Origin of the sequence: uncultured Roseibium sp., from assembly GCF_947499295.1 — a bacterium.
Lineage (GTDB): Bacteria > Pseudomonadota > Alphaproteobacteria > Rhizobiales > Stappiaceae > Roseibium.
In genome coordinates this window covers 229,001-286,671 of record NZ_CANMNP010000002.1, presented here as the reverse complement: position 1 = coordinate 286,671, position 57,671 = coordinate 229,001, and the positions used below count along the sequence as shown (strand labels likewise).

Below are 57,671 nucleotides of genomic sequence, written 5' to 3'. Positions count from 1 at the left end.
GCGAGCTCACAAACGGGATCAGCATGATGCCCATCACGAGACCCGCTGTCATGACCGCCGTTCCGGCTTGCATGATACCAAGCCCATTGTCGCCGAATACCGACAAGAGAAGCGGCCCGACTGTCAGCAATGCGAAGAGACCGTAAACAATGGTCGGGATACCGGCCAGGATCTCAAGAAGCGGCTTGGCAACAGAGCGAACCCGCGAACTGGCATATTCAGACAGATAGACTGCTGCAAAGAGGCCGATCGGAACCGCCACGACAAGAGCGACAATCGAAATATAGAATGTGCCCCAAAGCAGTGGAATGATACCAAGTTCCGATGAACCGCCACGACCGGAGAAACTCGGCGACCAGGTCAGGCCAAAAAAGAATTCCGTAGCCGGATAGAGCCTGAAGAATTCAATCGTGTTGAAGACCAGAGACAGCACGATCCCCACGGTTGTCAGAATGGCGATCAGGGCCGCAGAGAACAGGATGACCCTTATCCCCTTTTCCACCGTGTTTCGTGCGCGGAAATCCTTGTTTGTTTCCTTCAGCCCCCAAAGCGCACCCGCAACCGCTATAAGGACAACAACAATCGACATGTAAAGATTGCCGGTCGCAACCATGATCCGATAGGACTGCGCAGCCCGCATGACCGGCTGCGTGATGTCGGATGTCACGATCTGCCCGGCTTCTTTCAGGCGAGTTGTAATGTCGGTGAAATCGGCACGAGCGTTTCGCGCAAACTCTTCACTCATCTGACCAGCTGCCACGGCATTGTCCAGACCGGTCGCGGCGCGGCGCACCTCAGCCATGACAAGGCCCAGAGATGAGCCTTCCTGAATAGCGGTATCCGGAATAGTGCTGGAAACGGTACTGTTAATGTAAAATGGCTGCGCCAGCAGCCAGACAATTAAAACCAGAAACGCAGGAACAGCGGCCTTCATGGCCACGTTTGCTCCATAATAAGACGGAAGAGAGTGCAGTTGACTGATTTCTCCAGCAGCGCTGGAAAAGGCACGTGCGCGCCCCACGATGTAGCCCGCCAAAGAAATGGCAAGCACGATCACGACGAGCCAGAACAAGGACATATGGTCCCCCAGAGTGTGTATGTCCGGAAACGAAAAAGGGGCGACGGGAATTGCCGCCCCTTTCGTAAAGAGCCGAAGCTCTGTTACTTCATTGTTTCTTCAGCTTCGATAGACGCCTGCGTGGCAGCCAGCTCAGGATCGGCAACGAGGCCGTATTGAGCCAGCGGGCCGGACGGGCCAGCAATTTCGTCAGCAGTGAAGAACTGAGCGTATTCTTTCAGACCCGGAATAACGCCGATATGCGCCTTCTTGATGTAGAAGAACAGCGGACGTGAAACCGGATACTCACCCGTAGAAATGGTTTCGGTGGACGGAGCCACATCACCCATGGTCGCAACTTTCAGCTTGTCGGTGTTGTTCTCGTAGAATGCGAGACCGAAGATACCGATGCCGTTCGGGTTGGAGTCGATACGTGCAAGCGTTTCAGTGTAGTCACCGTCGATGTCGGTGGACTTGCCGTCCGCACGCACGTCGATGCAAGCATCTTCGGCGTCGTCTTCAGACATGCCACTGTCGAGCATCGCCTGCAGAGCACCGGTTGCTTCACAACCTACAGCCAGAACCTTTTCCTCGAACACTTCACGCGTACCGTGCTTGGTGCCCGGGATGAAGGCAGCGATATCAACGTCCGGCAGATCAGCGTTGAACTCAGCCCATTTGCTGTATGGGTTGTCTACGATCTTGCCGTCTTTCAGCACTTTGGCGCCGAGAGCGTTGAAGATGTCAGCAGCCTGGAACTCAGTGAAGGCCGGACCGTCTTTTTGAGACGCGAAGACGATGCCGTCGTAACCGATGCGGACTTCGATAATGTCCTTAACACCAGCTTCAGCACAGGCTTTGATCTCTTTCTCGCGGATCTTGCGCGAAGCGTTTGCCACGTCGATGGTGTTTTCGCCAACACCTTCACAGAAGCGCTTCAGGCCAGCGGAAGAACCACCGGACTCAACAACCGGTGTCGGGAAGTCGGTGTTTTCACCAAAAGCTTCAGCAACAATGGAAGCATACGGCAGGACTGTGGAAGAACCAGCAACCTGAACCTGATCGCGAGCCTGAGCTGCGCCAACGAATGCAGTAGAAGCAACAGCCAGAGCAGTTGCGCTTACGAGGGTCGTAAATTTCACTTGACCACTCCCTTTGAATGTCAAGGTTTGTAGAGGATCGCAAGTCGCAGAAATGCGCTAGCGATGCCGGGACCCTAGGGCCCATGGATGAGAGTTCTATGACAGTTCTTTTTCAGTTTTGTGACAATTTAAACAACTGAAAAAAAAGACATTTTTTCGTTTCGTCAAAGTTTTGTGTCAATATGACCGTCATTTTACGACTCGGCGCCCGTCCAAAATGGATACCTTGGCTTTTGTCGCGAGCCACATTCCTTGCAATTTTTGAATGACGCGACACTGGAAGCGCAATCCAACCCAGTTTGCGCCAAAGCCAACACTTGGACAATCGGGTTCAAGAGCCCGCTTTCATCTCAGCCTTTGGAGAGATCTGTCTTCGCCGGACAAGCCATTGCAGATTTGCTGAAAAGACCAACCGGCAGCACCGCAATGCGCACAATTGGCTCAAATCTAATTTCTTGACACAAGCCGGTCCTCAGCTTGACGCAGCCTCTTCAGCGCCCTCGCCTTCTGCTATCGATGGCAGCCGCACTTTGAACACGGCGCCATTTCCAGGTTCGCTTTCAACGTCCAGGCGTGCGCGATGACGGGTCAAGATGTGCTTTACAATCGCCAGGCCTAGCCCCGTTCCCTTCAGCGCACGGCTGGATTCAACGTCCACGCGATAAAATCTTTCCGTCAGTCGCGGCAGGTGCTCCGTTGGAATACCATCGCCGTAGTCACGAACAGAAAGTTCCCAGCCGGCAGCTTCCTCTGCATCTGATCGGTTGGACAACGAGACGTCCACGAACTCGCCCTCCGACCCATATTTGAGAGCGTTCTCGATAAGGTTTTCAGTGACCTGAATAAGTTCGTCCCGCTCCCCCATCACCCTGGCCGCCTGATCAGGCACATCGAGCCTGATCGTGACGTTGAGATCTCTTGCGAGTGGAGACAAGGCATCTGAGGTATGGCGCACGACCTCACATAGATCGACAACACTGTCAGGACGGACATGGGCCTTCAGTTCGATCCGCGACAGAGACAGAATGTCATCGATCAGGCGCCGCATCCGACCGGCCTGGTCCAGCATGATCGACAGGAAACGGTCCTGTGCCTCACGGTCGTTCTTCGCAGGCCCCTGCAAGGTCTCGATAAACCCGGTAAGGGAAGCAAGAGGGGTCCGCAATTCATGGCTTGCGTTTGCAACGAAATCACTGCGCATGCGCTCCAGGCGGCGATTTTCCGTCAGATCCTGGATAACGACCAATATGAAATCAGGCAGGCTTCGCGAGCGTTCGGCAGTGTTGCTGCCTGGCATATAGATCGGCGCAATGTGAGCTTCATACCAGGTCTCCGTCGGAACTTTCTCGATCCAGCTGATCCGCTCGGTTCGTCCAGTGCTGCAGACCCGATCAAACGCCTCCAGGAGCGAAGGCGCCCTGAGTGAAAACGAAAGCGGGTCCCCCGGCTTGACGCCTTGATAAAGGGACTGCGCTTGAGCGTTGACATACCGTGTTATGCCACGTCCATCCGCTACGAAACAGGGCGTTGGCAAGGCGTCCACGGTTACCTTCATTCCCGTACCGGGCCACATTTTTCGGATTTCACGCTGGGCCTTGAGTTTGACCCGCCGGTTCACTGAACGCCTTGGAACGAAGGCTGCAACCGAGGTCAGCGCGAGCATTGCAACGATGCCGGACCAGAGTGAAACACCATAAGTGAACATGCCATAGAGAACCGCGCTCACAGCGGTCACCAGGATCCAGCGCGCCTCACCAATTCTGGTCAGCGGCGAGGCTGCTGCTTTGGCCTCGGCGGCCTCCTCTTCAGACGAATGGGAATCGGTCATGAATTCGATAAGTGATTGTGAACCTGAGATCGGCGTCCCGAATTGCCGACACTATTTCGACGTCGTAGTAGTTTGACAAGGTCGAAATCAGAAATTTGAAGAACTGGTCTGTGCACCGTCTAGCACGGCAAACATGTCATTCCGGCGACAGAGGCAATACTTTGATCTACCGCCGCAGATTGAAACTTCATCATCGCCAGGCACCTGAACGGGCCGCATTTTTCAATCTGGCGATCGTGTCCGGCCAGCCTTCCGGCCTACGCATTCGTTCGAGATATTCAGCGCCGCTCTCTCCGTGCCTCAAGAACTCGCTATGCACCACTTCAAGACGTGTTGCCTCGCCGGCTTCCCGGAAATTGATCATGACACGGCTCGCCGTCGCCGGATCCGCGATTTCCGTGCCCTCCATCGTGACCTGCCAGGAGATACGAATAAAAAGCGGTGGCTCGATCGAGAGGACGGTGCCCCAGACGCGTTGCTGACCTGCACTGTCGATCTCATAGCAACTGCCACCGGCAAAAGGTTCAACACCAGCTTCCACATCTCCTTGCGCGTCTTCTGCAAACGGAGATGACCACCACAAATCCAGCCGATCGACAAGCATGGAAAATGCCTTTTCCCTCGGCATGTCCAGCAAGCTGTCAAACCGGCATTCAGTTTCGTGCGACATCACGCTCCGCCAAGGCTGTTCAATCTTGTTCAAGTGACAATCTTTCATAGAAATGCCCAAATTGGCAAAGTCCGGTTTGCCTAGCTGATTCAAACGTCAGACAGATGACGTGTGAAAGTCCCGGATTATTCCCGATGGGCCGGGCCGAATTCGTCGTTGAATTGGGGCGGAAAGCGACGCATGTAATCATTTGTTCAAGCTCAAAACAAAAGGCACCTCGGATTTGCGGCACGATAGAGACTTCACGCCCCATTACGGACAGGCCATTGAACTCCTCCCCGGTGTCCGGCGTTTGACGGCTAACAATCCCGGGCCTTTCACGTTTTTCGGAACAAACTGCTATTTGCTTGGCACTGACAGGCTCGTTGTCGTCGACCCTGGTCCGGCGGACGAACTGCAAGTGGAGGCGATCCTGAAAGCTGCGGACAGCGCCACCATAGAAGCTATCCTTGTAAGCCACACCCATGTCGATCATGCACCTGGCGCGAGACTGTTGAAACAAAGAACAGGTGCTCAGATTGTCGGGTGCGGTGTTCACCGTGCCGCGCGAGATCTGCTGGAAAACGAAGTCAATCCGCTGGATGCCAGCGGCGACAAGGATTATGCGCCGGATCGGCAACTGGAGGATGGAGAAGTCTTTCGTGCAGCAGGCCTGGCGCTGGAAACCATTTCAACGCCAGGACACACCGCCAATCATCTCTGTTTCGCACTTGATGGCGCCGACCTCTTGTTGTCGGCCGATCATGTGATGGGGTGGTCGACATCCATCGTGGCACCGCCGGACGGCAACATGCGCGACTACATGACATCTCTGGATAGGCTTCTGGCGCGTCCAGAACAGCTCTATTGTCCAGGTCATGGCGGTCTTATTCGAGATGCAATTCAGTATGTGCAGGACTTGAAACAGCATAGGCTTGCGCGTGAACAAGCAATCCTGATCCAGTTGGCAAATGGCGATAAGAGCATTCCGGAAATTGTGGCCGTGCTTTATGCCGATGTGAACCCGGCCCTGCATCCTGCCGCTGGACTGTCGGTTTTTGCTCAACTGGAAGATCTGGTAGAGCGTGGCTTAGTAACACCATCACCCGGGCTCGGCCTCAACAGCCGTTACAGCAAGTGCGCTTAGATCAGCCTTCCAGATCAGTCAGACCGAAATCGTCAACTTCCAAAGCCTCTTCCTCTTCGAAGTAGGGTTTGAAACCGGGCAGCGGTATCGTGTCACGCGGTTCCTGCAGCGGCACGATTTCAGGCTCGTCCTCCAGCTCGCCTTCATCGACAGAAAGACGGGCAAGATCACCATATGTCTCCAGCAGAACCTTGTCGATCTCGGCAAATACCAGCCTGATATTGTCCGCGTTTCCGGTCAGATCCTTGAGAGGCGTCTGGGACCGGGCTCGAACATCCAGCAATGCACCGAGTGGGTCCGGACGTATGCGCAAACTGACGTCATGCTTGAGGCCCAGAAGCCGTGAGGTTCCAACGGCCTGCAATCTTGTCGGGGCATCAAGAAGATCAGGAGGCAGTTCATCAACAACAATCCATCCCAAAGTATCGACGGCTTTTGCACCAGCTGCGTGCAGCTGCGCTGGCGGTATCCGGTATCTTCGCGGCACGATATCCGGGTATTGCCTGGATCCCCCGGATGTCTCCGGCACTGAACCGGTCACCTGTGTGATCGCGGGCCAGAGATGCGTGTCCAGCGACGTGTTGAACCAGCCAAGGAATGGTTGCTCTTCCGACAGAGCTTGAATTTTCATATCCGGCGGATCAATGCGGTTGGTCGACAAGTCGTCTGGACCGGCTTGAAGCACCAGCATACCCAAAATGATACCAGGTGCGACCAGAGCAATGGTGGCCAGAAACATACCCGTCAATGCGGATGGAAGGCCCGGTCCGCCATGCGCCCAAATTCGTTGAAAGGCAATCAGCGCGAGGCCGACCGCGAGAAGCGCTGCTATCCCGGCTCCCGCAAGAGAAAGCGCAAACACATCCGCATCGACGAAACCGAAGCGCTTGGACAGATAAGCGGTTACTGCCAATGCAACAGCAACCGCGCCGATAGTTCGGCTTGCGGGTGCTGACCTGGTTTTATAGGCGGCGTAACGTTTCATAGCTTTCCAACTCGTTGGCCCTAAAGCGGTGCAAGCCAACACTGAAGTTCTGATTGTTTCTTTCTTTACAGACCAAATGTCAAAAATGAACTTCACTTTCCGGGGCAGCAAAGCATAAATTTGCAGAAACAGGGTTGAGTAAACGTCTGATTCAGCACCGCTGAAAAAAGACAAAAGACTTCAAGGTAGGGATGCCCGGTATGGGCTCAGGTCATCCGGTGGAAAATCTGGTGCAAAATACTGACGATAAGAACCGCAATCCAGGTATGCGGTTGCGTTCGTTCTTCCTGTCCAGCCGTAGCAACATCTTTCTATGTTACCTGATGACACTGTCGGTCATGTTGTGTCCGGTCGCCCTTTTGTTCGCAATCCTGTTTGCTGAAACGCAAAACGAAGAATTTCAAGCTCACTACCACTATCTGCGCACAACCATTGCGCTTTTGGTGATCGGTTCACTGACCGGTTGCCTGTTGATTGTATTGGGGGCTTCCCTGTCGTCGCTCCTCATTTTTGCTGGTCTTGCCTTTGCAGGTGCCGCACTGGTTCTGACGGTACTGCGCTGCAGCCATGGTTTGATCTGCACGACGCGCGGCCTAACTCTGAGGAACCACAGAACCTATTTTATTTAGCGTCCAACTTGCGCCTATGGCGCTTTACTTGGCCAAACCGGAAACAAGTAAATAAAAGATTACCCGCCTTCTTCAAATTCGCAGAATTATCGTTACATCCTGTTATGGTATTTGACTGGCCCGAACGCGGCAATAAGCACATACTTATTGGGTCCTGGCATCAAATGTGGGCGACTTTTCAAACTGCCTTCCGTTTGCCGCAATTGGACACCAAATGCAGCGCGCCCGCACAAAATCAATGTGTAAACCAGTATCGCGGGCACTGGACTACAACGGACCTGACAAATGTCTGAACAAATCTCCCGGCCGTCCACAATCGCTTCTTCTGGAGCGAAACTTGTCAATCAGTACAAGCCGGTCGGCATTGCCGCGATTACTGCAGCTGCTATCTGCAAAAACGCAGGCGCAGAGAAAAAGAAAAAGTAAGCTTTTGGCACTGCAAGCGCCAGCCTACGATGTCGCCAACGTCCTCATCTGAGGATCTGGGCTCGGCAAACAAGGTTGCCGCCGCATGATCACTTGGGCAAACTGCCGCTGATCCGGACACGATATGTGTTCCAGCGGAGACAGCTTGAATGATTATTGCCTACTGCCCGTCGGTAAACGGCCTGGAGCGTATAGAACTTGCTCCGGGCACACCGCTGCCAACAACATCCATCTGGATCGATCTGGTTGCTCCATCACAAGATGAGCAAAGGGCCGCCGAGAAGTTGATGGGAGCGGAAATACCGACGCGCGAAGAGATCGCCTCGATCGAAACGTCTGAGCGCCTTTATCTGGAGCCTGGAGCGGTTGTCATGACCGCCCAACTTCCGATCGCCACCCGCACAATCGATCCCATCCTCTCGTCCGTTACCTTTGTGGCCAACGCGAAACGCCTGGTCACCGTCCGTTATGGCGAACCCAAATCCATTGCCCTGCTCTCCCGCAAAATTCAGAGCGATGGAACGATCGCTCATCGTGGACCCGCGGTGCTATTTGCGATGCTCGACATCATCGTCGACCGCTGTGCAGACGAAATGGAAGCAGCATCCGCACGATATGACGAGCTCGCTGTTCAGGTGTTCGGTGATGGACTGAACACCCGGAAGACCGCCAGCTACCAGGATGCCATACGGCAGCTGGGCCAAATCGGCCTTCACGTCACCAAGATGCACGATGTTTGTACGAGCCTTGCCCGGATGCTCATCTACATGAACACCCATGCAAAGCGGTTTGATCTGAGCGAAGACCAAGTTGCTGAAGTCAAGATGTTCAGCCGAGACATTCATTCCATCAAGGAGCATGGTGATGCATTGGACAACAAGCTGGCGTTTTTGCTCGACGCAACGGTTGGTCTGGTAACGCTGGAACAAAACCAGATATCCAAGATCTTCACGGTCCTCGGGGTTATTTTCCTGCCCCCGACCCTGATCGCGTCGATCTACGGAATGAATTTCGACAAGATGCCGGAATTGCGATGGGAACTTGGCTTCCCGTTTTCAATCGGGCTCATGCTGCTCTCCATCGTGGCAACCTTTCTTGTCTTCCGATGGAAGAAGCTGCTTTAGGGAGCCGGCTATGACCTTAGGGATATAGCCGTTCCCGCTTCCACTTCTGACCAGGAACCTCTCGCGTCAACAGCACCCGGTCGTGCAGCCGGAAAGGCCGGTCATGCCAGAATTCAATGGAGACTGGCTCCAACCGCATTCCGGACCAGTGTTCCGGACGGGGGATGTCGCCAATGCCGAATTTGGCGGTGAATTTGGCAACTTCCTTTTCAAGTGCAAACCGGCTTTCCAGAGGACGGGACTGTTTGGAGGCCCAGGCGCCTATCCTGCTGCCACGCGGCCGCGACTGATAATATGAGTCAGCTTCGTCAGCAGGCACTTCAACAACCGGACCGCGAATGCGCACTTGCCTGCGTAAGGATTTCCAGTGAAAGCACATGGCCGCCTTGCCTGCCTGAAGAAGCTCCTTGCCCTTCGTGCTTTCAAAATTGGTGTAAAACACGAACCCGCGTTCGTCGAATCCCTTCAGCAACAGCATCCGTACATTGGGCAGCCCGGTTTGGTCGACCGTTGCCAGTGAAAAGGCATTCGGATCGTTCGGTTCCGACGCTTTGGCATCCTCAAGCCATTCAGAAAAAAGATCAAATGGCTGCGTGACTTCAGTGAAGTCACCATTTGTTAACTCTTCATGAGGATCTTTGAGGTTTGTCATGGGTACCTGTCGAAGGAAACGACAGCCTGAAGTGCGGCATGAGACTGCCATCACGTGGGGGCTGTCCAAAAGATGTATCGTATGCGTTCATATACTGCCAGGCACATCAAGATCCAGCCCTTTGCCGCCGCTCTGTTCGTGGCTGGGGCAACTGTTGCAGGCTGCAGCCAGGTGTCGGTGCCAGTCGGAAGCAATAATGTCGACACCCCTACGATATTGACCGGCTCGATCGCCTCCACGGCCGATGAAGCCTATTCGGACATTAACCAGGACGATCGTTCCATAATTGCAGAAAACCTTGATGCGATAGGACCAGACCTGACCGCAAGCGACGATACAAACGGCCTGACACTGCCTTGGCTTAATTCGGTGAGTGGAAATTCCGGCACACTTTCCAGCATCGTAACATCCGGGCTGAATGAGACCGGTTGCCTGTCGTTCAAGACCACGGCGAACACCATTACAGGTATAAAACTCTACTCCGGAACCGCCTGCCGTGATGTCACGGAGAAATTCGCCGTAACGACTCTTTCCGTTGCAGGTGCTTGATCCTTCGAACAAAGACGCTAAAAGCAAAGAGCTTCAGACATGGACAGGGGTGGAATTTCCTCCTGTTCGTTCCGATATAAGAGATAAGTCCGGTTGGACTTGACCCCTTGGTATCGCGCGCTTCGGAGCAGGCACTGTGTCCGGAGCGTTTTAGCGTGGGTTGGTAGGCCGGAAAATCTTTAGAAACCTGGTGAGACGAATGCGTGATCCCTATAGCGTCCTCGGGGTGGCGAAATCCGCCAGCGAGGGCGACATAAAAAAGGCCTTCAGGAAACTGGCCAAAAAATACCACCCTGATCAAAACAAAAACGATCCGGGTGCTCAACAGCGTTTTGCCGAAGCGAACCAGGCATACGAGATTGTCGGTGACAAGGAAAAACGCGCCCAGTTCGATCGCGGAGAGATTGATGCAGAGGGCAAGCAGAAATTCCACGCCGGTGGTTTTGAAGGCTTTACCGGACACCAGGACTTCGGCTCCGCCGGCAGTTCCAGAGGCTTCAAGAACGCGGGCGGCTCCGGCGCTTTTGATGACATTTTGAACGACATTTTTGGCAGCTTTGGCAAGGGAGGCTCTCGTGGCCGCGCCGGCGCTGGAGCGGGCCCCGGCGGTGGTTTTGCTGGCGGTGCGCAAACCCGGACCGCATCCAAGGCCAAGGGCAAAAACGCTGAAATCGTCGCGCGGGCGTCGCTTGAGGATATCGTCAATTCCGGCAAGACGCAGGTCACGCTTCCCAATGGCAAGACCGTGAATGTTACGTTGCCCAAAGGGGTTGTCGAAGGTGAGAAGATCCGTCTCAAGGGACAAGGACATCCAGGCGAGAACAGCGGACCTGCCGGCGATGCCATGGTCGAAATCCGTTTCCGGCAACATCCGCTGTTCGAAGTGAAGGGCTCGGATTTGCATCTTGATTTGCCACTGGCGCTCTATGAAGCGGTTCTGGGAGCAAAAGTCCGTACGCCGACGCTTACGGGCGCGGTCAATCTGACTATTCCAGAAAACGCGTCTAGCGGTAAAACCATGCGGCTGAAAGGCAAGGGCTTGCCAACAAAGACCGGAGGTCATGGCGATCTGTTGGTCAAGCTGCAAATCGTAATGCCGCCTCACAATGACGAAGAGCTGGAAACACTCATGAAAGCCTGGAAGGAAATCACGCCTTATCGGGCCCGTGGCCCGGAATTCGACTGAGGCCGACCCCATGTCTTCGCGAGCAGTTGCAACCGATCAGGAATGCCGCCTTATGGGCGGCATTTTCATGTCTGCCGTTAATAAAGCACAATAACCGCTGTGCCGATGATTGCGACTATGGTTCCCGCTATCGCCTCCAGGCTGGGTCTTCTTCCCTTTGTGACCCAAAGGATCGGAAGCACGCACAAGGGTGAAAGCGACCCTAGAACAGCGGCAACTCCTGCCTGCGTATTGGCAAAAGCATAGAGCAACAGCGACGACGAAATCCCGTACCCGATAACACCGGGCAGGATCGTTCTGAAAAGAAGATAGGGCGAGGTTTCCGTTTGCGCCCTCACGGCCCGAGATGGACAGATGCCAACCAGCGAGATCACGGCTGCAGCACCAAGAAGACGAATGGCGGTCAGCGCAACCGGTTCAGCGCCTGCGGTCAGAGCCGGTTTGACCGCGAGAAAGCCCACCCCTTGAAGAGTTGCTGCCAACAGCCCCAGTATCACAACGCCAAACAGGCGTTTTCCGGCAACGCCGTCTTCCCGCTCAGCCTGGCTGCCAAATCGAATGGCAATCACAAGACCGGCAAGAATGATCACACCGCCCAGCAAGTCCACCGGCCCGATTGTTTCACCAATCCAAATATAGGCAAATCCAGCGACCACGGGTGCTTTCAAACACAAAATCAGCTCGGTGAGACGAGGCCCACCCTGACGCAGGCACTCGATCATCGCAAGATTTCCAAGCAGTATTCCACCGAGAGAGCTGACCAGAAAAGCTGGCCAATGATGCCAGTCAATGCTTGGCCAGAGGCCGAGCAAACTGCTTAGCGCCGCCATCAGAGCCGCGCAGAATATGAGCTGAATGCGGGTAAACTCAAACGCCCCCAGGGCTTTGGCGGGCATCTGAGCCATCACGATCCCGCTTGCCCACCCTATGGAGGCAAATAGAGCCGTTGATGCCGCTATCATTCCAAGCATGGCAATTATCCGCGTGCTATTCTTTACGTAGCACTAGTTTGCTACACAAAAGATAGCAAGAGGATAATTTGCCGGTATCGTCACCTCAACCAGGCCAACCTGTGCGCGGCTCGCGCTCCGGCAAGCCGATCATGGCACTCTTTGACCTCCTAGGACGCAATTGGGCGCTTGGCATCATCTGGCAGCTTTCGGAGGGACAGATGACCTTCAGAGAATTGCAGGACCGATGTGAGAGCGTATCTCCGACTGTGCTCAATCGTCGGCTCAAGGAACTGAGAGCCAGCTTGCTCATCGAGCGTGGAGAGCGAGGATATCAACTGACACCACTGGGTCTGGAACTGTTCGGCATGCTGGAGCCATTTGGCATGTGGTCTATGACCTGGGCACAGCATCTAAAGCGCGAAAAACCAGACCAGGAAAAACAATCCTGATCTGGCTGACGTCTTGATAAGGTAGATGTCGAGCAAAATTTGTCTGCTCGACATCCGTTGTGATCAAACTTTGCGTTGCATTTCCGCAAGCATTTCTGCGAGCAAATCCATACCTGCGCCCCAGCCCTTGTCGAGGCCGTCGATCGCACCGGCAAAACAAGCTATTTCCGCTTCATTTGCCTCATGCGGTGTCCAGACCAGCCGAACGTCCGTATGATCTCCGGTTTGCGAAAAGGTTACAGTCGTCAGCAACACTTTCGGCCAATCCGGCATCATCGGGTTTGAAACCACATTCCATTCGCCGTCCGAGACGGAGTGAAGCCAGACCAGTTTTTCGGGCGCAACGACTTCCGTGTATTCCACACGCTGAAAGTGCGAGTTGCTGCCGAATTTCATTTCATTCAACCAGAGCCCGCCTGGCTGGACATCCAATTTATGCACCACAGTTTCCACGCCCGGCCCATACCAGCGAGCCAGCAATTCAGGTTCGGTCCATGTCCGCCAAACCATGTCGCGCGGTGCATTGAAACGTCTTTCAAGTATAAATTCCGGCATTGCCATTGCCTAACTCCCTAACTAATCGGCGTTTTTAAGTTCCATCAAAAGATCATCGAGCTGGTCGAAACTTGAGCTCCAGAACTCCTTGAATTCTTCCAGCCAGGCAATCGCCTCCTTCATTGGTGCCGCGTTCAATCTCGCTGGCCGGCGTTGTCGGTCTGCGCCTCGCATAATCAAGCCAGCACGCTCCAAAACCTTCAGATGTTTTGAAACTGCGGGTTGGCTCATTTCAAATGGTGCAGCGATTTCATTGACCGATGCCTCACCGCTCGCCAATCGAGTCAGGATCGCCCTGCGAGTTGGATCAGCAAGGGCAGCAAAGACAGTGTCCAATTGCGTGGGCTCGTTTATATAACCAACTTGTTCCATAACCAAAGAGTTATATTCGATTCAGTGAGAAGTCAACCATTGAAAAAGATAACAAGTTATATATCTTGTTATCTAAATGGAGGCATCTATGGTTGAAGACATCGTCCGAACCCTCGGATATGCAACGCTTGGCAGCCGATTGAAAAGGATTGGTGAAAAGCTGCAGTCCCAGACTCAGGACCTGACACTAACGCTTGCCGGCGAGGATTTGCCAACGCCATACAACCCGGTTTTGGCGGCCTTGGATCTGCACGGGCCGATGAGCATTGGTGATCTGGCTAAGTCCCTTGGACAAAGCCAACCCGGCATCACGCGCATGATCAACAAAATGAAACATGAAGGTCTCGTTGAGCCACGACCTGACCCGACCGACAAACGGGTCAACGCCATTCAGTTGACCGAAGAGGGCAACAAATTGGTCGAAAAACTCAAGGGCAAGCTTTGGCCTGCAGTCACCCTGGCTGTGGAAGACGCTTGCCGTGACCTGCATGGTTCGTTTCTGGAACAGCTCACTCAACTTGAAAAACGGTTGTCCGAGCTTTCACTTGCCGACCGCCATCCTCCCCCGCCCTTTCCAGACTGAAACACCATGCAGAAATCGGAAGAAAGAGAATGATCAAACGCATATGGCATGGCTGGACAACGCCGGAAAATGCAGAGACCTACTCCGAGATCCTAACAAACGTGGTCATTCCCGCGATCGAAGCCAAGGCGATAGCCGGGTACCTTGGAATTGAGGTTCTCAGGCGCGACCTGGAATCGGAGATCGAATTCATTACGATCATGAGTTTTCGGTCGCGCAGCGACATCATCGCCTTTTTGGGTCAGGACTACGAGCGTTCCTACGTACCGGACGTCGCCCGGACAGTTTTGAAAAGATGGGAGCAGACAGCGCAACACTATGAGCTATGCACCAAACGCAGCCACAAGGAATGACATGGACACGCTCTTAAGCCGAGTCGTCTGGTCGGCTCTGACATCTCGCCAACACCGGTTTTCACGCGGTGGGAACCTAGCGTTGAAGTTCGATCCAGACGTATCTCCGTTCGCAGCATCCAAGGACAATTCGCCAGAAGCGCTGGCAGCACTCGCCGATCTGATGTCGCCCAAAGATCCACCTGTCTATCTGCTTCAGGCCGATGAGATTGCTTTACCGTCCAGCCTGAATGTTGAGATGACGGCACTCGGTGTTCTGATGACGGAGCAGACCCCTCAATCCAAAGCAATTCCAAACGCCCCGATTGTCCCCTTGCAGCAGCGGGATATTGTTGAGATGGTCAGCCTTGCCGACCTGACAAAACCCGGACCGTTCACCAAGCGCACGCCGGAACTCGGGCAGTTTTACGGTGTCAGACTGGATGGCAGGCTCGCCGCAATGGCCGGAACGCGCCTGAACCTCGACGGATTTACCGAAATCAGCGGCATCTGCACACATCCGGACTTTCGAGGACGTGGTCTTGCATCAGACTTGTCGATCTGGGTCGCATCCAAAATTCGAGAGCGAGGCGACACGCCTTTCCTTCATGCCTATGCGGACAATGACGGCGCCATCGCGCTTTACCGGAAACTCGGTTTTGAGATCTGGAGTGAGGTGAATGTTGCCGTAGTCCGGCGATTGGAGGGCAGTGCAGACTAAGATGTTGCTGGCCAAAGGCCGTACGCGATCATCACAGCACTCAAAACAATCCAGGTAGAAACAAGCGCCCAATAGAGAACCGGGTGTTCCAACTTTTTGATTGGTTCGACCAGATATGTTTTTCCAGACTTTAATGCCGGAATGACCCAAAGCAGGAAGAGAATTCCCCAGATCAGATATACCTCAAAGACGACGCCAATCCACAGGATGGCAAGTGCCAGAAGGGTCTTCCATTTCCAGCCTGCGGTTTCACGGACGTTTTGTCCCTCGGAAACCGTGGCTGCCGAGCCGGTCTCCCTTAGGAACAAGGCAGCGCCATCAGGGTCCTGAATGAGCACACTTCGATCTTCCGATGTTTCGTATAGGATTTTGCCGCACATTTCCTCGACTGCGTCCCTGGCGACCGTCAGGTCATTGACCCCGATAAAAACTCCCCAAAACTGCGAAGCTCCCCGGATTTCCTCGGGTAATTCGACAACATCTGAAATGTGCCGCTTCGCCAATTTCATGGCAAAGCGGCCCGATTGATCTCCAACCGAAGAGATCCAGCCAAACAAGGCTTGATAAAATGGAATGACGGCAGCGGCATTGGAGACATAAAGAGCATTCCAAACCATGCTTCCAGCACTGGCCAAGTTATCTCTAACAGGCAAGGCAGGTTTCTCGATCACCGTAAAACCAGCACCCAACGGGTCCCGGATAAGGGCAATACGCGACGTTTTGAAAAAAGGCGTGGGTTTCAGTTCGATTTTGCCGCCAAGTTTTTCTGCGCGCGCGACAGTGTCTTCTATGTCGGAAACCTCGATATAGGACATCCAGAAACTTGGCAGTCCGATCTCCCGGTACTTCGCTGGCATGTCAAACAATCCGGACTGCTGACGGTTTCGATTAGAAGCAATGAAATAGGGATCTCCGTTCGACTGCCAGTCTCGAACATAGCTCCAGCCGATCACGGCCTCATAAAAGCCCTTGGTAACATCAGATCGATACGTCGAGAGATCACACCAGACAAAATCACCATGGGCCATCAATGCACCTATCAGAACACTCGATAGTTCTCAGCTAAGAGGCATTGTGCTGTCCCGCAAGGTATGACGGCGTACGCACACTGTGTTGTCGATCCACAAGGCGTTACTTGACCGCGGCGATGCGCATTCTCTGGCGCAGATATTTGGCAGCAGACCTGTAGTGGCTGGGCCCTGCGGCCTCCGCCCAGCGCCCTGCCGTCCAGTTGTTGTTCGCGCCTTTCATCGGGCCACCATATAGTTCTTCTTCCGATAGGCTTTCAATCAAGGCAAGCAGCTCGGCGTGATTGGATTCAAGCATGGATCGCGCCGCATCCCAAGTGAGCCCGGACTGCTGCTGCCTCAGATCGGCATTGAAGCGCTTGGTCTCGTTCCACTTGTAGCCTTTCGCCGGAAAGAAAACCTCCTTGCCTGCACGCCCATCCCTGAACCAGCCAAGATACAGTTCGATCCAGTGCGCCCTATGTCCGATGATATCCTTCGGCGAGGTCTCTTCCTCGTCTTTTTGAAGACGCAAGATCGCGGGTAGCTCATCAAGGATTTTCAAAAGCTTTTGCCATTCCTTGGTGCTGAGATCGAGTAGTTGCTGTTTTGATACTGCGGCCATGACAACCTCCTCAGGGCTGCATGCATATTCGAAAAACTTCACAGACCGGGCCTTGATGCAGGACAATCGAGCCTAAAGAATTCGGCCGCACCAGACCGTGCCGCGCGAGCCGCCTTGCGGGTCTTCACGAACAGGTTCAAATCCACGCGCAGTCCAGAATTTCAATCCGGCCTCATTGGCTGCGCTTACACCTGCGTGCACTGCGCGGACACTCTTTTCCGCCGCACTCGCCCCCCAGGACGCCAGCAATTGGCTCCCGATCCCCTGACCTTGCGCTTGAGGCAGTAAATTCATGTGAATATGCGCAGGATAGGCCTGCACGATGTCAGCAGGTACCGGTCGCGGGTGATGGAAAAAGTTTATTCGATGGTCATCGGGCGTCCACATCGCCGGATCACCTTGTGGCTCGGCATACTGCTTGCGCAACTGAGGCCACCAATTCAGTTCCAAGTGGCGCTCAAAAGATCGGCTATCTGTCGCACCCGCCACATAACCAAGGACACCTTCTTCATCTTCGGCAACAAAACAGATCGCCTCATCAACGAAAAGATAAGGCGCTGCATAGATCAAGCCGATCAAATCAGGGTCCTGATATAGACTGGTCGCATCTTTGCCCGCGTTTCCCGTTCGCAAGCAGATAGATCTGACAGCGTTCATGTCAGACTTTTTTGCGGCACGTATCACAGCCAACTTAGTCACCGATCCTTCAAACCATAAAGCCAATAGGCACCCTGCAGGTACAGTTTGCGGAGCGCCGGTAAGGGAAACCTTGTGAAGGGTCTTTGTAGCGGGGCAGGCAAATCCGTTTGGCGCAACTTGCCTGTTATCAACCCCGCGATCTTTTCGCCTGAAATTGACGCCATGGCGACGCCGCTACCGTGCCAGCCCATCGCGGCGTAAACACCATCCATGCCCGGCACCTCTCCAACAAAAGGTGTCAATGTGCGCGCTATGCAGACGTGACCGTGCCAGCTGAAATCTGTTTCAACATTCGACCAGGCAGGGAACATAGATTCAAAATCAGCGCGTGCGCGTTTCTGCATGGCACTTAACGAGGGTGCATTTTCGAAAATGCCACCCCGCGTTCCGAACAAAAACCGTTTGTCGGGCAAGAGCCTGAAATAGTGAAGAAGTATCCGGGTATCGGCGGCCATCGTGTCGGAGGTCCAGCCCTGTCCTGCCAGCTCCGCTTCACTTAAGGAGCGCGTGACCTGAATAGACGACATAACCGGCATCGTGCGCCCGTGAAGCCAAGGAGGGACGGTTTCATCTGAGTATCCATTGCTGGCCAGCACGACGTTCTTGGCCCGCACAAACCCGTTTTTCGTCTCAAGCCGCCAACGGTCACTGTCCCGGTCAATTGCGGAAACTGGCGTTTTGCCGAAAATTTTACCCCCGGCTCTGCGCACCCGTTCAGCGAGCGCCTGTACGTAGGCCATCGGGTTCAGGGCAAAGCCGTAAGGCACGTGCAGACCACCATGGAATGACGGCCCGCCGTAGCCCTCCTCAGTCAATTGCTCGCGAGACAACAACCTGGTCCTGATACCGAAGTTGGCTCTCAAAAACTCGGCTTCCGACTTGAGGCCGGTAACGTCCTTCGCTCGGTGCGCCAAATAGATCTCGCCCTTTGAATGACGGCTGGCATCAACACCCCAACTGTCCAGACGCTGTGCAACAAGATTGATACCAGCCACCTGAAAAGCCAGAAACTTGCGCGCTTCTTCCAAACCGAACTTTTTGACCAGCTGCCGCGCATCGAGCTTCGTGCCGCCAAGACAACAAAACCCGCCATTGCGCCCCGACGCCCCGTAGCCGACATGTTCAGCTTCGAGAACACACACCGAAATACCCAATTCAGCAAGCCGCAAGGCAGCGCTCAGGCCTGCGAACCCGGCACCAATGACCGCAACATCGAAGAAGGCGTTGCCGTGAAGTTGCCGGTCCTGTCTGGGCTGAGGGAGGCTTGCCTCCCAATAGCTTCCAATTGTTCGGCGTCCATCTGTTTGAACAGGGGATGGCTTGATGTCCATGTCAAATGCCCAGTCGGTCGCGCAATGAAAACCAGGTCATTGCCAGAACAAGCAAGGGAAAGCGGAGCTTGTCTCCTCCCGGGAATGCGGGAACGTCAAGCTTCTCAAACACGTCAAAGCGCCCTGAAATACCGCTGACAGCTTCTGCAAGGATCTGACCGCCAAGCGTTGCCATTGCAACACCGTGTCCGGAATAGCCTGCGGCTGTGAACATGTTTGGCGCCGGTCGGGCAAAAAAGGGCATGCGTTTCGGTGTAATCGCAAGGGTTCCGCCCCAACCGTAATCGATGCCGACATCCTCAAGCTGAGGGAAAATCTCCAGCATGGGTGCGCGCACAAACGATTTGATGTCCTTTGGGAAATGGTAGCCGTAGTTCTCACCTCCGCCGAACAAAAGACGTTTGTCACTGGACAGTCGAAAGTAGTTGATGACGAACTTGCTGTCGGCAACGGCAAGGTTGCCGCGAATGATCTGCTCGGCCTCCGTGGCCGCCAGTGGTTCGGTAGCGATGATGAAGTTGTTGATCGGCATTACGTGCGCTGCCGTCTTGCGTTCAAGACCGCCGAGATAACCATTGCAAGCCAGAATGGCATTGTCCGCCCGCACTTCACCACGCTCTGTTTTGATCAATATGCGCGGTTGTCCGTGGCTTTCAATTTCTGTCACTCTGGTCTCTTCAAACAACAATGCCCCCGCAGCCTCCGCGGCGCGGGCCAGTCCGAGCGCAAAATTCAATGGGTGAAGATGGCCCGCTCCCTGATCGAGTGTGCCGCCAAAATATTTGGGACTACCGACATGCGCTCCGATTTCGTCCGGACCGATGTATCGGATGTCTTCGTAGCCGTATTGGATACGCAGATGTTCGACATAGTCCCGGCTCTCTTCCAGAAAGCTCTTCCGGTGATCAGCATGCAGAATGCCAGGAGCGTAGTCGCAGGCGATCTGATGGCGCACGATCAGTTTTTTCACAAGGGCCTTGGATTCTTCGGCAAGATCCCAAAGCAATCTGGCGTGAGATTTTCCGTGCCGGTCTTCCAGAACGGTTTGTTCAACACGTTGTCCGGACCCGACCTGTCCGCCATTGCGGCCAGAGGCGCCCCAACCAACACGGTTGGCCTCCAGCAGCATCACGTTTTGCCCGCGTTCTGCGAGATGAAGTGCCGCGGAAAGACCGGTATAACCGCCACCGATCACACAGGTGTCGCATGTCCGAGCGCCTTCCAGCGGTGCGTGTGATGTCTGCCTGTTGGCTGTTGCCGCGTAGTAGGAAGGCGCATGCTGACCGGGGTTGTCATTTGCTGTCAGGAGGTCAAGCGCTGTCAACATGTCCGAACGCAGGCTCCTCTTGGATACGTGTTGGTTGTAGCGCCTCAAGTTACGTCAACATCTCTCGTTCAGTGACCATTTTCAAGACCAAATAGCGGCACCAGGCTCAGGTTTCGCTTGATTTTGCAAGCTCTTGAGGCTCCCTTAACGGTATGTGTGCGATGCCCGTCGCGTTTTTATCCGAAGGAAAGGCAAAATTGTGCTTGGACCTGTTGAGCATCCCTGGTTTGACCCTCTCTGGAGAAGGATCCTGCTGGTTCTCTTTTGCGGTGCCTGGGCCGGAATGGAGTATTATCTTGGGAACATAACCTGGGTCTATATCATTGGCGCGATCACGGGTTATGCAGCTTGGGCTTATCTGATCGGATACAAGGAACCAGACGACCCCTCACGCAAAACACGACCGCGTATGGATGACAACGACGGGTAACCCCCTGATGATCGAGATCTGTTTCCGTCACCTGAACGCACTTCTGCCAAAGTCCCGGCTTTTGGCCGTGGTATTAATGGTGATACCGCTCACGGCGGCGCCGCTTCAGGCACAACAGACAAATGCGCCTAAATCTGCCATTCAGGATGTCTTGAACAAGCGCTGTGTGGTGTGCCACGGCTGCTATGACGCGCCCTGTCAGCTCAAGCTTTCCTCTTCTGACGGTTTGTCCAGAGGTGCAAGCAAAACAAAGGTCTACGATTCAGCACGGCTTGACGATGCCCCCATGACACGCCTCGAGATCGATGCAAAGACCGCTCCCGAATGGCGGCAAAGGGGTTTTTTTGCAATCACCGAAAGCAACAATGGGCAGTCGGTTCTCGAACAATTGCTGCGTGCAGGGCGCAACAACGATTTTAAACTCGGTGCCGCCTTGCCTGATCGGCTGAACATCAGTCCGCTTCGCAAGAACAGTTGCCCGATGCCGTCGGAGATGGGCGACTATCTGGATGATCACCCTCTGGGCGGAATGCCGTTTGCAACAGCGCCTCTTCCGGATGCGGACTATCAAAAGCTGCTCTCGTGGGCAAAGGCGGGTGCACCGCCGGACGAGACTCCAACCGTCCTGCCAGAAAAAAGCATCGAACACATCGAAAAAATCGAGACATTTCTGAACAACGGACAGTTGAAGGCAAAACTGACCGCTCGCTATATTTACGAGCACCTGTTTTTGGCTCACCTGCATCTGGAAGATGACACGTCGAGGACCTTCTTCCGGCTTATCCGCTCGCGCACGCCAACCGGCGAGCCACCGGATGAAATAGCCTCGCGCCGACCATTTGATGACCCGGGTGGAGACTTCTTCTACAGGCTCGTTCCTCTTGGTGACACGATCCTCCACAAGGAGCATATTGTCTACGAGATCGGTCCGAAGCGTTTGGAGCGCTATAAAAGCCTGTTCCTTGCAAGCGACTGGGAAATAGACGCGCTTCCTCATTATTCGATCGACGCGGGTGGAAATCCGCTATCCACATTCCGCGCCATTCCGGCCCGCAGTCGCTATCAGTTTCTGCTCGACGATGCGCTTTATTTCGTCCGTTCTTTCATCCGGGGTCCGGTCTGCTACGGACAGGTCGCCGTCAATGTGATTGAAGACCGGTTCTGGGTGACCTTTCTTGCTCCGGACGCGGATCTGTCGGTTACCGATAACGCCTATCTTGAGGAAGCAATCCCGATCCTTGAGCTTCCGCTTGCGAAGGTTGAAGGCAAGATATCGGACCGGCTGAAAAGCTTTCTGACACTCGGCCCAATCAAGTACCAGGAACTGCGCCAGTCACGCTATGCGGCCGAGACCGCTCAAAATGGCGGGCCAACCTACCAGGACATCTGGGACGGCGACGGCAACAACATCGATGCACGTTTGACCGTTTTTAGAAACTTCTCTTCCGCGTCGGTCGTCCCCGGGTTTAGCGGTGCTGTTCCGGAAACTGCCTGGGTGATCGATTTTCCACTCTTTGAACGGATCTACTACAACCTGGTGGCTGGCTTTGATGTGTTCGGCAATGTCGAACACCAGCTGACAACACGGATCTATATGGACAGCCTGCGCCGTGAAGGAGAGCGCAATTTCCTGGCCTTTCTGCCCCGCGACCTGCGTGATCCCCTTCATGAGAGCTGGTATCAGGGGCCTCTGGTTTCGCTTGTTGACCGGTGGAAAGAACGTAAGCTTGATACGTCATCACCAACCGGAATTCGTTTTCAGACAGGTCAGCCAAAGAGCGAATTCCTGACAGGGCTTTTGCAGATCGAACCGCGGCTCTGGCCTGTCAGTGATCCGATCAACCGGTGCTCGGCCGGTCAGTGCGCAGCGACAGATACAATCGAGGGCCGGTTGCGCCCACTTACAGCAACCCCGGCTCCCTTTGCCAAATTCCTGCCGGATATCGCCTTGTTGCTGGTGAAAACGGACGCAGAGACGAAGATTTTCACGCTCGTGCATGACAAGGCGCACAGCAATGTCGCCTTTATCTTCAACGAAGATCTTCGCAGGGACCCGGAAAATGACAGCCTGACAGTTCTTCCGGGCCAGTTCAGCAGTTATCCGAACTTTGTCTTCAAGGTCTCAGACGCCAATGTTGCTGCCTTCGTGGATGCTGCAAGAGACGTTCGAACACAAAAGGACTATTTGAGAGTTGTCGAACAGTTCGGCATCCGGCGCACCGATCCAAGTTTCTGGAGCATGCTTGATTTGGTCCAGGCAGGTCTTGATGCCCAGGACACCATTCAGGCCGGTCTACTGGACATCAACCGCTATCGTGATCCCAAGCCGCTTGATCCGATCGAACGGCTGTTTGAATACACGTTTTCCGTTGACTGATATCGCCTCTGAATGAAAGCAATTACAAACTGCGAAGTTCATCGATCATCCAGTTACAAAAATTCTGGGCTGCTGGTGCAAGTGCCTTTCGAGGTCCGGAAGTGACCAGATAGTAGCTGTGACGGCTGTTGATCCGCCGGTCGCAGGAACGAGCCAAGCGACCGCCATCAAGATAGGGTTGTGCAAGCGTTTCCAGGACGAGCGCATGACCGTGCCCCAATGCTGCGAGTTCAAGCGCAGACAGCGTCTGATCAACCTGGAGGCCATTGCGCGCTGGCACCTCGTGCCCGTAGCCGCGAAAGAAGCTCTCCCAGGTATCGATTACCCCCATGATGTCGAGGCGTGGTGCAGCTCCGAGGGCTTCAAGGTCGTGTCTGGTCGCGGGAATCGACAAGTCGGGATGGCAGACGGGAATGATCGGGTCGTTCTGTAGAAACTCCACAATACCATCGGTCCAGGTTCCGTCGCCGAAACGAATATCGATATCGAACAGTTCCGGATTGAGCGTTTCAGCCCAGGACGCCGAAATCATCTGGAGATCAACGTCTGGATGAAGTTCCCGGAAGCGCTTGATGCGCGGGATCATCCAGAGCTGGCCAAAGCTGTTGAGGCATCGGAACCGGACCGGTTGCCTGTTGCGCTCGCCGAACACGGAGACGGTGGCTATCGATAGATCGGAGAAGGCCTTTTCGACTGTGGGCAAATAGGTCTGACCCAACCGGGTCAACACAAGTGTGCGGTGCAGTCTCTCAAACAGCGGATAGCCAAGCTGCTGTTCAAGCTGGCGCACCTGATAACTGATCGCAGCCGGCGTGATCAGCAACTCTTCCGCGGCACGTGTGAAATTTCCGAGACGCGCACTCGCTTCAAAAGCCCGCAACCAGGACAAGGGCGGAAGGTCATACGGCATCCAAACAATCCGTTGTTCGCTGCACCTCGACGCAAGAGGGACCCGACAGGTAAATGTGCAGACTTGTGCGAATACTTGATTTCCTACAAATTTTTTCGAAGTTACACCAAATAATTTTTCGCTTCATTTTTTTTATCCTCTCGCCGAAATTTATCGAACGAGCAAACAAGCCGACGGCGCATTGCATGCAAACGGTTGACTTCATCATTGTCGGGGCGGGATCCGCCGGATGCATTCTGGCCGAACGCCTGAGCGCGGATCCCAACGTCTCTGTGCTTTTGCTAGAGGCTGGCGGCTCCGATACATCGCCGTGGGTGTCGATACCCCTTGGCTACGGCAAGTTGAACGGGGACGCCAAACGCACCTGGCAATATCAGACCGAACCTGACGGTGGCCTCGACGGTCGCAGCGCATGCTGGCCACGGGGGCGCATTGTCGGTGGATCGGGTTCGATAAATGCGATGGTTTATTGCCGGGGCCTGCCCGGCGATTTTGAGGATTGGGAAACAGCAGGCGCGCAGGGTTGGGGCTGGCAAAGCGTCAAACCGGTCTTCGAGCGGCTCGAAACCAAAGTGTCAGCGGACGGAAAGAAGCACGGGCACGGCCCCATAAAGGTGCAGAACGTCGCCGATCAGATCCACAGCATCAACCGCCATTTTCGAACCGCGGTCCAGGAGGCGGGATTGCCCTGGTGTGACGATCTGAACGGTGACAATCCGGAAGGTGGCGGTGTCTATCAGATCAACACCAGCAACGGACAGCGGTGCTCTTCTGCGCGGGCCTTTCTGCGCCCTGCCCTAAAACGCCGAAACCTGAGTTTGCGCACGAATGCACAGGTCAAACGTATTCTTTTTGAAAACACAAAAGCCACCGGCATTGAACTGCTTGATGGCCTTCGGTTCTTTGCACGACGGGAAGTCATCCTGGCAGCCGGAGCGATCGGCTCACCTCAGCTTCTTCAGGTTTCCGGTGTCGGACCGGGCAAACTGCTGAACGAATTTGGCATTCCAATCATCCTGGCCAACGACAATGTCGGTGGCAATCTGCAAGATCACCTGTCCTCGAAGTTTACGTTCCGCGCAAAGGAGCCGACACTAAACGCAGTGCTGCGCCCGGCATTCGGTCGGACATTCGCGGCAATCCAATATGCACTAACGCGCAAAGGCCCTCTATCGCTCTCGGTCAATCAGTGCGGCGGTTTCTTCCGCTCAAGCCGCGAATTGAACCGGCCGGACCAGCAGCTTTATTTCAACCCGATCAGCTACCAGTTGGTGGCAGACAAGGATCAGACCCGGCTGGCCATCGACCCGTTCAACGGTTTCATTATCTGCGCGCAGCCAACCCGTCCGACCAGCCGGGGGCATATTGCCATCAAAAGCGCTGACCCCGCTGTTCCACCTGCAATTCAACCGAATTCGCTTTCAACCGAAGAAGACCGCCTGGCCGTAATCGATGGCGGCCGGCTCTGCCAGAGGCTGATGGCAAGCGACGCCTTGAGCGGACTTGTCGAAGGCCCGGTTGCACCCGATCTCGGAATGCTCGATGACGAGGGCATTCTTGCTGATTTCAAGTCCCGCGCGAGCACTGTCTACCACCCGGTTTCCACGTGCCGGATGGGAGGAAATTCAGAAACGAGCGTCGTCGACAGCCGCTTGAAGGTTCACGGCGTGCAGCGCCTGCGTATCGTTGATGCTTCGGCCTTTCCCAATATCACTTCGGGCAACACAAACGCCCCGACCATGATGCTGGCCCTGAAGGGGGCCGATCTCATTCTTGAAGATCAGAAGAAAGCCAATTGATGACAGCTCAAACAATTGCCGACGACTACCTTTCCAGCGGACAGCTGAGAGCGCTGCCCGAAGGTCATTTCATAAACGGAAAGCTGACGCCTGCTTCAAACCGGAAGATGCAGAGCTTCGACCCAGGACTTGCCGAACCCTTTGCCGAGTTTTCACTAGGCAGTGCTCAGGACCTGGATCACGCGATTGACACCGCTGAAAAGGCCGCCAGACACTGGCGGAAAGTGACACCTGCAGAGCGCTGCCGCGTACTCAACAACGTTGCCCGCCTATTTCGCGATAATGCCGACCGGCTGTCGGTGATTGAAGTTGTCGACAGCGGCAAGACCCTTTCGGAGGCGTCCGGTGACGTCCAGGCATCCGCGCGCCTTTTTGAATATTACGCAGGTGCAGCCGACAAGCTTGATGGCAGATCTGTCAATTTGGGTCCAGACCAGACCGCTTTTACGGTGCGTGAACCGGTCGGCGTGACCGGGCATATCATTCCCTGGAACTACCCGACCTCGACCTTTGCCCGCGGTGTTGCTCCTGCTCTTGCGGCCGGATGCTCAGTTGTTGCCAAACCTGCCGAAACAACACCCTTCACCGCACTGGTCATGGCAGAACTGCTTTCAGAAGCAGGCGTGCCCGATGGGCTCGTGAATGTCGTGACAGGCCTCGGCACCGATGTCGGTGCAATGATGGCACGGGACCCGCGCATCAAACAGCTTACCTTTACAGGTTCGGTTTCAACCGGTGTCAATGTTGCTCAGATCGCGGCACCGAATGTCACGCGCCTGACGCTGGAACTTGGTGGCAAGTCGCCGTTGATCGCCTTCGAAGATGCAGACCCTGAAAAGGTGGCCGACGGCGCTTATTGGGCAATCTTCTCCAATTCGGGTCAGATTTGTTCAGCTGGATCGAGGCTTGTTTTGCATTCATCCTTGCGCGATGAGGTGCTGGCCCTGCTGATGGAAAGAGCTGCCCGGATCAAACCCGGACACGGCCTGTCGCATCCCGACATGGGCGCAATCAACTCCGACCTGCACCTCTCGCGGATCCAGCGTCATGTTGAAGCGGCCAGGGCACGCGGAGCCAATATCCTGACCGGAGGCAGCGTCACGACGGATGAAAGAACCGGGAAAGGCTGGTTCTTTGAGCCGACGGTTATTGCCGACCTTTCCCCTGAGGACCCCGCTGTGCAGGAGGAAATCTTCGGTCCAGTGCTCTCGGTACAAATGTTCAACACGGAAGATGAGGCGATTGCACTTGCGAACGGCACCGACTTCGGTCTGATTTCAAGTGTCTACACAAGAGATGTCGGTCGCGCGATGCGCGTTGCCAGCGCAATGGATTGTGGCCAGGTTTCGATCAACGACTATTGGGCCGGCGGACTGGAACTGCCTTTCGGAGGAAATAAAAAATCCGGTTATGGCCGTGAAAAAGGCTGGGAAGGGCTCGACGCCTATACCAAAGTGAAATCCATCACTATCAGCAATGCCAGCTAGGCGAGATCCATGAAACTCGACCAAATCGAGACATTTGTCGTCGCAAATCCTCCTCCCCGTCATGGAGGCCGCTATTTCATTTTCGTCAAGCTGGTCACCGGTTGCGGGATCACAGGCTACGGCGAGATCTATAACGCCACCTTCGGGCCTCACCTGGTGGCTGCGATGGCGAAGGATGTTTTCGAGCGCCAATTCCTGGGCGCCGATCCGCATCATATTGAGAAGCTTTGGCACAAGACCTATGGCGCTGGTTATACACAGCGACCTGATGTCACCGTCATGGGAGTACTCTCCGGCCTCGAGATGGCGTGCTGGGACATTATCGGCAAGGCAGCCGGAAAACCCGCATATGAATTGCTCGGCGGGAAAGTTCACGAGCGACTTCGGTCCTATACCTATCTTTATCCCGCCGACGGTGACGTCTATCCAGATCCCGAGCAGCCGAATGTCTACAATGATCCGGCTCTGGCAGCGGACGCGGCAAGCAAAGCCGTTGAACAGGGGTTCACGGCAGTCAAGTTCGATCCCGCCGGTGCATACACGATCTTTGACGGTCATCAGCCGAGCCTCGATGACCTGGACCGATCCGAAGCCTTCTGCAAGTTCATTCGTGAGGCTGTCGGCTCAAAGGCCGACCTGCTTTTTGGCACTCATGGCCAATTTACCGTCTCGGGAGCCAAACGCCTTGCCAGGCGCATAGAGGCTTATGATCCACTCTGGTTCGAAGAGCCTATCCCGCCTGAAAAGCCGGAAGACATGGCTAAGGTTGCCCGTTTCACGTCGATCCCTGTTGCAACCGGTGAACGTCTTTGCACGAAGTACGAGTTTTCACGCGTTCTGGAGACAGGCGCAGCCAGCATATTGCAGATGAATCTCGGCCGTGTCGGCGGGCTCCTGGAAGGCAAGAAAATCGCCGCCATGGCGGAGTGCCATTCCGCCCAGGTGGCACCGCATCTTTACTGTGGGCCACTTGTTGCACTTGCCAACATTCAGCTGGCCACCTGCAGCCCCAATTTTCTGGTCCTGGAGTCGATCCGCACATTCGATGGCTTCTATGCTGATCTTTTGACGAAGCCGATCTGTTGGGACGGCGGCTATGTAATCCCATCAACCGAACCGGGTCTTGGACACGACCTGAATGAAGACGTCGCGCGATCACACCCTTACGAGGGCAACGAACTGCATCTCGGCCTTCAGGAAGTTCCAGCGCTGCCTCTTTGACCTGGTCCGTTTGGCCGCCACTATCGACTGCGAGTCAATCCTGTTCTGCCGGTGGCAAACACCAACCGGATGATAAATCAATGTGTTGAATGGAGTGGTCTTCGATCATGTCGCCATAACCTTCCGGCAGGAAGGACTGATCCCATTGATCGCCAAACCGTTGTTTGACGGACTTCATGTCCGACCAAAGAGACGCGAATATGAGCCTGTTTTCCTGCACGCTTACCTCGCGACCGAAGAAGTATCCTTTGTTTCCCGGCTCATTGCGGACGACATCAGCTGACGTCGTGGCAAACTTTGCAAGAAGGCTGTCTACACTTCCATCTTTGACCCTGACTTGGAACAACCGCAAAATCGGGCCCTGCTGAGTTTTGTTCGAGGCCATGCACTTTCCTTTTTCTTTGCCGGATGACGAAAAAATCCTGTTCTCAATTCAAACCCGCCATGCAAATGAACTGCATGATCGAAAGGTCAAGAAAATGCCTCTGGTAAACAGCGATTAAAGCGGTCCAAAGACTGAGGAGGGCAAAAACCGCGAATAGGCAGGCCACGCCCCATAGAATAAGGGACCTGTTAGGCACTGCTCACGGCTCCCTGAATTCTGCTAAATTTGGAAGTTAGTGGTTGCTCATCGATCGGAAGGTGCAGAAAGGCAGCCATGATGCCGGCCAGAACCACGCACCACCACATGATGTCGTAGTTGCCTGTCTGCTCGAATACGAGCCCACCGAGCCAGGCACCCAGGAAGCTTCCAATTTGGTGCATGAAGAATACGATGCCAATCAGTGTCGCGAGATACCGGGGGCCAAAGACCTGGGCAACGATGCCGGTGGTAAGCGGTACTGTTCCAAGCCAGGTAAAACCCATCACCGCGGCGAACAAGAGAGTTGAGACATCAGAGGGCGGCAGCAGCACGAAGGTGGCAACAGCGGCGGCCCGGGCCAGGTAAAGACCTACAAGGATCTTTTTCTTGCTGATGTGATCGCCAACGACACCGCATATGAACGTTCCGGCGATGTTGGTCGCACCTATCGTCGCAAGAGCAGCGCCACCAAGCCAGGCTCCCAGATTTCTGTCCAACAGGTATGCCGGCAAATGTGTCCCGATAAATGCAAGCTGGAACCCGCAAACAAAGAAACCGAGTACCAGCAATACAAAACCTTTATGCCTGAGCGCCTCGAAGAGTGCTTCGGTGAGCGACTGCTCTGTCCCCTGAGCCTCAGTGCGCCCGGACAGCATCGGTGCCAGCAAGCAGATCGTCACTGCGACAAGACCCAGGCTGACAAATGCTAAGGACCAATTCACGCTGTCGATCAGGCTCAATGTGACGGGAACACTTAGAAAGATCCCCAAGGAGCCGCCCAGTGAGGCAATGCCGAGCGCCGAGGTACGTCGTTCTGGAGGAAATTTGCGTCCGACCGCGCCCAGGACCACAGCATATGTTGTTGCGCTGAGACCGATACCGACAAGGACACCTAATCCCAACACCAATCCAAGCGCGCTCGAAACGGCCGACGCGCACAGACCCTGACGGAATAGATTGTTCAATATGCCTTGGTCCAACTTTCGATGGAAAGACGGTTCAATCGATCGCAAGGAAAGACTTATTCAGCCGCCAAGAGCACAGGACCCGATTTTGCGAAAGAAAGCCTCAGGTCCGACCCCACTTCCAGCGTCTGATCCACATTGTCCTGCACCGCAAAGACCTGACCGAACTCGCCCTCAAGTGTGTATTCCATTCGAACGCCGACATAGGTCGCCTTGGCAACGCGCGCAGGCATGCCTGCAGCTTCCCCCAAAACCAGCCGTGACGGTCGCACAGCAATGGATGCAGCGCCTTTTGACAAACCGCGCGAGGCCAGCTTGTAGCGGTACCCGCAAACATCCACAGTTGCGGTTTCGCCCTGAACGTCCATGATCTCGCATGGGATCAAATTCGCTTCACCAATGAAATCGGCAACGAATGCATCAACCGGTTGGTCATAGAGCGCCCGCGGCGTGCCTATTTGAGCAATCGATGCATTGCGCATGACGACAATCTCATCTGAAACCGCGAGTGCTTCCTCCTGATCGTGCGTGACGTATACCACCGTCAAGCCAAGATCTTGCTGGATTGCCCGAATGTCTTCGCGGACCTGTCGGCGCAATTTTGCATCAAGGTTCGACAAGGGTTCGTCAAACAGCAGCACCTGAGGCTCCAGAACAAGAGCACGGGCGACCGCGACACGTTGCTGTTGACCGCCGGACAATTCGCTTGGCAAACGCTCGCCGAAGCCCTTCAAACCGACCAGTTCCAGCCCTTCAAGCGCCCGGGATCGCGCTTCGGCCTTGTCGAAACCTGAAAATGTCAGGCCATACATCACGTTTTCCAGAACACTCATGTGTGGAAACAGTGCGTAGGACTGGAACACCATCGACACATCACGATCCGTTGCCGGCAACCTTGTGACCTCTGTATCCCCGATGAGAATGCGCCCCGAACTGGCCATCTCCAGTCCCGCGATCATGCGGAGCGTCGTGGTCTTGCCACAACCGGATGGGCCCAGAAGCGTTACAAGTTTTCCCGCTTCGATATCCAGGTCGATGTTGTCGACTGCGACCACATCCTTCCCGAAAACCTTGGACACCTTTTCGAACCTGACCGGCGCGGCCTTGCTGCGAATGTGTGTTTCGCTCATGTCGCCCCCTTCATTTCGACGTGTTTTCGACGCCCGATCTGCACACGGCCTACCAGCAACTGCAGCAGGCCGACGGCTGCCAGCATGACAAAGATCAGTGTCGTGGAATAGGCAATGGCGAGACCGTAGTCGTTGTTTTCCACCCGCCCGATAATGTAACTGGTCGCCATGTCATATTCTGCTGAAACCAGAAAAATTACGGCGGAAATGGCAGTCATCGCCCGCACGAAACTGTAGACCAAAGCGGCCAGGATCGCTGGTCGCAACAAGGGCAGGATCACTCTTCGGAAGGTTTGCCATGAATTGGCTCCGAGCGTGAGCGAGCTCTCGTCGAGCGACTTGTCGATCTGCGACATGCTTGCGATCCCCGCTCGCACGCCGACCGGCATGTTCCTGAAGATGAAACTCACGACGAGGATAATGCCCGTCCCGGTGATTTCTATCGGAGGCACGTTGAAGGCCAAGATGTAGCTCACACCGATGACCGTTCCGGGAATGGCGAAGGACAGCATCGTGCCGAACTCGAACGAGTTCTTGCCGGCGAAATTCTGCCGGGTCAGCAAATAGGCTGTCACCAATCCAACGGCCGCCGTCAGCGGTGCCGCAATGGCAGCTATGGTAATTGTTGTCCAAAAACTGTCCCAGGCAGCGCCGGTCCATCGTATCCCTTCTTCGGCAAACCGAACCGAGAACGCTGTCACATAGTGCTTGAATGTCAGAGAATTGTTGACGCCCCAGAGCTCAACAACACTGCCATACATGATCATCGCATAGACCACGGCGGTGAAAGCGGCCCAGGCAAGCGCAAGGGTCAGAACCGGGACCGCAAGGCCTTTTGGCATCAAAGGGTGTACGCCCGCATCTCCCTTGCCAGAGACTGTCGTGTAGCTCTTCTTACCCAGCCAGGCCCGTTGGGCGTAAAACGCCGAGAGCGTGAAAAAGAGCAGAACCATTGCGAGCACCGCTGCACGCCCTTGATCATATTGCGCGCCGACAATGGCAAAGAAAATCTCGGTCGACAAAACATCAAAGTTTCCGCCCAGAACCAACGGATTGCCGAAATCGGCCATGCTTTCGATGAAACCGAGCAGAAATGCGTTTGCGAGCCCCGGACGCATGAGCGGTAAGGAAACAGTTCTGAAGGTCTGCCAACGGTTTGCCCGAAGCGTCTGCGCGGCTTCTTCCATTGAAGGAGAGACGCCTTCAACAACACCGATGAGGACCAGAAAGGCAATCGGCGTGAATGCAAGCGTCTGGGCAATAAGCACTCCAGGCAGACCATACAGCCAACGCGTCGGCTGCACGCCAAACAATTCGGAAACATAGACCGTAATCGTGCCGGAAAGACCAAAGAGCAATATTAGCGCTAGTCCAATGACGAATGGCGGCGTGATGATCGGCAACACCGTCAGTGCCCGCATCACTCGTTTGTAACGGAAGCCCGACCGGGTCACGACGAGCGCAAACGCAAGGCCCAAAAGCGTTGTGATCAATCCAACCAGAACAGCGAGAAAAAGGGAGTTCCATGCTGCTCCGCAACGCGCGCCAGCCAGGCAGCCCAGGCCCCAGATCCGGTCGTTGAAGAACTTGTCGAAAAAGACCAAAATCGAGTAAGCGCCGTCATCTGTGACGAAGGCGGCAAACAGCATTTTTGCAATTGGAAAGAAGACAAATGCCGTGACAATTGCGATGACGCCACCAATGGCACTAACGACAAAGACATCGCCGTTGACAGCTCCGCGCGCCGCGATGCCTTGCGTCAGCAGAAAAAGGTAGGCTGACGCGCAAAGCATCGCGCCGTATCCCATGCCAAACTGCCGATCGTCCAACGGGCCGAAGGCCGCATTCATCCATTCGAAATTGTACCCGCGGATGCCAATGGAAAAACCCTGGGCAATCATCCACGCAAAGCCGATCGATCCGGCAAGCACAAGCAAACGGGCATAGGCCGGATCCGACTTTGAGCACCGCAACGCAAACAGCGGAAGCACCAGCGGGATCAAAAGGGGTGCCAGCCACAGTTTTTCGCCCTGTGCGATCAAAAACGCGGCAGGCGCATAGTCGTCGTCGAAAGGGTAGCCGTCGATCAGCCACTCAAACGACCAAAAGCCGTCCTCGATGCCGTACCAGGGCAGCAGACAGAAGCCTACCCACCCGGCAATGATCCAGAAGATCAGAACCGGGGGAGCTTTATTTGGTTTGGTCAAAGTCACTTACTGCGGCAGCGTGGATACGTCCTCGTCCCATTTCTGCAAGAGGCGCTTACGCTCATCCGACGACCCATATTTCTTGAAGTCGTAGTCGATCAGCTTGATCTGGCTCATGTCAGGTGCGCTTTCGGAGGTCTCCGCACTTTTGTTGGACGGCACCTGGAACGCGTTCACCTCAAGCGCAAGGTTTTGGGCCTCAGGGCTCAACGCCCAGTCATAAAACTTCTTTGCCTCGTCGATGTTGCGGGCACCGTCAATGATCGACATCGAACCAATCTCGTAGCCGGTTCCTTCGCACGGGGCGACGACTTTCACCGGGAAACCGGAGACGGCCTGCTTGACGGCATCATGCATGAAAACAATACCAATGGTGTTTTCGCCGCGACCGGCAGCCTTGATCGGAGCGGAACCGGATTTGGTATACTGGTTGATGTTGGCGTGGAGGCCCTTCATGAATTCAAAGCCCTCGTCCTCACCAAAAATCTGCACCATGGAGGCAAGCGTCGTGTAAGCGGTGCCGGAAGAGTTCGGGTTTGCCATCTGGACATGACCCTTGTATTCGGGTTTCAGAAGGTCCTTCCAACATGCCGGCTCCGGCAGATTGTTTGCGGCCAGAAGATCGCTGTTGTAGCCGTATCCGAGTGCACCGGAATAGATCCCGATTGTCCTGTTTCCTGCGCTTTCAGCCTGGCTAATTGCCCAGTCGTGCAGCTGATCCCGCATGGGAGAAACATATTCGGCGGTCAGGCCTTCCTCAGCAGCTTGCAAATGCGGATCACCGGTGCCACCCCACCAAACGTCTCCTTTTGGATTGGAAGACTCGGCGCGGATCTGTGCGAAGGTTTCACCTGAAGACTTGCGTGTCATATTGACGTCGATGCCGGTTGCATCTTCGAAACTGCGCGCCATCAACTGGCACCAGTCCTCCTGCGCACTGCAGTAAAGGGTGAGTTTGTCGGCGTGAGCCATCGATGCGCTGGCTGCAAACACCACAAGCGAACCTGCAAAAACTGCGGCTTTTCTGTTCATTTCTGTTCCTCCCTGAACATTGTATTCCAACCGGTTTTCCGGCTTTCTTTTGGACCCCAACAACGTTTCGCGAAGTCTCACGGGGCAAGGCAAGCGCCAATTTGGATCGATGTCTCCACACTTCGTTGCGGTAAAACCGATATTGTGAGCCGCTTGCGGGCAATTGGGTAAAACCCAACTGTTTGAGCATTCTCCTTGATTTTCAGACAGCACCCCCAACGCTGGTCAGACCTAGGGTTTCCGGAATCTTCACGGTTGAATACCCAAGAGACAGGTCATTCTTGCTGGACCTCCGTCCTTTTTCGGATCCCTCCCGATCGTCTTTGCCTGAACGGCGGTTAGAGCTCCGCAAACCCGGAGTTTAGTCACTGCTTTCAACGCCTTCGTCTTGGGACTTCTCCCTTGTCATCCGTCCCTGAAGCCGACATTTTTTTGGCGACGTTGTTTGTTCAATCACCCTGGATGCGTCGCTGTTTTCCGAATGCCTAAAAATTTTCTGACAGACACATCTTTCTGGCATCGATTATCAGCACCAGCTTGAAAGCTTTGCAACTAAATTTATCCAAAACACTGAGTTTCTTATAAAAAAAAGATTAGTAAGCAAAATATAAAAGCTGAATTTCATTACCAGGAGATGAGGCTACCACCGCCCGGCATCCGGCAGTTGGTAAGGCTGAGGGCCTTGATGCATCAAGGTTCACCCGTTTGAACGCAACAGCTGCGCCCCCTGAAAGGCAATCAGATGAGCGGGCGAATTGTTCGACTGAAAACCAACCGACCTCAATGAGGGACTGCCCGATCCCGGGAGTTGTTCGGCATGTCATCGCCCAACCTTGGAAGGGCGCTCCCATTCCAGGGACAGGCATGCCTTGTCACCTCTTCTTCAGGCCCATTGCCAAACACCGACAAAGGTTTGCTTACCCAGTTTTTGCCCTCTCTAGCCGGTACATGTGCTGGAAGAAGGCATTGTCAGACAGTCGACGAAGCAGAGCAGCAATGATGGCGGTGGCCGCAATGGCAAAGCAAAGCCGTCCGACCAGCACACCATAAACATCGGCCCCTAGAGCGATCATCAAAAGCGTGTCTTCAATAACGCTGTGCGCAAACCCCATAAACACGCAAGACACAAAAACCTGCCGCGGTGACACCGCGCCTGACCGCGCTTCCCGGATCAGCAGGCCGGCGCCATAAGAGATGCCCAAAAACAGACCCACCGCAGTCAGGTATCCGGCTTCACCGCGAATGCCCGCAAGGCGCAGAACCGGTGCCAAGGCGGACATGATCCATTGCAAAACCCCGGTCACCTTCAGGACTTCCAGGAACCAGAAAAGAGCGACAAGGACGACCAGCATCCAGATCATGGCCTGGGCGAATCCGAAGAAAAACTCGAACCAGTCCGGTGTGGTGCTTAAGGGTATCCAGGCAGGTGCAACCGGAGCAGACAGCCATCCCGTCATTTGCAGTACCGTGTGCAACAGAAATGCATAGAGGAGCCCTCCCACAATGCGCAGCGTTGTCGTGACGGTCATGCCGGGGCCAGCCATCCGGATGATTTTCTGCTCAACGGGCAACCCGTGCGCAAACAAGACAAGCGCAGAAAAAATTGTGACGTCCGCAACACTCAAGGACGAGACGGGCACCAGTGTGAAGAGAAGCGGCACAGCCCCCCAGATCCCAACCAGCATGGCGGTCAGCCAAGCCAGGCCAAGCTCTGAAGGGAGGCCGACAAGGTTCATAACAGGTGCGAAGACTGGCGCGACCACTTCGATCACACCCAGTCTCGAGAGCACCTCGGCTCCGATTGTTATAGGTATCATAACACGCGCCAGTACCCAGTAGATCTCAATTGGTTCAAGCGTTTTTCGGAATATTTTTGCGATGACCGACATTCAAGGCTCCTAAAAAGTTGCCTCAGTCCTAGCTTGGCTCGCTTCGAATTTGTGGTCTAAAATTGCATGGTTTTGCAATTTTATTGCAAAGATTTGCTGAATGAATAGGCTTTTCAGATGGACCGAATAGACCGCAAAATATTGAACTTCATCCAGCACGATGCTTCGCGCACGAATGTGGAACTGGCAGACAAGGTAGGTCTCTCGCCGTCTACCTGTCTGCGCCGCGTGCAGCGGCTCAGAAAAAACGGTTTTATCGATCGCGTGGTCGCCATTTTGAACCCAGCCAAAGCCGGACGGGTTATCAAGGCTATTGTAACCGTTGAACTGAAACTGCACGGCGAACAGCATATGCGCCGCTTTCTGGACAGCGTGGCGGCAGAAGAAGCCGTCTCCAACGCTTATGCGGTCACGGGTGCAAGCGATGTCGTCCTGATGCTTCGATTGCGGGACATGGAGGAATATGACCGTCTGTGCGAGCGTCTGTTTCGCGACCAAAGCAACGTCGCCCGCTTCTTTACAATGGTGGTCATCAAGACCGGCAAGGAAGAAACCGCCATTAGTCTCTGACATGCTTTTAGAGAGTAGATGATCTTCTCCATCGGCTTTCGACGTCGGCAAGGTTCATGAGCGGCACATGAGACTGCATTGAAGGCAATGGATTATCTGCAGTCCAGTGCGAGGCTGACAGACCAACGTCGTCAAAGCGCTCCCGCTCCAAAGAGGTTGAGAGCACATTTGGAAAAACGCAGGCTACCTCAACGCGGCACGAGTGCTACCCCTTGCTCGCCCCGAGTGTGAGCCCGGCCGTGAAGTGTTTTTGCATCAGAAAAAACAAAATGACCGGCGGCAAAGCAGCCAGGAGCGAGGCAGCGGAGACCAGATGATGACGACTGACGAACTGTCCATTCAAGGACTGTATTGCAGCTGTTATCGGGCGCGTATCATTGCTCTGGGTGAGTGAAGTCGCCCAGAAAAAATCATTCCAGACGAATGTGAAAACAAGGATCATCATTGCGGCCAGGACCGGCTTGATCAACGGCAATACAATACGCAAAAAGATCTGCCTTTCGCCGACGCCGTCCAGCCTTGCGGTCTCGATCAGCTCAAACGGAAGTTCCCTGATGAAATTGCGTGCCAGCAAGGTGCAAAATCCGGTTTGAAACGCGGCGTGAAACAAGACCAGACCGGTCGCAGTGTCATAGAGCCCGGTCTCCAGAGCAAGATTGCGGACCGGGACCAGCAGGATTTGAAACGGGACAAAATTTCCGGCCAGAAAGAGCAAAAACACTGTCGCGCCAATCCGGATCCGATGGATTGCAAGTGCGTATCCCGCCAGGGTGGCAATGCAGACAGCCAAGAGCGCGCTTGGTACGGTAATGTTGATCGTATTCAGGAAATGGGAGACAAAATCGGACTCAGTCAGGACAGCACCATAGTTCTGAAAAATCTGGATCTCCGATGGCCACCCCATAATGTTGCCGCGCGTGATATCGGCTTGTGAGCGAACAGACGTCACAAACACAGCCAATAGAGGCAGCAACCAGACAATTACGCAGACAGGTAAAAGCAGATTGTAGAGGTATCTTGTCACCGGCGGCGCATGTTCGATGGGTTTTGGAAACATCGCCTAGTCTTCCGCCTCTGACTTGAGCGTTCGCCAGATGAAGATGCTGAGCACGGTCATGGTCAGCAGGAAGAGCACAACGGCTATGGCTGCTCCATATCCCTGACGGGTGCCGTATTCAGACAGGGCCTGCTCATACATGAAATAGGAAAGCACCCGTGATGAGCCGTAGGGCCCGCCGTCTGTCATGATCACAATGAGGTCGTATGACCGCAGTGCGCCAATAGCCGTCACAAGGAAGGCAATGAACGTCGCCGAACGCAATTGCGGAAGGATGATATAACGCAGCAGTTTCCATCCCTTTGCATTGTCTAGTCTTGCCGCTTCGATCTGGTCCTGTGACAGATTGCAGAGCCCTGTCAGGTAAATCAGGGCGCAAAATGCGGTCTGGGGCCAAAGGCCCGCTGCAATCAGGCCGAAATTGACGAGACCTGGCTCTCCCAGAATTGCAGGGGGTGTTGCCCCCATCCTGTCCCAAAGTTTGCCGACCAGCCCAAAGCGGGGGTCGTAAAACCAAGTGAAAATCAGGCCGACAACGACTTGAGAGATCACAAAGGGAAAGAAAAAGAGCGACCTGTAGAGCCAAACGCCTGGAGCGGTCTGGTTCACAAGCAAAGCGATCCCTAGCCCTGCCGGCAACGCCAACATGAAGAGGCAAAACCAGAGCAGCGTGTTTTGAACAGACACATGGAACCTGGGATCTTCAAGGAGTTCCAGATAGTTGCTTAACCCCACCCACTCGGCTTTGTTCGATGCGCTGAACAGATCTGCTCCCGTCATATCGAAGAACGAAATCCAGATCGAATGCGCGATGGGATAAAGAACAAGAACGGAAAAAACCATAACCGCGGGTGCCAGGAAAAAATAGGCTTTCACATTTCGTGGCACGGAGGGAAAAGAACGGAAAACCGTCTGACGTTCAGCGCGCCCAGCAGCCATTGAGACATTTGTCACGGCTTGCCTGACCGTTGCTCAAACCAATCGAGAGCCTTCTGCATCCAGTCGGTCGGCCAGGTATGGTCACCATCATACAGGCAGAAACGAACCGCGCTGTCTTGCCAGAAACGGCAACTCATTTCATTCGAGACGGCAAACCCGTCCGGCGTATGGCTGTCAACCGCAACTTCCCGCACCAACTTGAGCCCTGCGAAAACGTCACCAGTGCTGACAGGTCCGTAACTCAAACCCTCAAGCGGCATAACGGTGTCTGAGAAGGCATGGATCTGGAAAAGTTGAACGGGTTCGACGCAGGTCTTTGGAAGTGGCGTCCACATAGCGCCGTTGAGAACGACAAATCCGGCAAAGCCTTGTGGCGAATGGCAGGCTGTATCCAGAACGGCGGAACCTCCCATTGAGTATCCAGCAAGCAGGACGCGACTCAAATCCAGGGACAATTCGCCGGCGAGATCTTGAACCGCCGCTCTGGCAAAATCGGCTTGGTTGCGCAACGGGTGTTGCCCGTCGCGCACCGACCAACCATTCTTGGCTCCCTCAAAATTCCGGGTCATTCCGTTCAGCGCGAGAAACACATATCCACGCTCCAACGCAGCGTTGACAAGATTGCGATCCACCTCAATCGTGTTCTCTGCCGAGCTGCCGTAACCATGAAAGTAGACCACGACAGGCAATTGGGAGCCGATGATGTCAGGTGCCTCGTAGCGATAGGTACCTGTTTCCAACCTGCAATCACTTGCATTCCCGCAAGCATTGGCAGCGCCCCCCAGGAGCAGCACAAAAGCTGCATAAAATATGGGATACCAGCTTCTCATTGTGCCTCCTCCAGGCAAAAGAACCCCGTCCCGGCGACAGAGCCAGGCTTCAAAAAATCAATCAGGAGATTGCCGTCAGTTCACTTCAGGCAGGCATCCAGAAGTGTCATTGCAATACCGACAGAAATGTCCGGCCTCGCTTCCAGCATTGAACTCGAGCCGATATGTTCCGTTTCGACGCAGCAGGCGACCACATCCGTCCATTTGTTCAGTTCAATCGGTTTCATTGGCGTTTCCGACATGCGTGTCAGCGTCACATAGATTTTTCTGCGAAGTTCCGTTTTGGCAAGCTGCCGGCCTTCAGAAATCAGACACTCGGACGTCGCCAGAATGCTGTGATTGTCGCGATTGAATTTGTAGTAACTCAGAAGAAACGTTTCGCATTTCGCTCGAATTGCATTCGCATCTCCCTTGATCCATTCCGGTTCATAACTTGAGCAAACGGCGCGATATCCCTCGTCCAAATGAGCAAAGATCAAATCCCCGATTTCCGGAAAGTGGCGATAGACAGTCCCTCTTCCCAAACCACTTTGCCGGACCACGTCCGACATTGTTGGAAGCTTGGCATTTCCCGGCCGCAAGAGACTGGCAAATGCCTGAAGTATTGTGCCTCGGTTTTCCTGCGCGTCGCTTCGGGTCATCTGTTTCTCTTACTTAAGTGGACACTTGTCCGTTTGTCAAGTCCAACCAAATCCAGTTGGAATTCAAAGGACCGGTTGAAGGGGGATGTACCTCTTCTCTGGTAATTTGATCCTGCTCAGGACAATGTTCCGGTATGTGCCAGACTTGCGGAAAATACACCGACCCTACCGGGACGGGCACCGTCTTCACCCTCGTCTTTCAATCATGGGCCAAACACTAGTGACACACGCACCGCTGCAAAATCGAGTCTTGCCGACAGGAGAAATCGTTTCAACTTCCTTCCGGGGGACATTCACCGGCAATCGCGGCATTCTTGATCTCGATGCGCAAGGCCGGTTGGGCACAAGTCGCTGGAAACACAAGCATTGGATCATTTGCAATCTCGTTCATCCGCGCGGACGCTATCACGGGCCAAGACCAGCACGCGGATGGACACCGTTGTTTTTCTTTGACGAAGCGATTGCGCTTGCCGCGGGTCACCGGCCCTGCGCCTATTGCAGGCCGAAAGCCTACCGCGCATGGGTCAAGGCCTGGTTCAAGGCGCATGGAGGCGCGTCTGGTCACAAGGAAATCGACACCGCGTTGCATTCTGCCAGAGTAACACGCATGCGCACCCAGGTCCGTCATGAGGCCTTGCTGCGTGACGTTCCAGATCACGCATTTGTTCTTTATCGGGATCGCCCGCACCTGGTGCTTAAACGTTCGCTTTATCCATTTGAATCCGGCTCGTATGGCACGGCAGTTCAGAGCCCCTTTGACAGCCTGCAGGTTACGGTCCTTACGCCTCGCCCGACATTGGCTGTTTTGGCGGCAGGCTTTGAGCCCGAAACCAGCTCAATACCTGACAGCTAGAACGACACTTGTCTTTGCCGCTTTGATCTGATGAATGGTGCATGTTTGCGTTTGGATCAATCGCCGAGAATGTGGAACTTCGAGAAGCAAAGCGTACCTCCGGGAGTGCTTTCTCCCGTCGGCACATAATATCCTGCGCGCAGCCCCTGCCTCATCGGCTGGCCGCGCGCAAACTGCTCGCATTGGACGATGATCGCGTGTCAGGCTGTCTTGGCCTTGAACTCAAGCCGACGGCGATGAAGAACCGGCTCTGTGTAGCCGTTGGGCTGCTTGGTGCCTTCAAAGACCAGCTCACACGCTGCCTGGAAGGCGACCGAGCCGTCATAATCAGCAGACATCGGACGATAGAGCGGGTCGCCGGCATTTTGACCATCCACGACGGCTGCCATGCGCCGCATGGTCTCCAGAACCTGTTCCTTGCTGGCAACGCCATGATGCAGCCAGTTGGCGATATGCTGGGAGGAAATGCGCAAAGTTGCGCGATCTTCCATGAGGCCGACATCGTTGATGTCCGGCACCTTGGAACAGCCAACGCCCTGCTCTACCCAGCGGACGACGTAGCCAAGAATGCCTTGCGCGTTGTTGTCGAGTTCAGCCTGAATGTCGTCCGGCGCCCAGTTGGGCCTCTCAGCGACGGGAATAGACAGAATGTCTTCCAGCTTGGCCGCGTGCCGTGACTTCAATTCCTGTTGTCTATCCTGAACGGCAATCTTGTAATAGTGCATGGCATGCAGGGTTGCCGCCGTTGGCGAGGGAACCCAGGCCGTGTTCGCACCTGACATCGGGTGCCCGACCTTTTGCTCCAGCATCGCGTGCATCAGATCAGGCATGGCCCACATGCCCTTGCCTATTTGTGCGTGCCCCGGCAATCCGCAGGCGAGCCCGACATCAACATTGTTGTTTTCATAGGCCGCAATCCAGGTGGCAGCTTTCATGTCACCCTTGCGGATCATTGGACCGGCTTCCATGGAGGTGTGCATTTCATCGCCGGTGCGATCCAGGAAACCTGTGTTGATGAAAAAGACCCGGTCCTTCGCCTGTCGGATGCATTCCTTCAGGTTTACTGTCGTGCGCCGCTCTTCGTCCATGATGCCCATCTTGAGCGTGTTTCGCTCAAGCCCGAGTGCGTCTTCCACCCGGCTGAATATCTGCGACGCGAAAGCCACTTCTTCTGGGCCGTGCATCTTTGGCTTCACGATATAGACAGAGCCGGTGCGGCTATTGGTGCCGCCGCCGTTGGGGCCAATGTCATGAAGTGCAATCAGCGACGTGATCATGGCGTCGAGCAGACCCTCAGGCACTTCGTTTCCATGCTCATCGAGAACGGCATCAATCGTCATCAAGTGACCGACATTGCGTATCAGCAGCAGGGAACGACCATGAAGCTTTAGTGCGCTGCCATCCGGTGCCGAATAATTCCGGTCGCCATGCAAGCGCCTCGTCACCGTTTCACCGCCTTTTTCAAAGGTCTCCTGAAGGTCCCCCTTCATCAGTCCAAGCCAGTTGGTGTAAACGACAACCTTGTCCTCGGCGTCAACGGCAGCGACAGAATCTTCGCAATCCATGATCGTCGACATTGCGGATTCCAGGACAATATCCGAAATGCGCGCCTTGTCGGTTTTGCCGATCGGATGCTGACTGTCGACATTGATTTCCAGGTGAAGACCGTTCTTTACCAGCAGAACCTTGTAGGGGTCCGCAGGGTCGCCGGCGAAGCCGGCAAACTGGGACCTGTCTGCAAGGCAGGTAGAACCGCCGTCGACCGAGATCAACAGATTTTCGTCTTTCACTGCAAGGCCTGTGATATCCGACCAGCTTCCAGCGAGAAGCGGTGCGGTCTCGTCCAGCACACGGCGCGCATATGCAATGACTTCTGCGCCGCGCGCGGCATCAAAGCCGCCCGGTTGCGGGCGCGACCCCATGGCATCGGTGCCATAGAGTGCATCATAGAGCGACCCCCAGCGCGCGTTGGCGGCATTGAGCGCATAGCGCGCATTCATGACCGGAACCACGAGCTGGGGTCCGGCAACTTCACCAATCTCCGGATCGACATTCTGCGTACCGACTTCAAAATCCGGCCCTTCCGGCACCAGGTATCCGGTTTCACTCAGGAACGCTTTATATGCGGGCATATCCGGAGTTCCGGAATTGGCCTTGTGCCAGCCATCAACCCTTGCCTGCAGTTCGTCGCGCCGCGCGAGCAGTGCCTTGTTCTTTGGCGCCAGATCATGGATCAGTGCAGACAGACCTTTCCAGAAATGCTCCTGTTCGACACCACTTTCCGGCAGGGCTTTCTCATTGACAAAGTCATATAGAACCTGGGCAACTTGCAACCCGTGGACGTCGATCCGGCCTGTCATTCGTATTCTCCGCTCAGAACATGCGTGTTTTGCTTTACCCAGTGTTTTGGGGTCAAAGGCCCCGATCGTCAATTGCCGTCCTCCAAGCATCACTTTTTCTTTTTTAGAAACAATCATTTTCATTATCTCCGAGAATATAGAACTGCATTCGAAGATATTGTGCTTTCGCAATGTCCTTTGATCCGCTACCTCTCGTTCTCCCGCTCACTCCTCACAGGACCTCATGCGCGCTCTCGCAAAACGATTTGGCGACCTGACCTTCGGCAATGCCATCGTCATGCTCGGCCTGACCACACTGTTCTGGGGTGGAAACACGGTCGCCGGCCGTCTGGCAGTCGGTGAAGTTTCTCCCATGGCGGTTGTCTTCCTGCGTTGGGTGATTGTCGCGTCCATCATGTTGCCGCTGCTGTGGCCGCGCATCCGGGCAGACTGGCCGGTCATCAAACCATTTTTCTTTCCGCGCATGGTGCTCATGGCAGCTCTCGGGTTTGTGGCCTTCAATTCGCTGTTCTATATCGCTGCCGGTCAAACGACAGCGGTCAATCTCGGCATCATTCAGGGTTCCATGCCCATTCTGGTTCTGATCGGTTCCGTGATTGCTTTTGGAGCAAAGGTTCGGGTTTTGCAGGTGTGCGGCATCCTGTTGACCTTGGCCGGCGTCACCTTGATCGCCGCGCAGGGCAAACTGGAGACACTGCTTGCACTCGCCGTCAATCCCGGTGACGGCGTCATGTTTATCGCTTGTGTTCTTTACTCCGGTTACACCCTGGCTCTCCGAAACAGGCCGCAGGTTTCCGGACTGGTGTTCTTTGCAATTCTGTCCGGCATTGCCGTTGCCACCTCAATCCCGGGCCTCCTTTACGAAATCAGTGCAGGCACGGTGCAGTGGCCCACCGCCAAGGGATGGCTGGTGGTGCTATACATTGCCGTCTTTCCCTCTTGCCTGTCGCAGATCTTCTTCATGCGCGGTGTGGAGCTGATCGGTCCGGCTCGGGCCGGGGTCTTTATCAACCTGGTCCCGATTTTTGCCGCCGTATTGGCAGTGTCGATCCTGAACGAACCCTTCAAATGGCATCACGGCCTCGCACTGGTGTTTGTCCTCGGTGGCATCTGGCTTTCGGAGCGAAAAGCCGCCAGCGCCGCGTCGCCTTAACTGAAATTCATAAATTAATTCGACCGGTTATTTGAAATTGCCGCATTCGCGGGGCACATTGCCGTAATGGATACCCCACTGATTACAGGCGTCTTCGCGCTGCTATTGATTACGATTTCCGTGCTTCAGCCGATCGCACGACGCCTTGGACTTGCGCCCAGTGTTCTTCTGGCCATGGTCGGAACGCTGATTGGTATTCTCGCTACCTATCTGCTTTATACGGCCCATACGGATGCACTCAACGAAATCGCGGCAGTCTTCGTAGATCCTCCGCTGAACTCGGAGATGATTCTCTATATTTTCCTGCCTATTTTGCTATTTCAGACGGCGCTGACGCTGGACGTGCGGCGCATGTTCGAAGATATCGGCCCCATACTGGTCATGGCAGTCGTCGCGGTTTTCGTGGCAACGGCCTTTATAGGTTTCGCGCTTTATCCACTGACCAGCCTCGCCAATATTGCCGGCATCTCCCTGCTCGCCTGCCTGTTGCTTGGAGCGATCGTTGCAACGACAGACCCGGTCGCGGTCGTCGCCATTTTCAGGGATATCGGCGCGCCGCCCAGACTCGGCAGGATTGTTGAGGGCGAAAGCCTGCTTAACGATGCTGCCGCGATCGTTATCTTCGTCATCATTCTGGACATTCTCACCGGCAATCAGTCCATGTCGGCAAACGAGGCGCTTGTGGCCTTTGTCAGGTCTTTCATTGGCGGCATTGTCGTCGGCACTGTACTCGCACGAATAGCGGTCTCCTTGCTGCCGCTTATGCGTGACCTTCCTCTGGCGCAGGTAACACTCAGCCTTGCTCTGCCTTATGGGACCTATGTCCTCAGCGACCAGTTCGCAGATGTTTCCGCAGTTGTTGCTGTTGTCTGTGCAGGAACAGTCTTCAATCTCTATGGCCCTGCCCGCATACAGCCTGCCAACTGGCGGTTCCTGCATTCGGTCTGGGAACAGATTGCGTTCTGGGCTGCGTCCCTCATCTTCCTGCTGTCCGCAATTCTGATCCCGCGATTTGTCGAAGGCTTCACACCCATCGATATCCTGCTTCTGGTGGTGGTCGTGCTTGCTGCATTTGCCGCACGTGCAGTGGTGATCTTCGGACTGTTACCGGTCTTGAGCAAACTGCGAGCCGGGCAATCGGTGAACAATCGTTACAAGACGGTGATGCTCTGGGGAGGCATGCGCGGCGCAGTCACATTGACGCTCGCACTCAGTGTCTCCGAACATACCGGGCTGGGTGAGGAGGTCTCGACATTCATAACGAAGCTGGCGACCGGCTTTGTTCTTTTCACACTGCTGGTCTATGGCACCAGCTTGAAACCTTTGATCCGCCTGCTCGGCCTCAACAAATTGAATGCGCTCGATGAAGCGGTCAGAACACAGTTTCTGGCGTTGTCGCTATCTGATGTGCGTCAGGAAATCGAAGAAGCGGCAGAGAACTATCACATCGAACCGCGTGTCACCAAAAAGGTCCTTCAGGACTATGAGGAGCGTGCTGCGGCTGCGGCAGCCGAGACCAACAAGCTGGAAGAACTCAGCGACTGGGATCGCGTGCGTATCGGGCTGATCGCTTTGGCAGATCGCGAACAGCAACTTGTTCTTCAGCATTTTCATGAAAAGACGATTTCAGGCCGTTCAGTTTCGCGCTTTCTGACATTGACCGGACGCGTTGGCGACCTTACCCGAAGCGACGGTCGCTCGGGATATAACAAAGCAGTTCGTAAGCCGCTGAAATTCGGCCTCGGATTTCGACTTGCACAGATGCTTCAACGGCGTCTGCGCATTGCAAGACCCTTGGCAAACCGGCTTGCCGACCGGTTCGAGTTTTTGCTGGTGTACCGTATCCTTGCTGACGACTTGATCGACTTCAACAATCTGCATATCAGACCGCTGCTCGGCGAACGTGTCGCGGATATTTTGCAGGACACACTGGCCATTCGCCAGGACGAGACCATGCAGGCAATCGATGCCCTGCGTCTTCAATACCCGGACTATGCAGACGCCCTGGAGGATCAGTTCCTGCGCAAGGCCGGTGTGCGTCTGGAAGAAACGGCACTCGATAATGCCCGGGACCAGATGCTGATCGGCACAGAGCTTCATCGGAACCTGCTCCGTGATGTTGAACGGTCCCGCCGATCCAGCCACACGCGACCGAAACTCGACCTCGGGCTGAAAACCCGGGAACTGGTCAGCGCTCATCCGCTGTTCGCAGATCTTCCACGCAAGCAGCAAAAGGCGATCCGGCGCATGATGCGGCCGCAATTTGCAACGCCCGGAGAAAGACTGATCCGAAAGGGTGACCGAGGTGACGCCGCCTACTTCATCGCATCAGGTGCCGTGGAAGTGCGCGCGCCGACACATAATGTGCGCCTGGGACGTGGCGATGTTTTCGGTGAAATTGCGCTCATGACCGGCGGTCGTCGCAGCGCGGATGTTTTTGCCCTTGGCTATTGTCAGCTCCTTTACCTCAAAGCCCATGATTTCAAGGCATTGATGGAGCAGCACCCGGATCTGCGCGATCACGTGGTCGGCCTGGCGCAGGAACGTCAACTCATGAACGTCGACGAGCCTGAGCACGACGTTGAGGATCCGGTGTTTCCGGTCTTCACCAAAAAAGACCCGGACACGCCACAGGAAGATGACGCGCAAGTCGCAACGCCAGAACCTTCGGAATTGGCAAAGCCGGAAGCAGACCATATCGACAAAGTCGATATTGTAGCCGGTGATGCCAACCCTGAATTGGCCGAAGCAGGAAGTGCCGCACCGGAGCCTGCAAATGACGCTACGGCCGCCAGACAGCCGTCTATCGAACCTTCGCCAGAAAAGACCGCCAATGCTGAGGAACTTTCCAAAACCTCAGAGCCTGAAACATCAGATCAGACACTAAAAAAGGAGACCGCATCCGGGTGATGCGATCTCCTTGAGCGAACCAGGTCTTCCGGATCAACCGGCCTTCTGGATTTCGACCGCGTGCGGATACGGAATGGAAATGCCGCCTGCGTCGAAGGCTTCCTTCACTGTTTTCAACATGTGGAACTTGAGCTCCCAATAGTCGCTTGCGTTGCACCAAATACGGACGCCCAGGTCCACTGAACTGTCGCCGAGATTGGTCACGCGTACCCAGGGCTCAGGTTCCTTCAATACACGGTCGTCGGCATTCGCAACATCCAGAATGATCTGTGTGGCCTTGTCTGCGTCATCTCCATAGTCGATGCCGAAGGTCAGATCGAGACGGCGTGTTTCGTGTGCAGAATAGTTGGTCACCACCGTGCCCCACGCCTTGCCATTGGGCATGATGATCTGAACGTTGTCCGGCGTTACCAGTTCGGTGACAAAAATATTGAGGTCCTTCACGGTTCCGGATGTGCCACCAATGTCAACGAACTGACCGATCTTGTACGGCCGGAAAATGATCAGCATGACACCGGCCGCGATGTCGCTGAGCGTTCCCTGCAAGGCCAGACCGACGGCCAGAGTACCTGCACCGAGAACCGCAACCAGGCTGGTTGCCTCAATGCCGAACAGCTGAAGGATCGCGATGATGGTAACCAGAAGCACCAACCAGCGAACGATGGAAGCTGCAAATCCACCAATCGTGTCGTCGATTTGCGGGTGACTGACGATCCGTTTTCTGACAATGCCCGCCAGGAAACCGGCCAGGAACCAGCCGATAATCAGGACAACAAGGGCTTTCGCCGCATTAATGATGAGCGGCATGTAGACGCCCATCTGGTCCATTGCACCTTCCATCGGTATTACTCCACTTCATTCAATCGGTTTGAATAACCGTGACTAGTAGCAGTGCAATTGCCAAGTTTCCAGAACATGTGCTTGGCAATTGCAACAGGTTTTGTTGGCTTCAGGCACCTTTTGCGCCTCTTCATTGACCGCCAAGTGGGCACCAATGGCCCGCCGGTCAGCTGTGACCCCGTGCGGCCCAGTCCTCAAGAAACTGCGCCATCTCCTCATTGCCGCAATTGGTCAGGAATTTAGGGTGAAGAACACTGCCAGCTTCAAGCAGCAACCGCGCGCACTGGATGTGGTCAGCTTCCGATCTTTGTGGTGCGAATTCCGATCCGTGTAGCACCGTATCGAGTGCATCTCCTCCGTATCCGTTTGTCCTATCCAAATCCGGATTGAAGGAAAGGAAGAATGTGATCTCAGGAACCAGACCATTCCAACCGGCGATGTGAAGCGGTGACATTCCCATGCTGTCGATCGCGTTCGGGTCAAGCCCGGCCTTCACCAGCGCTTTCGCGTGGTCGAGCCTTCCAGGTTCGCCGACGAGATTGGTTAAGAGGCATTTGTCCTCGTCGTTCAAGTCCTGGACAATCAGCTGGCCGGGTTCAGGTGCCCCATCCGCGCACTTGGCCAGAACTTGCTCGTTTGCCGACAGCTCGGGTGCATGATCCCGAGACTCCAGATATCTGGCGGCTGCACGATTTCCATAGATCCGCGCAAGACCATAAGGAGTGTGCCCCTTCCAGATCCCCGACGGATCGGCTCCGAATTCGAGAAGCAGCTCGATCACCGCAACCGACCGCCCGCGCCGAACCGCCTGATGAAGGGACGGTATCGTGTCCATAGGCTCTCCGCTCGGATGATCCGGCACTGACAAATTCGGGTCGGCCCCCGCCTCCAGCAACAGACGCACCATGTCCACATTCTCCGTGTCCAGGGCGCGCGGCAAGGCGTTTGTACCGTTTGGTTTGGCGCCGCGCTTCAGCAGCAGCGACAATGCCCTCGTCTGACCAAGCTCGGTACTGTGGTACAGGCTTTCATCGTCATTCGGATCAGCTCCGCGATCCAGCAGCCATTTTCCAAGCTCGAAGTTATCGGCATGACACATCGCACCGTACAGTGCCGACAGCTTGTGTTCTTGGCCGGGCTGTGCCGGATACCTGTCATCGACATCTGCACCGTTTGCGACCAGCAGTTCGGCTATGGACATCATGTCATTCAGTTTCTCAGGGCGGCGATGGATTTCCTTTGAAAACGCGAGATGCAACAGGGGCGAGCGAATGCCGACAATTCGGGTTGCAACATCCCGGTCGCCCTCGATTGCGCTGCGCACAGACGCCAGATCGTAGAGTGCAACTTGCAGTCCGAAGTTCTCGTCTTTGAGATCAGGGGCATCCTGAAGCAGTTTTTCGGTGATCCAATGCTGACCGAAATAGAGCGCCATTTTGAGCCGCTCGGCTTTTTCAGCCTTGCTCATAGCCGCACTTTCCAGCGCGAATTTTAGCTTCGGCCAGCTATTCTGGCCCGCTTCGCACGCGATCACATGCAGAAAATCCGCATGCCGGAGCGCCTTTGCCGGGTCAACGTGCGCGGCAACGCGTGCAAGTGCGTCGGCATCACTATTGGTATGCGCCTTTTTGAGCTGCCTTGCAGCTTTCTTGTAGCTATCGAGGGAAGACAAAGGTCCATTGGACATGGCTTTTCTCCTGGTTCAGGCCCGGACGATCCGCTGTTTTCGGGCGCAGGTGAAAAACCGGCTTATTTTGTCAGTGGTCAGGGTGCTTGCGCTTTCCGCGGATCCGGCAGCCGCCCTCATCGGCTCCGAAAAACTGCCTGAACGGGTCCAAAAAAGCAACCCCGTTCAGGCCAATGATCAAGTCAGGTTCACTTAGCGAGTGGTCCGAGTTCGCATGGTGCTTCGCTGTCATCTGGAACGAAGAAATCGGGCGCCAGCGAGAGGCTCGGGTCAACGCGGTAGCGGTTGAAATCAGTAACACCACGACTTGCAAGGAAGGTGTCGTCGATCAGGAACTCGCCGGTAAAGTCTCTCGACGGCGAAGTGAAAATCTCATAGGCGGCATCCGCGAGGATGTCTGGTGTCCGGCTTTGCTGCATCATCTTGTCGCCGCCGATAATGTTCTTTATGGCAGCAGTCGCAATCGTAGTGCGCGGCCACAAGGCATTGACGGCGATGCCTTTGGACCGGAGTTCTCCCGACAAACCGAGCACCACCAGACTCATGCCATATTTGGCAATCGCATAGGGTGTGAAGGGCGCAAACCATTTTTCCTTCATGTCGAGTGGCGGAGACAGCATAAGTATATGTGGATTGTCGGCATGCTTGAGGTGTTCAATTGCATGCTTGCAGCAAGCCATCGTCCCGCGTGTGTTGACCTGGTGCATCAGATCGAACCGTTTCATGTCCGTTTGCTGAAGAGGCGTCAACTGTATGGCGCTGGCATTGTTGACAAGAATGTCGAGCCCGCCGAAATGGTCAGCCGTCTTGTCGATCGCGGCCTTGACCGCCTCATCCTCGCGCACATCGAGAACGATCGGCAGCGCCTTACCGCCGGCGGCCTCGATTTCTTCGGCAGCTGTAAATATCGTGCCTTCTAGCTTGGGATGAGGTTCTGCGGTTTTGGCGGCGACCGCGATGTTTGCACCATCACGGGCTGCTCTCAATGCGATGGCCTTTCCAATGCCACGAGAAGCACCGGTGACAAATAGTGTCTTTCCCTTCAGGGACATGAAGACCTCCTCCTGTGTGTCAGCCAAAGCTTGACCCAAACTCAAATGTGGGTCGGGTGTAAGCTCAGGCCTTCTTCTTCATCATGAATGCCTGAAAGGCAGCAATCGTTTCCGGTGCGGTCAATCTGGCTGCAAAAATCTGAATCTCTTCTTCAACCCGCTCGGAAAGCTCATCGACATTGCCGCGCAACAACTTGCGGGACAATGCCATGGCTTCCGGTGGTTTTGCGGCAATGTCCTTTGCGCAGGCGAGCGCCACCGCGTCCACATCGTCCTCAACAATCTGGTTGACCAGGCCGATTTGCACCGCCTTTTCTGCTGAAAACGCGTTGCCCAGACAAAGCAGTTCAAATGCGCGCGCATGCCCCATCAATTGCGGACCCAGCAGACTGGATCCGGCCTCGGGCACAAGGCCCAAATCAACGAAGGGTGAACGGATAAGCGCACGCGGGCTTGCAAACACCATGTCGCAATGCATCAGCAATGTCGTACCAACGCCAATGGCAATGCCGTCGACCGATGCAACAACAGGCTTCTGATTTCGAACCAAAGCCCGCAGGAAACGGACAACCGGCGTGTCTGAAATAGCGACCTTGCCCGCATATTGCAGGAAATCGCCGATGTCGTTTCCCGCGGTAAAAACCTCAGGCTGACCGCAAATCAGGTGACAGCGCACATTCGTGTCGCTGTTGCCTTGTTCCAGAGCTTCCGCGAGGTCGCTATACATCTGCCCGGTCAGGGCATTCTTTTTCTCCGGCCTGTTCAGACGCAATGTCTGAACGCCGTTCTCAAGTGTTTTCAGGATCACCCAAATTCTCCAATCGGCGCGTTCAGGAGGCCAAGGCTTCTGCGTCGAAGGCTGTGATTGCCTCGGCTGACAGCAGAATGTCGGATCTCAAGCCCGCAGTTTCGCCCAACAGCGTTTCGCAGTAGCTTCGTGCCAGAAGCGTACGTTCCGCCATCCTGGCAGCAGGTTCTTCTGAAGAGCGCAAAGCACCTTTGCAAAGCAATGCGCCACCAAGTGCCAGCCCAGCGATGCGCAGGTAAGGCGTAGCACCGGAGAGCGCATCGGCAACCCTGCCTTCCGACAATGCGGTAAGCATGTAGTCTGTTGCCTCTTCCAGATCCTTGATGCCGGCGAAAAGGCGCTCCGATGCAGCTCCGAATTCCGGGCGATTGGATGCGGCAACATCGCTGGCTATCCCATTGAGTTCATCAATAAAGCCCTTGATGTGCTCCCCACCGGCAAGTGGCAGCTTGCGCAGAACCAGATCTATGGATTGAATCCCGTTCGTTCCTTCATAGATCGGAGCAATACGGGCATCACGAAGATGCTGTGCAGCGCCGGTTTCTTCGATGAAGCCCATACCGCCGTGGATCTGCACCCCGAGTGAGGCGACCTCAACACCGAAATCCGTCGACAGAGCCTTTGCAATTGGTGTCAGCAGACTGGCGCGATCGTTCCAGAATGCCCGTTCGACCTCATTGTCCACGACATTGGACATGTCGATCGCATGTGCACAGGCATAACAAACGGCGCGCGCGACCTGCGTTCGCGATTTCATGCCGAGCAACATGCGCTTGATGTCCGGATGACGCGCGATCGGGCTCATGCCTTCGCTTTTGTCACCGGGTGCCTTGCCCTGCCGCCGATCGACGGCGTAGCCCAGGGCGTGCTGATAAGCACGTTCGGCAACACCGAGACCCTGAATCCCAACTGCCAAACGCGCATTGTTCATCATGGTGAACATGCAGGCCAGACCCCGGTTCTCTTCGCCGATCAACCAGCCCTTCGCGCCGTCTTCATCACCATAGACCATGGTGCATGTTGGAGAACCGTGAATGCCCATCTTGTGCTCAACGCCCGCGACTGTGACGTCGTTTCTCTCGCCTAGCGAGCCGTCATCATTGACCAGGAATTTTGGAACCAGAAACAGCGAAATACCCTTGGTGCCTGCGGGAGCGTCGGGCAAACGTGCCAACACCATGTGAATGATGTTTTCGGTCAGGTCATGATCGCCATAGGTGATGAAGATCTTTTGCCCAAAGATGCGATAACTGTCGTCATCGGCACGCTCCGCCTTGGCCTTGAGCGCGTTGAGATCCGACCCTGCCTGAGGTTCCGTCAGGTTCATGGTGCCCATCCACTCGCCTGAAACCAATTTCTCAAGATACTTGGCTTTCAACGCATCGGAAGCATGCTTTTCCATCGCTTCAACAGCGCCGATTGTAAGCGTCGGACCGATGGCGAATGCCATTGAACCGGAGTTCCACATCTCCATCGCCGCTGCCGAAAGCATCTGTGGCAATCCTTGCCCGCCATGTTCGGGTGCCGCCGTCAGGCCATTCCAACCGCCTTCGATCCATGCATGATATGCGTCGCGCCATCCGGGAGGCGTCGACACGTTTCCATCCACCAAAGGTGTGCCATGCTTGTCGGCAACTGTGTTGAGTGGGGCAATTTCTTCGGCTGCAAACCGCCCGGCCTCATTCAGGATCGCATCCACAAGATCGTCTCCCAACTCAGCGTGATGCGGATTGTCCTGCAGATCATCCAGGCCGCAGACACGCTTCAAGGTGAAAGCAATTTCCTCTACTGGTGCGCGATACATTCAGGTCCTCCCACGAACGGCCGGGTTTACGACGTCCGGTATTGTTTTTCGCTGTTTTAAGCTTGACGCGAGGCGGGCTTCTCCGCAAAAGGCGCGTGTGTACAGCAGTTGGACAGGACAATAGACCAGTTGACGTTAACGTCAACCCATGCCGCAGCGGCAGGTCCTCGTCTTTTTTGTGGTAACCGTTCGCCGGCTTCTGAAATCATTGGAACATTGGGTGTTGGATGCAGCGATGGACCCTCGATACCGACTTGCCCTACTGGCAATCCACACCGCAGGCAGAAGCGGTCGCGGAAGTGCTGTTGAGCGGCAACCTTGCTGCAATTCCAACGGAAACGGTCTACGGACTGGCAGCAGATGCGACCAATGGACTGGCCTGCGCAAAAATCTTTGAGGCCAAGGGGCGACCGCAATTCAACCCGCTGATCTCTCATCTGCCGTCAACTGAAGCAGCGCTTGAGCACGGGGCATTCAGTGACAAGGCAATCCGCCTTGCGAAAGCTTTTTGGCCAGGCCCTATGACTTTGGTTGTCCCACGGAGAGCATCGTCATCCATTTCCGATCTGGCGACCGCCGGACTTGCGTCGGTTGCGCTTCGTGTTCCAGAAGGCCCGGTCATGCGCTTCCTCGCTGAAAAGACAGGGCGACCACTTGCTGCACCAAGCGCAAACCGCTCAGGCAGGATCAGTCCGACACGGGCCGAAGACGTTATCGCGGATCTTGGCCCGGCACTTGGAGCGATTGTCGACACTGGCCCCTGTCCCGTTGGGATCGAATCCACGATCGTCGGCCTTGTGGACGACCAACCACTCCTGCTCCGTCCGGGCGGCCTTGCGCGCGAAGATATCGAGGCGGTTCTCGGTGAGCAACTTGAATGGGCCGAAGGCAACGGGACAGAAAATGCACCGACGGCTCCGGGAATGCTGTCGTCGCACTACGCACCAGATGCAAAGCTGGTGATGAACGCGACCGAGGCCAGCCCAGCAGACGCATTGTTGTCATTCGGTCCTGATCCATTGCCGGGTGCAGAAAGAGCCTTTTCTGACATTAATTTGAGTCCGTCCGGCAACCTCGCCGAAGCTGCTGCAAACCTTTTCCACGCCATGCGGACGCTCGATTCCAGCGGTGCTGACGTCATTCGCGCACAAATTATCCCCAACTTTGGATTGGGCGAGGCAATCAACGACCGACTGCGCCGTGCGGCCGCTCCGCGCGGAACCGGCTGAAGGCCCGACTTTCACATAGAAGGGTCAGCAACCTGGCGATGAAAATTTTGCCGCTTTCTTTACCACTTGTTAAAAAAGCCTTAAAAATCAGCAGCTCCCGAACATCTCCTGATGCGGGAAAACGTGTCTAATCAACTTAAGTTAAGTTCATGATGCGGCAAGAAACGTCAGCCAGTTTTTAAGTTACGCTCGCGTGATGACGTAACTTCTCCTAAGCAAATCGCCCAATAAGAATGGTCAAAATTGGGTATCCAACGCACTTATCAACACCGGCATGCAGAGGGATTACGGTAAAAAGCTCGCATTCCCTTACTGGAATCACGTAGTTTAACAATCAGAATTGAGATGCAGCGGACCTCCCCTCGGGCATTGCGGTGCTCGCACCTTTACCAAGGCCGGCGAAATTGCCGGCCTCTTTTTTTGGCGCTAAGCACCTCCATGCCTCTGCACGCCCTGATACCTATCGTCAATTGACAGCTTCAAACACAACCGTTCTGATACCCGGACAAAATTTAATCAAATAACGTCCGGAAACGCCCCTTTGTCCACGCTCATCCTGCATCACACATCTTATCTGGATCACCTGACCCCGGTTGGGCACCCGGAACGCCCCGACCGGATACGTGCGATCGATCGCATTCTGGAGCATGAGAAGTTTCAGTCCGTTGAGCGGGATCTTGCACCGATGGGTGCTGTTGAAGATATCGCACGTGCGCACCCGATGAGTTATGTGGATCAGCTGCACCGGCTCGCTCCTACCGAAGGCACCGCGCGAGTGGATGCCGACACGACCATGTCGCCAGGTACTTGGGAAGCGGCACTACGCGGCGTCGGCGGTGCCTGCCGGGCGGTGGACGAAGTGCTGACCCAAAAGGTCAACAACGCCTTTTCGGCTTCACGCCCACCGGGACATCATGCGGAAAAAGACCGCTCGATGGGCTTTTGCTTCTTCAACAATGTTGCAGTTGCTGCCCGATATGCGCAGGACAAATACGGCATCGACCGGGTGGCAATCATCGATTTCGACGTGCACCACGGAAATGGAACCCAGGACATCTTCTGGGACGACCCGAGTGTCATGTATTGCTCCACACACCAGATGCCGCTCTATCCGGGCTCCGGCGCCGCGTCCGAAACCGGTGAGGCAAACACAATTGTCAATGTGCCGCTTGCTCCCGGAGAAGACGGTGCGGGTTTCAAGGAAGCGTTTGAGGTAATCGTTCTTCCACGGCTTGATCACTATGCGCCTGAACTGGTGATCATTTCAGCCGGGTTCGATGCACATGCGCGGGATCCCCTGGGAGGCCTCAATCTGGTTGAAGCCGACTTCGCCTGGGCCACGCGGGCGCTTATGGATGTCGCGGACAAACACTGCGACGGTCGCGTGATTTCCGTACTCGAGGGGGGCTATGATCTTGAAGGACTGGCCCGATCAACCGCTGCTCATGTCATGACCCTGATGACGGGCTGACGGGTGTTTCTGACCAGCGGCCTCAAAAGCACGGGGATCTTTCATGTCATAGCTGCACGGGGTCTTGACGTTGACCTCCAAGCCCGCAAGTTTGCACCAAGGCGCTTCTTGGCGCTGGACGCAAACCAGGAACCGCACTGATGACCGACGCTGCAAACGACATTGCCAGCCTTTCTTTTGAAGAGGCGCTCAAGCAGTTGGAAACCATCGTGAGAGAACTGGAACAGGGCAACGTACCGCTCGAGCGAAGCATAGAGATGTATGAACGCGGAGACGTTTTGCGCAAACACTGCGATACGCTTTTGAAGTCTGCAGAAGCCAAGGTTGAAAAAATTCAACTCGGACAAAACGGAGAGCCGAGCGGCAGCGAGACACTCGATCCGCAATAGAATTCAATCCTTGTACAAAAGCCTTCGTGGCGACACTGCTGGTTTCCCCCTAACCGGTTGCCTGGCTCATATGGCACCTGAAACTCCGGAGACATTGGCTCGCCTAGAGACACATGCAAAGTTGATAACTTTGCTTGAGTCAACGGCAGATTCATACACCGATATGCGGGCTCTCAACAGAGCTCACAGTCAAAACAGGCGATTTATATTGCCTTTTTTAGGCTGTATTGATATCAATATTTACAGCCTCAAGAGGACTCTATGTAATAATTAGTAGATCAAACACTGTATGCCTGTACTTAGCAAAACAGATGAAGTCGAACTACTTTTACGCGTCCTTGAGTGCTCAACACAATCGGAAGCATGGCCCCGGATTCTGGAGGCAATCGATTCCAGCCTTGCCTGCAAGTGTTTTCTCGCCGAGTTTGATGATGACGGCGATCCGCTTTCCGGGTTTGGCGGCGAAGCACCCGCAAGAGATTTCGGAGCCGTGCTAGAGCGCATTGAAACAGAGGGCGGGCGAACTGCGCTCCAGTTCCTGATCAGCGAAGCGTCTCTTTTTTATCCTTATTGCAAGACAGCCCTGAACCGGCACGCTTCTGCATCCGATGACGTTTCCCGGGTGGATCAGGCCGGTGCGATGGATCAAGTGTCCGAAGTGGACACGGTAGCGCCCCTTCAACAAGCTCCCGGATTGATCTCTCCTGTCTGGCGTGGTGA

Annotated in this window: 54 protein-coding genes (2 of these 54 running past the window's edge); 23 read left to right on the top strand and 31 right to left on the bottom strand. The window is 54.9% G+C overall.

All coding sequences use genetic code 11. The features are described 5' to 3' along the window. The 4 genes from pstC to Q0835_RS05435 form a co-directional block, all read right to left on the bottom strand. Window positions 1–1,078, bottom strand: the 5' portion of a protein-coding gene (gene pstC, locus Q0835_RS05450) for a phosphate ABC transporter permease subunit PstC (protein ID WP_298813553.1). Its footprint begins 395 nt before the window's first position; only the first 1,078 of its 1,473 coding nucleotides appear in the window; it begins with the start codon at window positions 1,076–1,078; the stop codon falls past the left edge of the window. An 83-nt stretch (window positions 1,079–1,161) separates the two neighbouring features. Further along, window positions 1,162–2,199 carry a substrate-binding domain-containing protein gene (locus Q0835_RS05445; RefSeq protein ID WP_298959142.1) on the bottom strand — a complete coding sequence of 346 codons (1,038 nt, stop codon included), beginning with the start codon at window positions 2,197–2,199 and terminating at the stop codon, window positions 1,162–1,164. 472 nt (window positions 2,200–2,671) lie between these two features. Continuing rightward, window positions 2,672–4,027 (bottom strand): ATP-binding protein, encoded by a 1,356-nt coding sequence (locus tag Q0835_RS05440; RefSeq protein WP_298813557.1) that lies wholly within the window; start codon window positions 4,025–4,027, stop codon window positions 2,672–2,674. A gap of 190 nt (window positions 4,028–4,217) precedes the next feature. Beyond that, on the bottom strand, window positions 4,218–4,697 hold the full coding sequence (locus Q0835_RS05435) for an SRPBCC family protein (protein ID WP_298959139.1): 480 nt from the start codon (window positions 4,695–4,697) through the stop codon (window positions 4,218–4,220). Between the two features lie 223 nt (window positions 4,698–4,920). On the opposite strand from Q0835_RS05435, the gene Q0835_RS05430 reads away from it, so the two are divergent. Continuing rightward, window positions 4,921–5,823, top strand: a complete 903-nt coding sequence (locus tag Q0835_RS05430) for an MBL fold metallo-hydrolase (RefSeq protein ID WP_298959138.1) — start codon at window positions 4,921–4,923, stop codon at window positions 5,821–5,823. A gap of 1 nt (window position 5,824) precedes the next feature. Here the strand turns inward: Q0835_RS05430 and Q0835_RS05425 are convergent, their stop codons facing one another. After that, window positions 5,825–6,808: a DUF1499 domain-containing protein gene (locus Q0835_RS05425; protein WP_298959136.1), complete on the bottom strand. Its 984-nt coding sequence runs from the start codon at window positions 6,806–6,808 to the stop codon at window positions 5,825–5,827. Window positions 6,809–7,038: 230 nt separating this feature from the next. Here Q0835_RS05425 and Q0835_RS05420 point away from each other — a divergent pair, with 230 nt between their 5' ends. From Q0835_RS05420 to Q0835_RS05410, 3 genes are all read left to right on the top strand, one after another. Then, window positions 7,039–7,437 carry a hypothetical protein gene (locus Q0835_RS05420; RefSeq protein ID WP_298959132.1) on the top strand — a complete coding sequence of 133 codons (399 nt, stop codon included), beginning with the start codon at window positions 7,039–7,041 and terminating at the stop codon, window positions 7,435–7,437. Between the two features lie 285 nt (window positions 7,438–7,722). Beyond that, window positions 7,723–7,863, top strand: a complete 141-nt coding sequence (locus Q0835_RS05415; protein ID WP_298813567.1) for a hypothetical protein — start codon at window positions 7,723–7,725, stop codon at window positions 7,861–7,863. A gap of 149 nt (window positions 7,864–8,012) precedes the next feature. Beyond that, window positions 8,013–8,987 (top strand): magnesium transporter CorA family protein, encoded by a 975-nt coding sequence (locus tag Q0835_RS05410; protein WP_298959130.1) that lies wholly within the window; start codon window positions 8,013–8,015, stop codon window positions 8,985–8,987. A gap of 16 nt (window positions 8,988–9,003) precedes the next feature. On the opposite strand, the gene pdxH is transcribed toward Q0835_RS05410, so the two are convergent. Next, complete coding sequence (pdxH, locus tag Q0835_RS05405; RefSeq protein ID WP_298959128.1) at window positions 9,004–9,639, bottom strand: pyridoxamine 5'-phosphate oxidase; 636 nt, start codon at window positions 9,637–9,639, stop codon at window positions 9,004–9,006. A gap of 81 nt (window positions 9,640–9,720) precedes the next feature. Between pdxH and Q0835_RS05400 the strand changes: the two genes are divergently transcribed. Both Q0835_RS05400 and Q0835_RS05395 read left to right on the top strand, forming a co-directional pair. Further along, a complete protein-coding gene (locus tag Q0835_RS05400; RefSeq protein ID WP_298959125.1) occupies window positions 9,721–10,188 on the top strand; it encodes an RT0821/Lpp0805 family surface protein in 468 nt (155 codons plus the stop codon). Between the two features lie 199 nt (window positions 10,189–10,387). Further along, window positions 10,388–11,374, top strand: a complete 987-nt coding sequence (locus Q0835_RS05395; RefSeq protein WP_298959123.1) for a J domain-containing protein — start codon at window positions 10,388–10,390, stop codon at window positions 11,372–11,374. A 77-nt stretch (window positions 11,375–11,451) separates the two neighbouring features. Here the strand turns inward: Q0835_RS05395 and Q0835_RS05390 are convergent, their stop codons facing one another. Next, entirely contained in the window at window positions 11,452–12,345 is an 894-nt protein-coding gene (locus tag Q0835_RS05390; RefSeq protein ID WP_298813577.1) for a DMT family transporter, read from the bottom strand. 131 nt (window positions 12,346–12,476) lie between these two features. Between Q0835_RS05390 and Q0835_RS05385 the strand changes: the two genes are divergently transcribed. Next, complete coding sequence (locus Q0835_RS05385) at window positions 12,477–12,776, top strand: helix-turn-helix domain-containing protein (RefSeq protein WP_298959120.1); 300 nt, start codon at window positions 12,477–12,479, stop codon at window positions 12,774–12,776. 63 nt (window positions 12,777–12,839) lie between these two features. Here the strand turns inward: Q0835_RS05385 and Q0835_RS05380 are convergent, their stop codons facing one another. Continuing rightward, the gene (locus Q0835_RS05380; RefSeq protein ID WP_298813581.1) at window positions 12,840–13,331 is read right to left on the bottom strand and encodes an SRPBCC domain-containing protein; all 492 of its coding nucleotides are present in this window, start codon (window positions 13,329–13,331) and stop codon (window positions 12,840–12,842) included. A gap of 21 nt (window positions 13,332–13,352) precedes the next feature. Continuing rightward, window positions 13,353–13,703, bottom strand: coding sequence for a metalloregulator ArsR/SmtB family transcription factor (locus Q0835_RS05375; RefSeq protein WP_298813583.1), 351 nt, complete (start codon window positions 13,701–13,703; stop codon window positions 13,353–13,355). Window positions 13,704–13,791: 88 nt separating this feature from the next. Here Q0835_RS05375 and Q0835_RS05370 point away from each other — a divergent pair, with 88 nt between their 5' ends. The 3 genes from Q0835_RS05370 to Q0835_RS05360 are packed head-to-tail and all read left to right on the top strand — an operon-like array spanning window position 13,792 to window position 15,339. Beyond that, window positions 13,792–14,286 carry a MarR family transcriptional regulator gene (locus tag Q0835_RS05370; RefSeq protein ID WP_298959118.1) on the top strand — a complete coding sequence of 165 codons (495 nt, stop codon included), beginning with the start codon at window positions 13,792–13,794 and terminating at the stop codon, window positions 14,284–14,286. Between the two features lie 29 nt (window positions 14,287–14,315). Then, window positions 14,316–14,639: an antibiotic biosynthesis monooxygenase gene (locus Q0835_RS05365; protein WP_298959115.1), complete on the top strand. Its 324-nt coding sequence runs from the start codon at window positions 14,316–14,318 to the stop codon at window positions 14,637–14,639. 1 nt (window position 14,640) lies between these two features. After that, window positions 14,641–15,339: a GNAT family N-acetyltransferase gene (locus Q0835_RS05360; protein WP_298959112.1), complete on the top strand. Its 699-nt coding sequence runs from the start codon at window positions 14,641–14,643 to the stop codon at window positions 15,337–15,339. Here the strand turns inward: Q0835_RS05360 and Q0835_RS05355 are convergent. From Q0835_RS05355 to Q0835_RS05335, 5 genes are all read right to left on the bottom strand, one after another. After that, window positions 15,336–16,367 carry a VOC family protein gene (locus Q0835_RS05355; protein WP_298959108.1) on the bottom strand — a complete coding sequence of 344 codons (1,032 nt, stop codon included), beginning with the start codon at window positions 16,365–16,367 and terminating at the stop codon, window positions 15,336–15,338. The two genes, Q0835_RS05360 and Q0835_RS05355, sit on opposite strands and share 4 nt — an antisense overlap. Window positions 16,368–16,470: 103 nt before the next feature. After that, window positions 16,471–16,971 carry a ClbS/DfsB family four-helix bundle protein gene (locus Q0835_RS05350; RefSeq protein WP_298959105.1) on the bottom strand — a complete coding sequence of 167 codons (501 nt, stop codon included), beginning with the start codon at window positions 16,969–16,971 and terminating at the stop codon, window positions 16,471–16,473. Between the two features lie 72 nt (window positions 16,972–17,043). Continuing rightward, window positions 17,044–17,628: a GNAT family N-acetyltransferase gene (locus tag Q0835_RS05345; protein WP_298959101.1), complete on the bottom strand. Its 585-nt coding sequence runs from the start codon at window positions 17,626–17,628 to the stop codon at window positions 17,044–17,046. Window positions 17,629–17,666: 38 nt separating this feature from the next. Continuing rightward, a complete protein-coding gene (locus Q0835_RS05340) occupies window positions 17,667–19,001 on the bottom strand; it encodes an FAD-binding oxidoreductase (protein WP_298959098.1) in 1,335 nt (444 codons plus the stop codon). Window position 19,002: 1 nt separating this feature from the next. After that, on the bottom strand, window positions 19,003–20,328 hold the full coding sequence (locus tag Q0835_RS05335) for an FAD-binding oxidoreductase (RefSeq protein ID WP_298959095.1): 1,326 nt from the start codon (window positions 20,326–20,328) through the stop codon (window positions 19,003–19,005). Between the two features lie 199 nt (window positions 20,329–20,527). Here Q0835_RS05335 and Q0835_RS05330 point away from each other — a divergent pair, with 199 nt between their 5' ends. Together Q0835_RS05330 and Q0835_RS05325 are read left to right on the top strand one after the other, a co-directional pair. Further along, entirely contained in the window at window positions 20,528–20,758 is a 231-nt protein-coding gene (locus Q0835_RS05330; RefSeq protein ID WP_298959092.1) for a hypothetical protein, read from the top strand. Window positions 20,759–20,765: 7 nt separating this feature from the next. Continuing rightward, window positions 20,766–23,135: a fatty acid cis/trans isomerase gene (locus tag Q0835_RS05325; RefSeq protein WP_298959089.1), complete on the top strand. Its 2,370-nt coding sequence runs from the start codon at window positions 20,766–20,768 to the stop codon at window positions 23,133–23,135. A gap of 22 nt (window positions 23,136–23,157) precedes the next feature. Here the strand turns inward: Q0835_RS05325 and Q0835_RS05320 are convergent, their stop codons facing one another. Then, entirely contained in the window at window positions 23,158–24,045 is an 888-nt protein-coding gene (locus tag Q0835_RS05320; protein WP_298813605.1) for a LysR substrate-binding domain-containing protein, read from the bottom strand. A gap of 53 nt (window positions 24,046–24,098) precedes the next feature. Between Q0835_RS05320 and Q0835_RS05315 the strand changes: the two genes are divergently transcribed. Genes Q0835_RS05315 through Q0835_RS05305 form a run of 3 tightly spaced genes read left to right on the top strand, consistent with a single transcriptional unit; the run spans window position 24,099 to window position 28,552 of the window. Further along, window positions 24,099–25,844 carry a GMC family oxidoreductase N-terminal domain-containing protein gene (locus tag Q0835_RS05315; RefSeq protein WP_366142326.1) on the top strand — a complete coding sequence of 582 codons (1,746 nt, stop codon included), beginning with the start codon at window positions 24,099–24,101 and terminating at the stop codon, window positions 25,842–25,844. Beyond that, entirely contained in the window at window positions 25,844–27,331 is a 1,488-nt protein-coding gene (locus Q0835_RS05310) for an aldehyde dehydrogenase family protein (protein WP_298959084.1), read from the top strand. Before Q0835_RS05315 ends, Q0835_RS05310 begins: the two co-directional genes overlap by 1 nt. Before the next feature lie 9 nt (window positions 27,332–27,340). Beyond that, a complete protein-coding gene (locus tag Q0835_RS05305; RefSeq protein WP_298959081.1) occupies window positions 27,341–28,552 on the top strand; it encodes a mandelate racemase/muconate lactonizing enzyme family protein in 1,212 nt (403 codons plus the stop codon). 34 nt (window positions 28,553–28,586) lie between these two features. Here Q0835_RS05305 and Q0835_RS05300 read toward each other — a convergent pair whose 3' ends face one another. The 6 genes from Q0835_RS05300 to Q0835_RS05275 all read right to left on the bottom strand — a co-directional run bounded on the left by Q0835_RS05300 (window position 28,587) and on the right by Q0835_RS05275 (window position 36,358). Next, a complete protein-coding gene (locus tag Q0835_RS05300) occupies window positions 28,587–28,937 on the bottom strand; it encodes an antibiotic biosynthesis monooxygenase (protein ID WP_298959078.1) in 351 nt (116 codons plus the stop codon). Between the two features lie 188 nt (window positions 28,938–29,125). Next, window positions 29,126–30,100 (bottom strand): MFS transporter, encoded by a 975-nt coding sequence (locus Q0835_RS05295; protein WP_298959075.1) that lies wholly within the window; start codon window positions 30,098–30,100, stop codon window positions 29,126–29,128. Window positions 30,101–30,156: 56 nt separating this feature from the next. Continuing rightward, window positions 30,157–31,230 (bottom strand): ABC transporter ATP-binding protein, encoded by a 1,074-nt coding sequence (locus Q0835_RS05290; protein ID WP_298959070.1) that lies wholly within the window; start codon window positions 31,228–31,230, stop codon window positions 30,157–30,159. After that, window positions 31,227–33,437, bottom strand: coding sequence for an iron ABC transporter permease (locus Q0835_RS05285; protein ID WP_298959067.1), 2,211 nt, complete (start codon window positions 33,435–33,437; stop codon window positions 31,227–31,229). Before Q0835_RS05285 ends, Q0835_RS05290 begins: the two co-directional genes overlap by 4 nt. A 6-nt stretch (window positions 33,438–33,443) precedes the next feature. Continuing rightward, window positions 33,444–34,409 (bottom strand): ABC transporter substrate-binding protein, encoded by a 966-nt coding sequence (locus tag Q0835_RS05280; RefSeq protein WP_298959502.1) that lies wholly within the window; start codon window positions 34,407–34,409, stop codon window positions 33,444–33,446. 977 nt (window positions 34,410–35,386) lie between these two features. Beyond that, window positions 35,387–36,358, bottom strand: coding sequence for a nucleoside recognition domain-containing protein (locus tag Q0835_RS05275; protein WP_298959064.1), 972 nt, complete (start codon window positions 36,356–36,358; stop codon window positions 35,387–35,389). 117 nt (window positions 36,359–36,475) lie between these two features. Here Q0835_RS05275 and Q0835_RS05270 point away from each other — a divergent pair, with 117 nt between their 5' ends. After that, entirely contained in the window at window positions 36,476–36,928 is a 453-nt protein-coding gene (locus Q0835_RS05270; RefSeq protein WP_298959061.1) for an Lrp/AsnC family transcriptional regulator, read from the top strand. 205 nt (window positions 36,929–37,133) lie between these two features. Here the strand turns inward: Q0835_RS05270 and Q0835_RS05265 are convergent, their stop codons facing one another. From Q0835_RS05265 to Q0835_RS05250, 4 genes are all read right to left on the bottom strand, one after another. Next, window positions 37,134–37,985: a carbohydrate ABC transporter permease gene (locus tag Q0835_RS05265; RefSeq protein ID WP_298959059.1), complete on the bottom strand. Its 852-nt coding sequence runs from the start codon at window positions 37,983–37,985 to the stop codon at window positions 37,134–37,136. Window positions 37,986–37,988: 3 nt separating this feature from the next. Then, entirely contained in the window at window positions 37,989–38,939 is a 951-nt protein-coding gene (locus Q0835_RS05260) for a sugar ABC transporter permease (protein ID WP_298959056.1), read from the bottom strand. Then, window positions 38,936–39,754, bottom strand: coding sequence for a PHB depolymerase family esterase (locus Q0835_RS05255; RefSeq protein WP_298959053.1), 819 nt, complete (start codon window positions 39,752–39,754; stop codon window positions 38,936–38,938). The genes Q0835_RS05260 and Q0835_RS05255 overlap by 4 nt, the downstream gene beginning before the upstream one ends. An 80-nt stretch (window positions 39,755–39,834) precedes the next feature. Beyond that, the gene (locus Q0835_RS05250) at window positions 39,835–40,395 is read right to left on the bottom strand and encodes a TetR/AcrR family transcriptional regulator (RefSeq protein ID WP_298959050.1); all 561 of its coding nucleotides are present in this window, start codon (window positions 40,393–40,395) and stop codon (window positions 39,835–39,837) included. A 220-nt stretch (window positions 40,396–40,615) separates the two neighbouring features. Between Q0835_RS05250 and Q0835_RS05245 the strand changes: the two genes are divergently transcribed. Then, window positions 40,616–41,248, top strand: a complete 633-nt coding sequence (locus tag Q0835_RS05245; protein WP_298959048.1) for a hypothetical protein — start codon at window positions 40,616–40,618, stop codon at window positions 41,246–41,248. A gap of 200 nt (window positions 41,249–41,448) precedes the next feature. On the opposite strand, the gene Q0835_RS05240 is transcribed toward Q0835_RS05245, so the two are convergent. Continuing rightward, complete coding sequence (locus Q0835_RS05240) at window positions 41,449–43,608, bottom strand: malate synthase G (RefSeq protein ID WP_298959045.1); 2,160 nt, start codon at window positions 43,606–43,608, stop codon at window positions 41,449–41,451. A gap of 223 nt (window positions 43,609–43,831) precedes the next feature. Here Q0835_RS05240 and Q0835_RS05235 point away from each other — a divergent pair, with 223 nt between their 5' ends. Continuing rightward, window positions 43,832–44,761 carry a DMT family transporter gene (locus Q0835_RS05235; RefSeq protein WP_298813643.1) on the top strand — a complete coding sequence of 310 codons (930 nt, stop codon included), beginning with the start codon at window positions 43,832–43,834 and terminating at the stop codon, window positions 44,759–44,761. A 66-nt stretch (window positions 44,762–44,827) separates the two neighbouring features. After that, window positions 44,828–47,671, top strand: a complete 2,844-nt coding sequence (locus Q0835_RS05230; protein WP_298959042.1) for a cation:proton antiporter — start codon at window positions 44,828–44,830, stop codon at window positions 47,669–47,671. Between the two features lie 33 nt (window positions 47,672–47,704). On the opposite strand, the gene Q0835_RS05225 is transcribed toward Q0835_RS05230, so the two are convergent. The 5 genes from Q0835_RS05225 to Q0835_RS05205 form a co-directional block, all read right to left on the bottom strand. After that, window positions 47,705–48,511, bottom strand: coding sequence for a mechanosensitive ion channel domain-containing protein (locus Q0835_RS05225; protein WP_298959039.1), 807 nt, complete (start codon window positions 48,509–48,511; stop codon window positions 47,705–47,707). Window positions 48,512–48,677: 166 nt separating this feature from the next. After that, on the bottom strand, window positions 48,678–50,198 hold the full coding sequence (locus Q0835_RS05220) for an ankyrin repeat domain-containing protein (RefSeq protein WP_298959035.1): 1,521 nt from the start codon (window positions 50,196–50,198) through the stop codon (window positions 48,678–48,680). 188 nt (window positions 50,199–50,386) lie between these two features. Then, complete coding sequence (locus Q0835_RS05215) at window positions 50,387–51,250, bottom strand: NAD(P)-dependent oxidoreductase (protein WP_298959032.1); 864 nt, start codon at window positions 51,248–51,250, stop codon at window positions 50,387–50,389. 64 nt (window positions 51,251–51,314) lie between these two features. Continuing rightward, window positions 51,315–52,058, bottom strand: coding sequence for a crotonase/enoyl-CoA hydratase family protein (locus Q0835_RS05210; RefSeq protein ID WP_298959030.1), 744 nt, complete (start codon window positions 52,056–52,058; stop codon window positions 51,315–51,317). A gap of 22 nt (window positions 52,059–52,080) precedes the next feature. Further along, window positions 52,081–53,862 (bottom strand): acyl-CoA dehydrogenase, encoded by a 1,782-nt coding sequence (locus tag Q0835_RS05205; RefSeq protein WP_298959027.1) that lies wholly within the window; start codon window positions 53,860–53,862, stop codon window positions 52,081–52,083. A 227-nt stretch (window positions 53,863–54,089) separates the two neighbouring features. Between Q0835_RS05205 and Q0835_RS05200 the strand changes: the two genes are divergently transcribed. From Q0835_RS05200 to Q0835_RS05185, 4 genes are all read left to right on the top strand, one after another. Next, window positions 54,090–55,091 carry an L-threonylcarbamoyladenylate synthase gene (locus Q0835_RS05200; protein WP_298959026.1) on the top strand — a complete coding sequence of 334 codons (1,002 nt, stop codon included), beginning with the start codon at window positions 54,090–54,092 and terminating at the stop codon, window positions 55,089–55,091. Window positions 55,092–55,632: 541 nt separating this feature from the next. Beyond that, the gene (locus Q0835_RS05195; protein ID WP_298959023.1) at window positions 55,633–56,562 is read left to right on the top strand and encodes a histone deacetylase family protein; all 930 of its coding nucleotides are present in this window, start codon (window positions 55,633–55,635) and stop codon (window positions 56,560–56,562) included. Between the two features lie 140 nt (window positions 56,563–56,702). Next, window positions 56,703–56,951, top strand: a complete 249-nt coding sequence (locus Q0835_RS05190) for an exodeoxyribonuclease VII small subunit (RefSeq protein WP_152502994.1) — start codon at window positions 56,703–56,705, stop codon at window positions 56,949–56,951. A gap of 289 nt (window positions 56,952–57,240) precedes the next feature. Next, a protein-coding gene (locus Q0835_RS05185; protein WP_298959021.1) for a hypothetical protein crosses the window boundary here: on the top strand, window positions 57,241–57,671 show its start. It continues 760 nt past the right edge of the window; the window shows 431 of its 1,191 coding nt (coding positions 1–431); the start codon lies at window positions 57,241–57,243; its stop codon lies off the right edge, out of view.

Bases quoted from the DNA above. Each gene is read 5' to 3' on its own strand.
- Q0835_RS05275 (WP_298959064.1), bottom strand. From the start codon at position 36,358: ATGTCGGTCATCGCAAAAATATTCCGAAAAACGCTTGAACCAATTGAG.
- Q0835_RS05300 (WP_298959078.1), bottom strand. From the start codon at position 28,937: ATGGCCTCGAACAAAACTCAGCAGGGCCCGATTTTGCGGTTGTTCCAA.
- Q0835_RS05340 (WP_298959098.1), bottom strand. From the start codon at position 19,001: ATGGACATCAAGCCATCCCCTGTTCAAACAGATGGACGCCGAACAATT.
- Q0835_RS05215 (WP_298959032.1), bottom strand. From the start codon at position 51,250: ATGTCCCTGAAGGGAAAGACACTATTTGTCACCGGTGCTTCTCGTGGC.
- Q0835_RS05410 (WP_298959130.1), top strand. From the start codon at position 8,013: ATGATTATTGCCTACTGCCCGTCGGTAAACGGCCTGGAGCGTATAGAA.
- Q0835_RS05400 (WP_298959125.1), top strand. From the start codon at position 9,721: ATGCGTTCATATACTGCCAGGCACATCAAGATCCAGCCCTTTGCCGCC.
- Q0835_RS05370 (WP_298959118.1), top strand. From the start codon at position 13,792: ATGGTTGAAGACATCGTCCGAACCCTCGGATATGCAACGCTTGGCAGC.
- Q0835_RS05280 (WP_298959502.1), bottom strand. From the start codon at position 34,409: ATGGCTCACGCCGACAAACTCACCCTTTACTGCAGTGCGCAGGAGGAC.
- Q0835_RS05235 (WP_298813643.1), top strand. From the start codon at position 43,832: ATGCGCGCTCTCGCAAAACGATTTGGCGACCTGACCTTCGGCAATGCC.
- Q0835_RS05415 (WP_298813567.1), top strand. From the start codon at position 7,723: ATGTCTGAACAAATCTCCCGGCCGTCCACAATCGCTTCTTCTGGAGCG.
- Q0835_RS05360 (WP_298959112.1), top strand. From the start codon at position 14,641: ATGGACACGCTCTTAAGCCGAGTCGTCTGGTCGGCTCTGACATCTCGC.
- Q0835_RS05225 (WP_298959039.1), bottom strand. From the start codon at position 48,511: ATGGAAGGTGCAATGGACCAGATGGGCGTCTACATGCCGCTCATCATT.
- Q0835_RS05290 (WP_298959070.1), bottom strand. From the start codon at position 31,230: ATGAGCGAAACACACATTCGCAGCAAGGCCGCGCCGGTCAGGTTCGAA.
- Q0835_RS05345 (WP_298959101.1), bottom strand. From the start codon at position 17,628: ATGAACGCTGTCAGATCTATCTGCTTGCGAACGGGAAACGCGGGCAAA.
- Q0835_RS05230 (WP_298959042.1), top strand. From the start codon at position 44,828: ATGGATACCCCACTGATTACAGGCGTCTTCGCGCTGCTATTGATTACG.
- Q0835_RS05310 (WP_298959084.1), top strand. From the start codon at position 25,844: ATGACAGCTCAAACAATTGCCGACGACTACCTTTCCAGCGGACAGCTG.
- Q0835_RS05385 (WP_298959120.1), top strand. From the start codon at position 12,477: ATGGCACTCTTTGACCTCCTAGGACGCAATTGGGCGCTTGGCATCATC.
- Q0835_RS05390 (WP_298813577.1), bottom strand. From the start codon at position 12,345: ATGCTTGGAATGATAGCGGCATCAACGGCTCTATTTGCCTCCATAGGG.
- Q0835_RS05375 (WP_298813583.1), bottom strand. From the start codon at position 13,703: ATGGAACAAGTTGGTTATATAAACGAGCCCACGCAATTGGACACTGTC.
- Q0835_RS05205 (WP_298959027.1), bottom strand. From the start codon at position 53,862: ATGTATCGCGCACCAGTAGAGGAAATTGCTTTCACCTTGAAGCGTGTC.
- Q0835_RS05315 (WP_366142326.1), top strand. From the start codon at position 24,099: ATGTGCAGACTTGTGCGAATACTTGATTTCCTACAAATTTTTTCGAAG.
- Q0835_RS05435 (WP_298959139.1), bottom strand. From the start codon at position 4,697: ATGTCGCACGAAACTGAATGCCGGTTTGACAGCTTGCTGGACATGCCG.
- Q0835_RS05305 (WP_298959081.1), top strand. From the start codon at position 27,341: ATGAAACTCGACCAAATCGAGACATTTGTCGTCGCAAATCCTCCTCCC.
- Q0835_RS05270 (WP_298959061.1), top strand. From the start codon at position 36,476: ATGGACCGAATAGACCGCAAAATATTGAACTTCATCCAGCACGATGCT.
- Q0835_RS05200 (WP_298959026.1), top strand. From the start codon at position 54,090: ATGCAGCGATGGACCCTCGATACCGACTTGCCCTACTGGCAATCCACA.
- Q0835_RS05365 (WP_298959115.1), top strand. From the start codon at position 14,316: ATGATCAAACGCATATGGCATGGCTGGACAACGCCGGAAAATGCAGAG.
- Q0835_RS05355 (WP_298959108.1), bottom strand. From the start codon at position 16,367: ATGGCCCATGGTGATTTTGTCTGGTGTGATCTCTCGACGTATCGATCT.
- Q0835_RS05425 (WP_298959136.1), bottom strand. From the start codon at position 6,808: ATGAAACGTTACGCCGCCTATAAAACCAGGTCAGCACCCGCAAGCCGA.
- Q0835_RS05395 (WP_298959123.1), top strand. From the start codon at position 10,388: ATGCGTGATCCCTATAGCGTCCTCGGGGTGGCGAAATCCGCCAGCGAG.
- Q0835_RS05380 (WP_298813581.1), bottom strand. From the start codon at position 13,331: ATGCCGGAATTTATACTTGAAAGACGTTTCAATGCACCGCGCGACATG.
- Q0835_RS05255 (WP_298959053.1), bottom strand. From the start codon at position 39,754: ATGAGAAGCTGGTATCCCATATTTTATGCAGCTTTTGTGCTGCTCCTG.
- Q0835_RS05335 (WP_298959095.1), bottom strand. From the start codon at position 20,328: ATGTTGACAGCGCTTGACCTCCTGACAGCAAATGACAACCCCGGTCAG.
- Q0835_RS05265 (WP_298959059.1), bottom strand. From the start codon at position 37,985: ATGTTTCCAAAACCCATCGAACATGCGCCGCCGGTGACAAGATACCTC.
- Q0835_RS05190 (WP_152502994.1), top strand. From the start codon at position 56,703: ATGACCGACGCTGCAAACGACATTGCCAGCCTTTCTTTTGAAGAGGCG.
- Q0835_RS05220 (WP_298959035.1), bottom strand. From the start codon at position 50,198: ATGTCCAATGGACCTTTGTCTTCCCTCGATAGCTACAAGAAAGCTGCA.
- Q0835_RS05320 (WP_298813605.1), bottom strand. From the start codon at position 24,045: ATGCCGTATGACCTTCCGCCCTTGTCCTGGTTGCGGGCTTTTGAAGCG.
- Q0835_RS05240 (WP_298959045.1), bottom strand. From the start codon at position 43,608: ATGACAGGCCGGATCGACGTCCACGGGTTGCAAGTTGCCCAGGTTCTA.
- Q0835_RS05250 (WP_298959050.1), bottom strand. From the start codon at position 40,395: ATGACCCGAAGCGACGCGCAGGAAAACCGAGGCACAATACTTCAGGCA.
- Q0835_RS05440 (WP_298813557.1), bottom strand. From the start codon at position 4,027: ATGACCGATTCCCATTCGTCTGAAGAGGAGGCCGCCGAGGCCAAAGCA.
- Q0835_RS05325 (WP_298959089.1), top strand. From the start codon at position 20,766: ATGATCGAGATCTGTTTCCGTCACCTGAACGCACTTCTGCCAAAGTCC.
- Q0835_RS05350 (WP_298959105.1), bottom strand. From the start codon at position 16,971: ATGGCCGCAGTATCAAAACAGCAACTACTCGATCTCAGCACCAAGGAA.
- pdxH (WP_298959128.1), bottom strand. From the start codon at position 9,639: ATGACAAACCTCAAAGATCCTCATGAAGAGTTAACAAATGGTGACTTC.